Source organism: Mycobacterium sp. C31M (genome assembly GCF_053345865.1).
Map to the genome: position 1 here is coordinate 57,672 of NZ_JBKFAX010000019.1, position 55,321 is coordinate 112,992.

Annotated in this window: 59 protein-coding genes and 1 pseudogene (1 of these 60 running past the window's edge); 41 read left to right on the forward strand and 19 right to left on the reverse strand. The window is 67.2% G+C overall.

Annotated elements, in window-relative coordinates; genetic code table 11:
- Positions 1 to 18 precede the first annotated feature (18 nt).
- The 4 genes from ACLBYA_RS25360 (at position 19) to ACLBYA_RS25375 (ending at position 4,145) form a co-directional block, all read left to right on the forward strand.
- The gene (locus ACLBYA_RS25360) at positions 19 to 1,026 is read left to right on the forward strand and encodes an aldo/keto reductase (RefSeq protein WP_447712225.1); all 1,008 of its coding nucleotides are present in this window, start codon (positions 19 to 21) and stop codon (positions 1,024 to 1,026) included.
- Complete coding sequence (locus ACLBYA_RS25365; RefSeq protein ID WP_447712226.1) at positions 1,026 to 1,823, forward strand: NADPH-dependent oxidoreductase; 798 nt, start codon at positions 1,026 to 1,028, stop codon at positions 1,821 to 1,823. The genes ACLBYA_RS25360 and ACLBYA_RS25365 overlap by 1 nt, the downstream gene beginning before the upstream one ends.
- Positions 1,824 to 1,899: 76 nt before the next feature.
- Entirely contained in the window at positions 1,900 to 2,853 is a 954-nt protein-coding gene (locus ACLBYA_RS25370) for a luciferase (protein WP_447712227.1), read from the forward strand.
- Between the two features lie 23 nt (positions 2,854 to 2,876).
- The gene (locus ACLBYA_RS25375; RefSeq protein WP_447712293.1) at positions 2,877 to 4,145 is read left to right on the forward strand and encodes an NtaA/DmoA family FMN-dependent monooxygenase; all 1,269 of its coding nucleotides are present in this window, start codon (positions 2,877 to 2,879) and stop codon (positions 4,143 to 4,145) included.
- On the opposite strand, the gene ACLBYA_RS25380 is transcribed toward ACLBYA_RS25375, so the two are convergent.
- The 5 genes from ACLBYA_RS25380 to ACLBYA_RS25400 form a co-directional block, all read right to left on the reverse strand.
- A complete protein-coding gene (locus ACLBYA_RS25380) occupies positions 4,123 to 5,358 on the reverse strand; it encodes a DUF445 domain-containing protein (RefSeq protein ID WP_447712228.1) in 1,236 nt (411 codons plus the stop codon). The two genes, ACLBYA_RS25375 and ACLBYA_RS25380, sit on opposite strands and share 23 nt — an antisense overlap.
- Positions 5,355 to 6,017: an Abi-alpha family protein gene (locus tag ACLBYA_RS25385; RefSeq protein ID WP_447712229.1), complete on the reverse strand. Its 663-nt coding sequence runs from the start codon at positions 6,015 to 6,017 to the stop codon at positions 5,355 to 5,357. The genes ACLBYA_RS25380 and ACLBYA_RS25385 overlap by 4 nt, the downstream gene beginning before the upstream one ends.
- Before the next feature lie 198 nt (positions 6,018 to 6,215).
- On the reverse strand, positions 6,216 to 6,341 hold the full coding sequence (locus ACLBYA_RS25390; protein ID WP_447712230.1) for a hypothetical protein: 126 nt from the start codon (positions 6,339 to 6,341) through the stop codon (positions 6,216 to 6,218).
- 36 nt (positions 6,342 to 6,377) lie between these two features.
- On the reverse strand, positions 6,378 to 8,738 hold the full coding sequence (locus ACLBYA_RS25395) for a phosphoketolase family protein (RefSeq protein ID WP_447712231.1): 2,361 nt from the start codon (positions 8,736 to 8,738) through the stop codon (positions 6,378 to 6,380).
- Between the two features lie 42 nt (positions 8,739 to 8,780).
- Positions 8,781 to 11,273, reverse strand: coding sequence for a glycogen/starch/alpha-glucan phosphorylase (locus tag ACLBYA_RS25400; protein ID WP_447712232.1), 2,493 nt, complete (start codon positions 11,271 to 11,273; stop codon positions 8,781 to 8,783).
- Between the two features lie 83 nt (positions 11,274 to 11,356).
- Between ACLBYA_RS25400 and ACLBYA_RS25405 the strand changes: the two genes are divergently transcribed.
- From ACLBYA_RS25405 to ACLBYA_RS25420, 4 genes are all read left to right on the forward strand, one after another.
- Positions 11,357 to 12,409 (forward strand): phosphotransferase family protein, encoded by a 1,053-nt coding sequence (locus ACLBYA_RS25405; protein ID WP_447712233.1) that lies wholly within the window; start codon positions 11,357 to 11,359, stop codon positions 12,407 to 12,409.
- A gap of 71 nt (positions 12,410 to 12,480) precedes the next feature.
- The gene (locus ACLBYA_RS25410; RefSeq protein ID WP_447712234.1) at positions 12,481 to 13,344 is read left to right on the forward strand and encodes an acyl-CoA dehydrogenase family protein; all 864 of its coding nucleotides are present in this window, start codon (positions 12,481 to 12,483) and stop codon (positions 13,342 to 13,344) included.
- Complete coding sequence (locus tag ACLBYA_RS25415) at positions 13,331 to 14,437, forward strand: acyl-CoA dehydrogenase family protein (protein ID WP_447712235.1); 1,107 nt, start codon at positions 13,331 to 13,333, stop codon at positions 14,435 to 14,437. The genes ACLBYA_RS25410 and ACLBYA_RS25415 overlap by 14 nt, the downstream gene beginning before the upstream one ends.
- A 1-nt stretch (position 14,438) precedes the next feature.
- Positions 14,439 to 15,203 (forward strand): enoyl-CoA hydratase/isomerase family protein, encoded by a 765-nt coding sequence (locus ACLBYA_RS25420; RefSeq protein ID WP_447712236.1) that lies wholly within the window; start codon positions 14,439 to 14,441, stop codon positions 15,201 to 15,203.
- Between the two features lie 13 nt (positions 15,204 to 15,216).
- On the opposite strand, the gene ACLBYA_RS25425 is transcribed toward ACLBYA_RS25420, so the two are convergent.
- Positions 15,217 to 15,618 (reverse strand): hypothetical protein, encoded by a 402-nt coding sequence (locus tag ACLBYA_RS25425; RefSeq protein WP_447712237.1) that lies wholly within the window; start codon positions 15,616 to 15,618, stop codon positions 15,217 to 15,219.
- A gap of 5 nt (positions 15,619 to 15,623) precedes the next feature.
- Here ACLBYA_RS25425 and ACLBYA_RS25430 point away from each other — a divergent pair, with 5 nt between their 5' ends.
- Positions 15,624 to 15,923, forward strand: coding sequence for a hypothetical protein (locus ACLBYA_RS25430; RefSeq protein ID WP_447712238.1), 300 nt, complete (start codon positions 15,624 to 15,626; stop codon positions 15,921 to 15,923).
- Here ACLBYA_RS25430 and ACLBYA_RS25435 read toward each other — a convergent pair.
- Positions 15,905 to 16,378, reverse strand: coding sequence for a DUF1990 domain-containing protein (locus tag ACLBYA_RS25435; protein ID WP_447712239.1), 474 nt, complete (start codon positions 16,376 to 16,378; stop codon positions 15,905 to 15,907). The two genes, ACLBYA_RS25430 and ACLBYA_RS25435, sit on opposite strands and share 19 nt — an antisense overlap.
- A 40-nt stretch (positions 16,379 to 16,418) precedes the next feature.
- Here ACLBYA_RS25435 and ACLBYA_RS25440 point away from each other — a divergent pair, with 40 nt between their 5' ends.
- The 11 genes from ACLBYA_RS25440 to pdxT all read left to right on the forward strand — a co-directional run bounded on the left by ACLBYA_RS25440 (position 16,419) and on the right by pdxT (position 26,424).
- Complete coding sequence (locus ACLBYA_RS25440) at positions 16,419 to 17,039, forward strand: PaaI family thioesterase (RefSeq protein WP_447712240.1); 621 nt, start codon at positions 16,419 to 16,421, stop codon at positions 17,037 to 17,039.
- Positions 17,036 to 17,467 carry a TIGR02611 family protein gene (locus ACLBYA_RS25445; RefSeq protein ID WP_447712241.1) on the forward strand — a complete coding sequence of 144 codons (432 nt, stop codon included), beginning with the start codon at positions 17,036 to 17,038 and terminating at the stop codon, positions 17,465 to 17,467. Before ACLBYA_RS25440 ends, ACLBYA_RS25445 begins: the two co-directional genes overlap by 4 nt.
- Positions 17,468 to 17,535: 68 nt before the next feature.
- Complete coding sequence (gene thrS / locus ACLBYA_RS25450) at positions 17,536 to 19,596, forward strand: threonine--tRNA ligase (protein ID WP_447712242.1); 2,061 nt, start codon at positions 17,536 to 17,538, stop codon at positions 19,594 to 19,596.
- The gene (locus ACLBYA_RS25455) at positions 19,593 to 20,183 is read left to right on the forward strand and encodes an HIT family protein (RefSeq protein WP_447712243.1); all 591 of its coding nucleotides are present in this window, start codon (positions 19,593 to 19,595) and stop codon (positions 20,181 to 20,183) included. The genes thrS and ACLBYA_RS25455 overlap by 4 nt, the downstream gene beginning before the upstream one ends.
- On the forward strand, positions 20,180 to 20,887 hold the full coding sequence (gene pgsA, locus ACLBYA_RS25460; RefSeq protein WP_447712244.1) for a phosphatidylinositol phosphate synthase: 708 nt from the start codon (positions 20,180 to 20,182) through the stop codon (positions 20,885 to 20,887). The genes ACLBYA_RS25455 and pgsA overlap by 4 nt, the downstream gene beginning before the upstream one ends.
- A 26-nt stretch (positions 20,888 to 20,913) precedes the next feature.
- Entirely contained in the window at positions 20,914 to 21,834 is a 921-nt protein-coding gene (locus ACLBYA_RS25465; RefSeq protein WP_447712294.1) for a phosphatidylinositol mannoside acyltransferase, read from the forward strand.
- A 10-nt stretch (positions 21,835 to 21,844) separates the two neighbouring features.
- Positions 21,845 to 22,990 carry a glycosyltransferase family 4 protein gene (locus ACLBYA_RS25470; RefSeq protein ID WP_447712245.1) on the forward strand — a complete coding sequence of 382 codons (1,146 nt, stop codon included), beginning with the start codon at positions 21,845 to 21,847 and terminating at the stop codon, positions 22,988 to 22,990.
- Entirely contained in the window at positions 22,987 to 24,021 is a 1,035-nt protein-coding gene (locus ACLBYA_RS25475; RefSeq protein ID WP_447712246.1) for an NUDIX hydrolase, read from the forward strand. Before ACLBYA_RS25470 ends, ACLBYA_RS25475 begins: the two co-directional genes overlap by 4 nt.
- Before the next feature lie 67 nt (positions 24,022 to 24,088).
- Positions 24,089 to 24,994 carry a pyridoxal 5'-phosphate synthase lyase subunit PdxS gene (gene pdxS / locus ACLBYA_RS25480; protein ID WP_447712295.1) on the forward strand — a complete coding sequence of 302 codons (906 nt, stop codon included), beginning with the start codon at positions 24,089 to 24,091 and terminating at the stop codon, positions 24,992 to 24,994.
- 3 nt (positions 24,995 to 24,997) lie between these two features.
- The gene (gene tesB, locus ACLBYA_RS25485; protein ID WP_447712247.1) at positions 24,998 to 25,846 is read left to right on the forward strand and encodes an acyl-CoA thioesterase II; all 849 of its coding nucleotides are present in this window, start codon (positions 24,998 to 25,000) and stop codon (positions 25,844 to 25,846) included.
- Complete coding sequence (pdxT, locus tag ACLBYA_RS25490) at positions 25,843 to 26,424, forward strand: pyridoxal 5'-phosphate synthase glutaminase subunit PdxT (RefSeq protein ID WP_447712248.1); 582 nt, start codon at positions 25,843 to 25,845, stop codon at positions 26,422 to 26,424. The genes tesB and pdxT overlap by 4 nt, the downstream gene beginning before the upstream one ends.
- A gap of 4 nt (positions 26,425 to 26,428) precedes the next feature.
- On the opposite strand, the gene ACLBYA_RS25495 is transcribed toward pdxT, so the two are convergent.
- On the reverse strand, positions 26,429 to 26,998 hold the full coding sequence (locus ACLBYA_RS25495; RefSeq protein ID WP_447712249.1) for a TetR/AcrR family transcriptional regulator: 570 nt from the start codon (positions 26,996 to 26,998) through the stop codon (positions 26,429 to 26,431).
- 130 nt (positions 26,999 to 27,128) lie between these two features.
- Here ACLBYA_RS25495 and ACLBYA_RS25500 point away from each other — a divergent pair, with 130 nt between their 5' ends.
- A complete protein-coding gene (locus ACLBYA_RS25500) occupies positions 27,129 to 28,451 on the forward strand; it encodes a cytochrome P450 (protein ID WP_447712250.1) in 1,323 nt (440 codons plus the stop codon).
- Positions 28,442 to 29,296, forward strand: a complete 855-nt coding sequence (locus tag ACLBYA_RS25505) for an SDR family NAD(P)-dependent oxidoreductase (RefSeq protein WP_447712251.1) — start codon at positions 28,442 to 28,444, stop codon at positions 29,294 to 29,296. The genes ACLBYA_RS25500 and ACLBYA_RS25505 overlap by 10 nt, the downstream gene beginning before the upstream one ends.
- A gap of 7 nt (positions 29,297 to 29,303) precedes the next feature.
- Here the strand turns inward: ACLBYA_RS25505 and ACLBYA_RS25510 are convergent, their stop codons facing one another.
- Positions 29,304 to 30,515, reverse strand: a complete 1,212-nt coding sequence (locus ACLBYA_RS25510; RefSeq protein ID WP_447712252.1) for an acyl-CoA dehydrogenase family protein — start codon at positions 30,513 to 30,515, stop codon at positions 29,304 to 29,306.
- Between the two features lie 97 nt (positions 30,516 to 30,612).
- On the opposite strand from ACLBYA_RS25510, the gene ACLBYA_RS25515 reads away from it, so the two are divergent.
- A complete protein-coding gene (locus ACLBYA_RS25515; protein ID WP_447712253.1) occupies positions 30,613 to 31,977 on the forward strand; it encodes a diguanylate cyclase in 1,365 nt (454 codons plus the stop codon).
- 7 nt (positions 31,978 to 31,984) lie between these two features.
- Here the strand turns inward: ACLBYA_RS25515 and ACLBYA_RS25520 are convergent, their stop codons facing one another.
- Entirely contained in the window at positions 31,985 to 33,655 is a 1,671-nt protein-coding gene (locus tag ACLBYA_RS25520) for a CocE/NonD family hydrolase (RefSeq protein ID WP_447712254.1), read from the reverse strand.
- Between the two features lie 62 nt (positions 33,656 to 33,717).
- Here ACLBYA_RS25520 and ACLBYA_RS25525 point away from each other — a divergent pair, with 62 nt between their 5' ends.
- Positions 33,718 to 34,326 carry a TetR/AcrR family transcriptional regulator gene (locus ACLBYA_RS25525; RefSeq protein WP_447712255.1) on the forward strand — a complete coding sequence of 203 codons (609 nt, stop codon included), beginning with the start codon at positions 33,718 to 33,720 and terminating at the stop codon, positions 34,324 to 34,326.
- 66 nt (positions 34,327 to 34,392) lie between these two features.
- Here ACLBYA_RS25525 and ACLBYA_RS25530 read toward each other — a convergent pair.
- Positions 34,393 to 34,515: pseudogene (locus ACLBYA_RS25530) on the reverse strand (NAD(P)/FAD-dependent oxidoreductase); the annotation flags it as partial.
- A 130-nt stretch (positions 34,516 to 34,645) separates the two neighbouring features.
- On the opposite strand from ACLBYA_RS25530, the gene ACLBYA_RS25535 reads away from it, so the two are divergent.
- Positions 34,646 to 35,401, forward strand: a complete 756-nt coding sequence (locus ACLBYA_RS25535; protein WP_447712256.1) for a YebC/PmpR family DNA-binding transcriptional regulator — start codon at positions 34,646 to 34,648, stop codon at positions 35,399 to 35,401.
- Here ACLBYA_RS25535 and ACLBYA_RS25540 read toward each other — a convergent pair.
- Positions 35,398 to 36,045, reverse strand: a complete 648-nt coding sequence (locus tag ACLBYA_RS25540; protein ID WP_447712257.1) for an SDR family oxidoreductase — start codon at positions 36,043 to 36,045, stop codon at positions 35,398 to 35,400. The genes ACLBYA_RS25535 and ACLBYA_RS25540 overlap by 4 nt on opposite strands.
- A 30-nt stretch (positions 36,046 to 36,075) precedes the next feature.
- Between ACLBYA_RS25540 and ACLBYA_RS25545 the strand changes: the two genes are divergently transcribed.
- The 6 genes from ACLBYA_RS25545 to ACLBYA_RS25570 all read left to right on the forward strand — a co-directional run bounded on the left by ACLBYA_RS25545 (position 36,076) and on the right by ACLBYA_RS25570 (position 39,733).
- Complete coding sequence (locus ACLBYA_RS25545; RefSeq protein WP_447712258.1) at positions 36,076 to 36,384, forward strand: hypothetical protein; 309 nt, start codon at positions 36,076 to 36,078, stop codon at positions 36,382 to 36,384.
- Positions 36,385 to 36,459: 75 nt separating this feature from the next.
- On the forward strand, positions 36,460 to 37,017 hold the full coding sequence (ruvC, locus tag ACLBYA_RS25550; protein WP_447712259.1) for a crossover junction endodeoxyribonuclease RuvC: 558 nt from the start codon (positions 36,460 to 36,462) through the stop codon (positions 37,015 to 37,017).
- The gene (gene ruvA / locus ACLBYA_RS25555) at positions 37,014 to 37,604 is read left to right on the forward strand and encodes a Holliday junction branch migration protein RuvA (protein WP_447712260.1); all 591 of its coding nucleotides are present in this window, start codon (positions 37,014 to 37,016) and stop codon (positions 37,602 to 37,604) included. Before ruvC ends, ruvA begins: the two co-directional genes overlap by 4 nt.
- Positions 37,605 to 37,620: 16 nt before the next feature.
- Positions 37,621 to 38,685: a Holliday junction branch migration DNA helicase RuvB gene (gene ruvB, locus ACLBYA_RS25560; protein WP_447712261.1), complete on the forward strand. Its 1,065-nt coding sequence runs from the start codon at positions 37,621 to 37,623 to the stop codon at positions 38,683 to 38,685.
- A gap of 5 nt (positions 38,686 to 38,690) precedes the next feature.
- A complete protein-coding gene (locus ACLBYA_RS25565; RefSeq protein ID WP_447712262.1) occupies positions 38,691 to 39,077 on the forward strand; it encodes a DUF1304 domain-containing protein in 387 nt (128 codons plus the stop codon).
- A gap of 50 nt (positions 39,078 to 39,127) precedes the next feature.
- A complete protein-coding gene (locus ACLBYA_RS25570) occupies positions 39,128 to 39,733 on the forward strand; it encodes a hypothetical protein (RefSeq protein WP_447712263.1) in 606 nt (201 codons plus the stop codon).
- Here ACLBYA_RS25570 and ACLBYA_RS25575 read toward each other — a convergent pair.
- From ACLBYA_RS25575 to ACLBYA_RS25585, 3 genes are all read right to left on the reverse strand, one after another.
- Positions 39,636 to 39,902, reverse strand: coding sequence for a hypothetical protein (locus tag ACLBYA_RS25575; protein WP_447712264.1), 267 nt, complete (start codon positions 39,900 to 39,902; stop codon positions 39,636 to 39,638). The two genes, ACLBYA_RS25570 and ACLBYA_RS25575, sit on opposite strands and share 98 nt — an antisense overlap.
- Positions 39,903 to 39,975: 73 nt before the next feature.
- Positions 39,976 to 40,098 carry a hypothetical protein gene (locus ACLBYA_RS25580; RefSeq protein ID WP_447712265.1) on the reverse strand — a complete coding sequence of 41 codons (123 nt, stop codon included), beginning with the start codon at positions 40,096 to 40,098 and terminating at the stop codon, positions 39,976 to 39,978.
- Between the two features lie 87 nt (positions 40,099 to 40,185).
- Complete coding sequence (locus ACLBYA_RS25585; protein ID WP_447712266.1) at positions 40,186 to 40,638, reverse strand: MarR family winged helix-turn-helix transcriptional regulator; 453 nt, start codon at positions 40,636 to 40,638, stop codon at positions 40,186 to 40,188.
- A gap of 67 nt (positions 40,639 to 40,705) precedes the next feature.
- On the opposite strand from ACLBYA_RS25585, the gene ACLBYA_RS25590 reads away from it, so the two are divergent.
- Positions 40,706 to 41,515, forward strand: a complete 810-nt coding sequence (locus tag ACLBYA_RS25590; protein WP_447712267.1) for an alpha/beta fold hydrolase — start codon at positions 40,706 to 40,708, stop codon at positions 41,513 to 41,515.
- A gap of 21 nt (positions 41,516 to 41,536) precedes the next feature.
- Here ACLBYA_RS25590 and gabT read toward each other — a convergent pair whose 3' ends face one another.
- On the reverse strand, positions 41,537 to 42,877 hold the full coding sequence (gene gabT / locus ACLBYA_RS25595) for a 4-aminobutyrate--2-oxoglutarate transaminase (RefSeq protein WP_447712268.1): 1,341 nt from the start codon (positions 42,875 to 42,877) through the stop codon (positions 41,537 to 41,539).
- Between the two features lie 211 nt (positions 42,878 to 43,088).
- Between gabT and yajC the strand changes: the two genes are divergently transcribed.
- The 7 genes from yajC to ACLBYA_RS25630 all read left to right on the forward strand — a co-directional run bounded on the left by yajC (position 43,089) and on the right by ACLBYA_RS25630 (position 51,403).
- Positions 43,089 to 43,445: a preprotein translocase subunit YajC gene (yajC, locus tag ACLBYA_RS25600; RefSeq protein ID WP_447712269.1), complete on the forward strand. Its 357-nt coding sequence runs from the start codon at positions 43,089 to 43,091 to the stop codon at positions 43,443 to 43,445.
- A gap of 80 nt (positions 43,446 to 43,525) precedes the next feature.
- Positions 43,526 to 45,310, forward strand: coding sequence for a protein translocase subunit SecD (secD, locus tag ACLBYA_RS25605; RefSeq protein WP_447712270.1), 1,785 nt, complete (start codon positions 43,526 to 43,528; stop codon positions 45,308 to 45,310).
- 4 nt (positions 45,311 to 45,314) lie between these two features.
- On the forward strand, positions 45,315 to 46,547 hold the full coding sequence (gene secF, locus ACLBYA_RS25610; RefSeq protein WP_447712271.1) for a protein translocase subunit SecF: 1,233 nt from the start codon (positions 45,315 to 45,317) through the stop codon (positions 46,545 to 46,547).
- Positions 46,547 to 48,187: an ABC transporter substrate-binding protein gene (locus ACLBYA_RS25615; protein ID WP_447712272.1), complete on the forward strand. Its 1,641-nt coding sequence runs from the start codon at positions 46,547 to 46,549 to the stop codon at positions 48,185 to 48,187. Before secF ends, ACLBYA_RS25615 begins: the two co-directional genes overlap by 1 nt.
- Positions 48,145 to 48,708 (forward strand): adenine phosphoribosyltransferase, encoded by a 564-nt coding sequence (locus tag ACLBYA_RS25620; RefSeq protein ID WP_447712273.1) that lies wholly within the window; start codon positions 48,145 to 48,147, stop codon positions 48,706 to 48,708. The genes ACLBYA_RS25615 and ACLBYA_RS25620 overlap by 43 nt, the downstream gene beginning before the upstream one ends.
- A gap of 40 nt (positions 48,709 to 48,748) precedes the next feature.
- Positions 48,749 to 51,100, forward strand: a complete 2,352-nt coding sequence (locus ACLBYA_RS25625; protein WP_447712274.1) for a RelA/SpoT family protein — start codon at positions 48,749 to 48,751, stop codon at positions 51,098 to 51,100.
- 15 nt (positions 51,101 to 51,115) lie between these two features.
- A complete protein-coding gene (locus tag ACLBYA_RS25630) occupies positions 51,116 to 51,403 on the forward strand; it encodes a DUF4333 domain-containing protein (RefSeq protein ID WP_447712275.1) in 288 nt (95 codons plus the stop codon).
- Position 51,404: 1 nt separating this feature from the next.
- Here the strand turns inward: ACLBYA_RS25630 and ACLBYA_RS25635 are convergent, their stop codons facing one another.
- From ACLBYA_RS25635 to ACLBYA_RS25645, 3 genes are read right to left on the reverse strand one after another with little or no spacing between them, the layout of a single operon-like run.
- Entirely contained in the window at positions 51,405 to 51,734 is a 330-nt protein-coding gene (locus tag ACLBYA_RS25635) for a DUF3592 domain-containing protein (RefSeq protein ID WP_447712276.1), read from the reverse strand.
- Positions 51,734 to 52,687, reverse strand: a complete 954-nt coding sequence (locus tag ACLBYA_RS25640) for a peptidylprolyl isomerase (protein WP_447712277.1) — start codon at positions 52,685 to 52,687, stop codon at positions 51,734 to 51,736. Before ACLBYA_RS25640 ends, ACLBYA_RS25635 begins: the two co-directional genes overlap by 1 nt.
- Before the next feature lie 3 nt (positions 52,688 to 52,690).
- Positions 52,691 to 53,566, reverse strand: coding sequence for a peptidylprolyl isomerase (locus ACLBYA_RS25645; protein WP_447712278.1), 876 nt, complete (start codon positions 53,564 to 53,566; stop codon positions 52,691 to 52,693).
- A 120-nt stretch (positions 53,567 to 53,686) separates the two neighbouring features.
- On the opposite strand from ACLBYA_RS25645, the gene ACLBYA_RS25650 reads away from it, so the two are divergent.
- Together ACLBYA_RS25650 and hisS are read left to right on the forward strand one after the other, a co-directional pair.
- The gene (locus ACLBYA_RS25650; RefSeq protein ID WP_447712279.1) at positions 53,687 to 54,355 is read left to right on the forward strand and encodes an MBL fold metallo-hydrolase; all 669 of its coding nucleotides are present in this window, start codon (positions 53,687 to 53,689) and stop codon (positions 54,353 to 54,355) included.
- Positions 54,352 to 55,321: the 5' portion of a histidine--tRNA ligase gene (gene hisS, locus ACLBYA_RS25655; RefSeq protein ID WP_447712280.1), read on the forward strand. 290 nt of this gene lie beyond the right edge of the window; only the first 970 of its 1,260 coding nucleotides appear in the window; it begins with the start codon at positions 54,352 to 54,354; its stop codon lies beyond the right edge, outside the window. The genes ACLBYA_RS25650 and hisS overlap by 4 nt, the downstream gene beginning before the upstream one ends.

A 55,321-nucleotide genomic window follows, 5' to 3' on the forward strand; every position in this document is an offset into this window, starting at 1 on the left:
CACCTTCGAAAGGACACCATGACAACGCTTCCCACCCGCACCCTCGGCGGGCTCGAGGTCTCGGCCGTCGGGCTGGGCTTCATGAGCTTTCGCACCGGGGCCGGACCCGAAGACGAGAAGCAGGCCACCGAGATCGTCGACGCGGCCATCGACCTGGGCGTGACCCTGTTCGACACCGCCGATGTCTATGGGCCGGAGTTCAGCGAGATCCTGCTGGGACGCGCCATCGCGGGTCGGCGGGACACCGTGAAGATCGCGACTAAGTTCGGCAACGCACTGGACCGGGATACCAACCCCGACGCCCGTCGGCTCGACGGCCGGCCCGAATACATCCGGACCGCGATCGAGGGATCGCTGCGCCGGCTGGGCATCGACCACGTCGATCTGTACTACCAACACCGGGTCGACCCGCAGGTGCCCATCGAGGAGACCGTCGGTGCGCTGGCCGAGTTGGTCGCCGCGGGCAAGATCGGGCATATCGGACTGTCCGAGCCGGGGCCGCAGACCCTGCGCCGCGCCCACGCGGTGCACCCCATCGCCGCGGTGCAGAACGAGTGGTCGATCTTCACCAGGGATGTCGAATCCGAAACCCTGCCGGTCGCCCGGGAACTCGGTATCGGGATCGTGCCGTACTCCCCGCTGGGCCGCGGCTGGCTGACCGGTCGGGTGCGCAGCCGTGCGGACATCGGTGGTAACCGGCTCAAGCATCCGCGCTTCGGCGCCGACGTGTTCGACCAGAACCGGGTGCTGGCCGAGGCCGTCGGCGACGTCGCGGCCGAGATCGGGGTGGCGCCGGGTCAGGTGGCACTGGCCTGGGTGCTGTCCCGCGGACAGGATGTGGTGCCGATCCCGGGCACCCGGCACGTCGAGTTCCTGCGGGAGAACGTCGGGGCGCTGGCGGTGCAGCTCGAGCAGGACCAGCTGACCCGGCTGGATTCGATTGCCGCGCAGGTGGCCGGTCACCGGTCGATCCGACCGGAGAACCTCGGCACCGAGGCACCCGCCCCCGTGACGACGCCTGCCTAGTGACGGTCATCTCCAGGTACGGCGATCCCGACGCGGCGCTGTCCGTGCACAATCAGACACTGGCGGTGCAGCTTTCGCACCGCTCGGTGCGCCGGTTCGGCCCCGATCCGGTCGGTGATGAGCACCTCAGCGCGCTGGTCGCCGCCGCCCAGTCGGCGGCGACCAGTTCGAACCTGCAACCGTGGAGCGTCGTCGCGGTGCGTGATCCGGACCGCAAGGCGCGGCTGGCACAACTGGCCGCCGGCCAGCAGTTCATCAACGAGGCGCCGCTGCTGCTGGTCTGGGTCGCCGATCTGGGCCGGGTGCGCCGGGTCGCCGAGCGGGCCGGTGCACCGCTGGACGGTGCCGACTATCTGGAGAGCACCATCATCGGTTTCGTCGATACCGCGCTGGCCGCCCAGAACGCGGTGACCGCCGCGGAATCACTGGGCCTGGGCACCGTTTTCGTGGGGGCCCTGCGCAACCACCCGGAGCAGGTGGCGGCCGAACTGGCGCTGCCCCCACATGCGGTCGCCGCATTCGGATTGGCCGTCGGTACACCGGACCCGACCGAGAACGCCGGAATCAAACCCCGCCTACCGCAGCGCGCCGTGCTGCACCACGAACAGTACGACGCCGCCGCAGCCGACGAACAGGTGCCGGTCTATGATCAACGGCTGGCCGCCTACAACCGTCGCTACGGGCTCTCCGGCGATTGGAGCGCACGGGTCATCGCCCGGTTGGCCGGTCCGGAATCACTCACCGGGCGGCATCGGCTGCGCGAGTATCTGCACCGGCTGGGCCTGCCCTCTCGGTGAAACCGCCGATGGTCACTTCGAGTTGGTGTGATCGCAACCGTTGGTAAGTCAGCGCAGCCCGATTAGCGTCGCCGGTATGGCTGCACCACTGTCTTTGGGAATCGAGGTGGTCGGTGACGGCATCGCCGATCGTCGGGTGGGTGTCCAGAATTCGGCCGGGGGAGTCGCCGAGTTGGCGCGCAAGCTGGAGTCCGCCGGTGTCGACTACTGGGTGATCGGTGCCGAGCGCGGTGAGGCCGCACCGGTCGGTAGGCAGTCGCTGGATCCCTCGCTGATCGCCACGGTCGCCGCCCGATCCAGCACCGATCTGGGCCTGGTGGTCGCGGCGGCCGGCCATCGGGACCACCCGTACAACCTGGCCCGCCGGCTGGTCTCGGTCGATCATGCCGCCCAGGGGCGGGTCGGTTGGCTGGCACTGGATTTCGACCACGGGATCGCCCTCAACGCGGCCCGGGACAGCTGGACCGGTGCCGATCTGGAGGTGACCCATACCGACGATGCCGTGGACGCGGTCCGCACGCTGTGGCGTACCTGGCCGCTGGACGCCGTGGTCGGTGACACCACCGCCGGGGTGTTCAGCGACGTCACCCGGATCCGGCGGGCGGACGTGCGGCGGGGTTATGCCATCGCCGGGCCGCTGAACGTTCCCGGATCTGTGCAGGGCGACCTGCCGATCTGGCGCCACGGGGCCACCCACGCGGCGGACCTGGTGGTGGTCGAGGACGGTGCTCCGGTGCCCGACGGTGTGCCCGCGGTGGTCAGGGTGCGCGCCGCAGAAGCCATCGACGCAGCACTGGAACGGATCTCGCGGATCCCGACCGCGACGGGCGCACTGCTGCGATTGACTCCCGGCGTCCTGGACCGGGTGCTCGGCCGGCTGATCCCGGCGGTGCGGCGCCGCGGTGTGCTTGCCGAACCGGGCACCGGCACACTGCGGGCCCGGCTGGGTCTGCCGGTTCCCGACGTCCCGGACATCACGGCGCATCCGCACGTCTTCGGTACCGCTCCGAATCCGGGAGGCCGACTGTGACCGGACTGATCCTCAACGTCAACGTGCTCAACGTCGGAATCCACACCGGCTCCTGGCAGTTGACCAGCGAGCCCGCCACCGCGTTCGCCGATCCGGGCTACTACGTCCGGATGGCCAGGATCGCCGAGCGGGGCAGGCTGGATGCGTTGTTCCTGGCCGACGGCCCTGCGCTGCGCGAGCACCCGGCGCTGCGACCGTCACAGGCGCTGGAGCCCAGCGTGATCCTGGCCGCGGTGGCCGCCGAGACCGACCGGCTCGGATTGATCGGGACACTGTCCTCGACGTTCAACGATCCGGTCGAGTTGGCACATCGCCTGCTGGCCCTGGACCAGCTGTCCGGCGGTCGGCTGGCCTGGAATGTGGTGACCACGTACTCACTTCCCGCGGGCGCCAACTTCGGTGTGGCCGATTACCCGGACCGACCCACCCGGTACCGGCGGGCCGCCGAGTTCGTCGACGTCGTGCAGGCGCTGTGGCGCGACGCGGCCGACACCGGCGGGCGCGGTATCGACCACCAGGGTGAGTTCTTCACGGTGGTGGGTGCGCTGCCGCAGGGGCAGTCGCCGCAGGGGTACCCGCTGCTGGTGCAGGCGGGCGGTTCCCCGCAGGGCCGTGAACTGGCCGGGCGCGCCGCTGACGCGGTGTTCAGTGCCGAGTTGGACATCGACGCCGGTATCGAGCACTACCGGCATGTCAAGGATGTCGCGGTGGTGCACGGCCGGGGTCGTGACGAGGTGAAAATCCTGCCGGGGCTCATCACCACGATCGGCAATACCGCGGCCGAGGCGCAGGACCGCTATGAGCGGCAGAGTGCGCTGCTGCCCGCCGGCCATGATCTGGAGCGGCTGTCCCAGGTGCTGGGGGAGGATCTGACGGACTACCCGTTGGATGAGCCGCTGCCCGCGCATCTGCTCGGTGAGGTCACCGATCCGGCGAGATTCGCGGCGTCCCTGGGCTTCCGGGAGTCGGTGGTACGGCTGGCCCGCAAGGGCGGGCTGACCCTGCGTGAGACGATCCGGGAGTTCAGCGGCGCCGGGCACCGGCTGATCGTCGGGACACCGGTGGACGTGGCCGACACCATCGAACACTGGTTCCGGGCAGGGGCGGCCGACGGATTCAACCTGATGCCCGACGTGTTCCCGGATGGCTTGGAGATCTTTGTCGACGAGGTGGTGCCGCTGCTGCAGGCGCGCGGTCTGTTCCGCACCGAATACGCCGAATCGACGCTGCGCGAACGGTTCACCGGGTCGGCGCTGCCGAACAGTCGGGTCAGTGCGCGAGCAGCAGGATGAGCTGCAACTGCAACTCGCCGCAGAGGAAGCCGAGCGCGGAGCCCAGCACCACGATGATCCACTCGTCATCCTTGAAGGCCGGCCGCAGCAGATTCTCATAGGACTGTGCGTCCAACTCGTCCATCTTCTCGATCATGACGTTCTCCAGATCGAGTCGGCTGGCGGCGTATTCCTCGATGTACGCCGATGTCTCGGGCAGCTTCTCGATGATGGTGTTGGCGATCTGGACCTTCATGTCCTGGTAGGTGCGGCCACCCAACACGTTGACCACGCGGCCGGCGAAACCCATCTGGCTGTCGATGGTGCGGCCGATCTCGGCCTGGACGATGTCGAAGAACTTGTCCGACATCGGTCCGGTGAGCAGGCTTTCCATGATGGCCTTGGGCGTGAAGATCTCCCGTGCCATCAGCGCGGCATACCCGCGGATGACCTCCTTGCGATGGGCCTGGAAGACGCCGTGCCACTTGATACCGAGGAAGACGTTCTTGCGTTGCAGCGGCCGGAAGATCATCTGCAGCGCGATCCAGTCGGTGAGCCCACCGGTGATCAGACCGAACAGTGGCAACGCCAGATGCCAGCCGGTGACCCCGAACACCAGCATCTGGACGACCCCGATGATGAACCCGAAGTACAGCCCGGATCGGATCAGGAACTTGAAGGCGGGCCGGCCGATGTCCTGGAAGACGGCATTGAGGGTGGCCTTGTCGCGGACCAGGTTGGTGACCACCATGTGCTTGATGTCGAAGATCTGGTCGACCTGGCCGCGGAACTCTTCGAACATGCCGCGGGCGGCCGACGGGATGCGGCCCTCCACATTGGCGACGATCAGATCCTTCACCTGATCCGGTGTCGCCCGCCAGACCTGCGGCTGGAACGACATCATCATGGTGTCGACCATTTCCTCGGCGGCTTCGCGCAGCGGCTCGCCGAGTTCCTTGACCAACTCGTCCGGATCGATCTTGTCGAACAGTTCCTCGGGTTTGAGGATGCCCGACGTCAGCGAATCCACTGCTACGGCAGCCATTTTCGGTGCCCGCTTGGGTATCTGGCCCTGCCAGCCGAGATAGGGCTTGATGCCCTTGAACTCGACCGGATAGAACATCATCTTCAGACAGAGGATCTTGGTGATCCACCCGACGAACGCCGCCCCGAACGGAATGGTGAAGTACACCCACAGCGGGTAGGAGAAGGCGTTCGCCCAGAAGTCGCTCATTTCGCTGCCTCCCACAACTCTTGACCGAGATCACTGATGCGCACGGTGCGCCTTACGACGCGGGCTGCCCGCACCCCCCGGCGTGCGGTGGCCAGTGCGATGTTGACGCCGGAGTCGGTCAGCAACATCTCGTATTCGTCGTACATCGAGGACGCCTCGGGACCCAGTCGGACGAGTCCGAGGCGCAGCATCCGGGTCAGGTACAGCGGGGTGTACCGCGGTAGTGACACGCCGGCCGAGCGTCCGATGGTGGACGCATTCTTGAGCGCGAACACCGGCGCACCGCCGGTACCGGGTTCGGCGATGTGGACGACGGGATAGGCCGACCCATCCGAGAGCGCGGCGAGGATGCGCGCTTCATCGGGTACCAGTGACTCCAACAGATCCAGGTACAGCGCATTGCGGCTGCGGTCCGGGCTGGTGTACATCGACCGGTCCAGCAGTCGGCGCAGCACGGTGGCCGGGGTGTCGGCATGGTCGTCCTCGGCGGCGGTGACCGCGGCGGGCGGGTCGAGATCGGTGAGGTGCCTGCGGGCGACCCGTACCATGGCGCGCTCGGCATCGGCGAGCAGGGGCAGCACGTCACCGGCGAACGGCGCCCGCTTCGCAACGCCGCCCAGCAGGCTCAAGCCACCGCCGACAAGCCCCTCGAGGTCCACGCGTAGCACACTAATTGCACCCGGGTCCCACGATGCAAAAACCACCGCACGGGTAGGTCGGCGTGCGAAATGCGCACATCAGATGTGCTATCCGGAACCAACACCTACGCCACGCTGATTACGGCGGCAAACTCAGAGCGGGGTGGGCAAACCCGTGGTGCGCAGGTCGGTTCGTGGTCGAATCCGCAGCGCGCAGCGTCAACGATTGGCGAGCAACAGCGCGACGGTGGCGATGGTGAGCAGCACGGATGTGACAATCGGCACAATCACCCAGGTGCGCATCGCGTCCCCGCGAGCGGAATCGTTCTTCGCCGGTGTCTGCATGCGCTAACGATTACCCGAATGTGCTATCCGGAAACGTCACTCCAGTCGCTCCCACGTCCACCCGGTGATCGCCGGGTCGTCCTCACCGTGCTCGCGTGTATACAGTCGCGCGGCCAACCGCGCGTCGACCATCTCCTGCCGGAGCCCGGCGGCATTGCTGCCCAACCCCGGCACCCGGTCGATGACGTCGATCACCAGATGAAAGCGGTCCAGGTCGTTGAGCATGACCATGTCGAACGGCGTGGTGGTGGTGCCGCGCTCCTTGAAACCCCGCACATGGAGCTGGTCGTGGTTGGCGTGCCGGTAGGCCAGCCGATGGATCAGCCAGGGGTAGCCGTGATAGGCAAAGATGATCGGCTTGTCGGTGGTGAACAGCGCGTCGAATTCGTGGTCGGGCATCCCGTGCGGGTGCTCGGATTCGGGCTGCAGCCGCATGATGTCCACCACGTTGACAACCCGGACCGCCAGGTCGGGCAGGCGGCGCCGCAGAATATCTGCCGCGGCAAGGGTTTCCAGCGTCGGGATGTCACCCGCGCAGCCGAGCACCACATCGGGCTCACCGGTGGTTGTGCTCGCCCACTCCCAGATGCCCACGCCGCGTGTGCAGTGCGCCACGGCCTCGTCCATGGTCAGGTAGTTCAGGGCGGGCTGCTTGCCCGCGACGATGACGTTGATGTACTGGCGGCTGCGCAGGCAGTGATCGGCCACCGACAGCAGACTGTTGGCATCCGGTGGCAGATACACCCGGACCACCTCGGGTCGCTTGTTCACGATGTGATCGATGAATCCGGGATCCTGATGTGAGGCACCGTTGTGATCCTGGCGCCAGACATGAGACGTCAGAAGGTAATTCAATGATGCGATCGGCCGGCGCCAATCCAGGTGCTTGGTGGTGTACAGCCATTTGGCGTGCTGATTGGCCATCGAGTCGACGATGTGGACGAACGCCTCATAACAGCTGAAGAAGCCGTGCCGCCCGGTCAGCAGATAGCCCTCCAGCCAACCTTGGCACAGATGCTCGGAGAGCACCTCCATGACCCGGCCGTCCGGTGCCAGGTGCTCGTCATCGGGGGATTGTTCGGCTTGCCAGGCCTTGTCGGTCGCATCGAACACCGCCGACAGCCGGTTCGATGCCGTCTCGTCGGGGCCCATCAGGCGGAAGTTGTCGGCATTACGTGCGATCACATCACGCAGGTAGGTGCCCAGCACCCGGGTGGCTTCGCCGGTGGTCGCGGCGGGCTCGGGGACGTCGACGGCGTAGTCGGCGATCGGTGGCAGGTTCAGATCACGCAGCAGGACACCACCATTGGCGTGCGGATTGGCGCTCATCCGGCGCGCCCCGGTGGGAGCCAGGGCGCGCAGGTCGGCCCGCAGCGCACCGGAGGAGTCGAACAGTTCCTCTGGCCGGTAGCTGTGCAGCCACTCCCGCAGCGCCTCCAGATGTTCGGCATTGGTGTGGGTTTCCGACAGCGGCACCTGATGTGAGCGCCAGGTGCCCTCGACCTTCTTACCGTCCACCGTGCGGGGGCCGGTCCAGCCCTTGGGGGTGCGCAGGATGATCATCGGCCACAGCGGCCGGCCGGTCTGGCCGTCCTCGCGGGCGGCGCGTTGGATGGCCCCGATCTGGTCGAAGCAGTCGTCGAGCGCCGCCGCGAGGTCGCGGTGCACCTGTGCCGGGTCGTCACCGGCCACCGTGATCGGCAGGTACCCGTATCCACGCATAAGTGAGTCGAGTTCCTCTGCCGGAATACGGGCCAGCACTGTCGGATTGGCGATCTTGTAGCCGTTGAGGTGCAGGATCGGCAACACCGCGCCGTCGCGGACCGGATCGAGGAACTTGTTGGAATGCCAGCTCGCGGCCAGCGGTCCGGTCTCGGCCTCGCCGTCACCGACGACGGCGGCCACCACCAGGTCGGGGTTGTCGAACGCGGCGCCGTAGGCGTGCACCAGCGCGTAGCCCAGTTCGCCGCCCTCGTGGATCGACCCCGGCGTCTCGGGGGCGACGTGGCTGGGGATACCACCGGGGAAGGAGAACTGGCGGAACAACTTCCGCAGACCCTCGGCATCCTCACCGATACCGGTGTAGACCTCCGAGTAGGTGCCCTCCAGGTAGGCGTTGGACACCAGACCGGGTCCACCATGGCCGGGTCCGGTGATGTAGATGACATCGGCGTCACGCTGCCGGATGACCCGGTTGAGGTGGGCGTAGAGCAGATTCAGGCCCGGCGTGGTGCCCCAGTGCCCGAGCAGTCGGGGTTTGACGTGCTCGGCCGTCAGGTGCTCGCGCAGCAGCGGGTTGTCCAACAGATAGATCTGTCCGACGGACAGATAGTTGGCGGCCCGCCAGTAGGCGTCGAGCTGGGTGACCTCGTCATCGGACAGCGCTGTGGAAGTCATACCTACTGGCCTACCACGACCCGTGATTTATCGACACCCCCGTCATTTTCCGGTGTCGACATGAACGGGGTGTACACCCCAGATGTCATCACAGTATTGGGCGATGGCACGGTCGGACGAGAACTTGCCGCTGCGCGCCGCGTTGAGGATCGACATCCGCGACCAGGCGTCGCGGTCCTGCCAGGCGGCACTGACCCGGTCCTGGCATTCGACATAGGACGCGTAGTCGGCGAGCACCAGGAACGGATCGTCATAGCGCAGGTTGTCGACCAGCGGGCGGAACACCTCGGTGTCACCGTGCGAGAAATGGCCACCGGCAATGAGATCCAGCACACCGGCCAGTTCCGGGTTGCCGTCGATGTAGGACGACGGTCGGTAACCGTCACGTTTGAGTGCCTCGACCTCCTCGACGGTGAGCCCAAACAAGAAGAAGTTCTCCGCCCCGGCCTCCTCGCGGATCTCGACATTGGCGCCGTCGAGGGTGCCGATGGTCAGGGCGCCGTTCATCATGAACTTCATGTTGCCGGTGCCCGAGGCCTCCTTGCCCGCGGTCGAGATCTGCTCGGACAGGTTGGCGGCCGGGTAGATCAGGTGCGCGTTCTGCACGTTGAAGTTGGGCAGGAACACCACCTTCATGAAGCGGTTGACCTCGGGATCGAAGTTGACCATGTCACCCACGGCGGTGATGAGCTTGATGATGCGCTTGGCCAGGTAGTAACCCGGGGCGGCCTTACCGCCGAAGATGTACGCGCGCGGTGCCATGTCGATGCCCGGGTTGTTCTTGATCCGCAGGTACTGCGTCACGATGTTGAGCACGTTGAGGTGCTGGCGCTTGTACTCGTGGATCCGCTTGACCTGGATGTCGAACAACCAGGTCGGGTCGAGCTCCACACCGGTCTCGGCGTAGACGAACTCCGCCAGCCGTGCCTTGTTGGCACGCTTCACATCCCGCCATTCGGCGCGGAAGCCGTCATCGTCGATGAAGGCCTCCAGCCCGCGCAGCCGGTCCAGGTGGGTCAACCAACCGTCGCCGACGGTGCGGTCGAGCAGTTGGCGCAGGCCCGGGTTGGACAGCGCGACGAAGCGACGCGGGGTGACACCGTTGGTCTTGTTGGAGAACCGTTCGGGCCACAGCTCGTAGAAGTCCTTGAGTACGCTCTCCTTGAGCAACTCCGAGTGCAGCGCGGCGACACCGTTGATGGCGTGGCTGCCGACGGTGGCCAGGTGCGCCATCCGCACGGTCTTGCCGCCGTCCTCGCCGATGAGCGACATCCGGCTGATCCGGTCGTCGTCGCCGGGGAACTTGGAGCGCACCTCGTCGAGGAAACGGCTGTTGATCTCGTAGATGATCTCCAGGTGTCGCGGCAGGCTTTCACCGAACATGCCCAGGGGCCATTTCTCCAGAGCCTCCGGCAGCAGCGTGTGATTGGTGTAGCCGAACGTCGCCACCGTGATTTCCCAGGCTTCGTTCCAGCTCATCCGGCGGTCGTCGACCAGCAGTCGCATCAGCTCCGCGACACCGATCGAGGGGTGGGTGTCGTTGAGCTGCAGCGCGAATTTCTTCGGCAGCTCGTGCAGCGAGGCGTCGGCCAGGTCGTCCATGATGTGCAGGACGTGCTGCAGCGAACAGGACACGAAGAAGAACTGCTGCAGCAGCCGCAGCCGCTTGCCGGCGTCGGGTTCGTCGTTGGGGTAGAGCACCTTGGTGACGGTTTCGGAGGTGACCTCCTCTTCGACGGCCTTGTAGTAGTCGCCGGTGTTGAAGGCCTCCAGGTGGAAGGACTGCACGGCGCGCGCGCTCCACAGCGTCAGGACATTGCAGGTCTTGACGCCGTAGCCCTGGATCGGGGTGTCATAGGCGACGCCCTGGATGATGCGCTGCGGGATCCAGCGGGCGCGTAGCACACCGGCGTCGTCGTGGTAGCGCTCGGTGTGCCCGCCCCACAGCACCGGATAGTGCACATCGGGTTTGGCGATCTCCCACGGGTTTCCGTTGATCAGCCAGTTGTCGGTCTTCTCGACCTGCCAGCCCTCCTGGATCTCCTGGTCGAAGATGCCGAACTCGTACCGGATCCCATAACCGATGGCCGGGATGTCCAGGGTGGCCAGCGAGTCCAGATAGCAGGCCGCCAGGCGGCCGAGGCCGCCGTTGCCCAGGCCTGGCTCCTCCTCGCAGGCCAGCACCTCCTCCAGATCCTGGCCGAGTTCGTTGAGCGCGGTGCGCGCGGCGCTCTCGATGCCGAGGTTGAGCAGGTTGGCGCCCAGCTGCGGGCCCATCAGGAACTCGGCGGACAGGTAGCAGGTGACCTTGCTGCCCAGATCCAGTGAGATCTGGGTGGAGGCGACCCGGTTGTCCTGCATGCGGTCGCGGACTGCCAGTGCCAGCGCCCGGTAGTAGTGCTCGGGGCGCAGGGCCGCCGCCGGCCGGCCGATCGAATACCGGATGTGATCGATGATGGCCCGTCGAAGGGCATCCGCCGAGAGGCCGGTGCGGCTGGGTTCGTAAGCGGGGGAGGGCGCGACGAGATCGGTCATTCTTCAGATCTTGGCAGTCAGGCGTGCGCGGCGCAGCGCTCAATGAGCATCGGGCGGATGAACGGATATGAGACGCTGCCGGGATGTCCGGTGTACCCGAGCTCATCGACGTCCTGTCCCAGCACCGATTCGACGAGCAGGCGCTGGTCCGGTACCTGGCCGGGCACGGGATCGAGGGGCCGCTTCAGGTCCGCCAGTTCCAGGGTGGGCAGAGCAATCCGACATTCCATCTGCACAGTGCCGCAGGCGAATTCGTCCTGCGCAAGAAGCCGCCGGGTGTGCTGTTACCCCGCGCCCACGATGTCGGGCGTGAGTACCGGGTGATGTCGGCGCTGGCCGACAGCGAGGTGCCGGTGCCGCGGATGCGGCTGATGTGCACCGACGAGTCGGTGCTGGGCACCCCGTTCTTCGTGATGGATCACGTCCCGGGTCGTATCTTTCCCGACCGGGTGCTGCGCGACGGCTCGCCCGCCGAGCGGGCCGCGGTCTACCACGATCTGGCCCGGGCGCTGGCCCGGCTGCACAACGTCGACTGGCGGGCCGCCGGGTTGTCGGACTTCGGTCGCCCGGACGGCTACCTGGCCCGGCAGGTGGCGCTGTGGACCCGCACCTGGGAGACGGTCAAGGTGGAGGAGTGCGCCGAGATGGACCGGCTGGCGGCCTGGCTGCCCGCCCATCTCCCGGCCACCGACGAGGCCTGCATAGCCCATGGCGACTACCGGTTGGGCAATGTACTGCTGCACCCCACCGAACCGCGGATCGTGGCGGTGCTGGATTGGGAGCTGGCGACCATCGGCCATCCGTTGGCCGATCTGGGGTACGCCGCCATGACGTACCACCTGCCCGGGGATGACGACCCGTTGATGGGTGTGGCCGGTGAGGATCTGACCGGTACCGGCATCCCCGACGAGGCGACCTTCGTCGCCGACTATTGCCGCGAGGCCGGCCGCGCCGAACCCGACAATCTGGTCATCTTCGTGGTGTTCTCGATGTTCCGGCTGGCCTCGATCGTGGCCGGCGTGTGGCGGCGCGGGCTGGACGGCAACGCCGCCGATGCGCGCGCGGGTACCGATCTGTTCCGCGACCGGTACCGCGGCCTGGCTCAGCGCGCCTGGGGGCTGACCGGCGAGCTGTGACAAATACCCATCTGGTAGTAAAGTTCTGTCGATACGAGAATTGGATTCTCCAGAAAGGATAAGCTCCTCTCATGGATGTTCGGCTGACCAGTGAGCAGCAGCAACTACGGGATGCGGCCGCCAAACTCGCCGACGACCTCGGCCCCGGCGCGGTCGGGGAGCTCGACGACGAGCTACGGGTCGCGCGCCTGGAGAAGACGGTGGCCGCCACCGGTTGGCGGTCGCTGCGCTCCGACGACGCCTCCGGGGTCGAGGTGGCGATCGTGGCAGAAGAATTCGGCCGCGGTTTGGTCGACGTGCCATTCCTCGGTCCGGTGCTGGCCGACGATCTCGGCCGGACCGGCGCGACCATCGTCTTCGGTGACCGCGCGCCCGATGCCCGCGGGATCACGAGTGGCGTTCGGCTGGACGGCAGCACGGTGGCCCTCGGCGATGCGGCGCCGGGCATCGACCTGACCCGCTGGAGCGCACAGGTCACCGCGGAGACCGGCGGGGCCGACGGTGCCCAGGGCGCCGAAACCCTGGCGATGGTCGTGACCGCCGCCGACATCCTCGGTGCTGCACGCGGAGCATTCGACCTGGCCTGTGATTACGCCAAGGTGCGTGAGCAGTACGGCAAGACCATCGGCAGCTATCAGGCTGTCGCACACCTGCTCGCCGAATCGCTGGTGCTCATCGAGGGATCGGTGAGCATCCTGCGGTACGCCGCCTGGGCCGTCGACGAGGAAGAACCCGAGGTTGCCCTGGAGGCCGCCCGGGTGGCCAAGGTGTACTGCGCGAAATCCGCCCACACCGTCTGCGAGACGTCGATCCAGGTGCACGGCGGAATCGGCAACACCTGGGAATGTGCGGCACACGTCTACCTGCGTCGGGTACTGGTGTCCACCGGTCTGTGGCCGGTGTCGTTGAAGGAGATCTCCGTTGGACTTTCGTGACTCCGCATCCGAACTGGCCTTCCGGGAACGGCTGCGGGCCTGGCTGGCCGAGCAGGCCCCGAACTTCCCGAAATCGACCGAGGAGTATTGGGCTCGCCAGGGCGAATGGCACCAATCCCTGCATGCAGCAGGGTTTTTCGGCGCCACCTGGCCCAAGGAGTTCGGCGGGCTGGAATTGCCCCCGGTCTACGACGTCATCGTCGACGAGGAACTCGCCCGGGTGGGCGCCCCGCCGCGGCCCAGCCTCGGCTACCTGGTCACCGGGCTGGGACGGCACGCCAGCAAGGAAATCCAGCAGCGCTTCCTGCCCGGCATGATCGACGGTACCGAGCGCTGGTGTCAGGGCTTCTCCGAACCCGGTGCCGGATCGGATCTGGCGTCGCTGACCACCACGGCGACGTTGGACGGTGACGAGTACGTGATCAACGGCCACAAGATCTGGACCAGTTACTCCGACGTCGCGGATTGGTGCCTGCTGCTGGCCCGCACCGACAAGGACGTGAAGCGGCACTCCGGCACACCTGTGCCCAAGCACAAAGGCATCTCGGCGTTCCTGGTGAACATGCATCAGCCGGGTATCGAACAGTTCCCGCTGAAGATGATCAACGGTGTCAGCAACGAATTCGGCCAGGTGGCCTTCGACGGGGCGCGCGTCCCGGCGGCCAATATGGTCGGCAACCCGGGTGACGGGTGGGCCCTGGCGATGACCGTCGTCGGCCACGAACGCGAACCGTCCACCCTCGGGTATGCGGCGCGCTATGAGAAGACGGTCAACCAGTTGGCCCGTCGCAGCGAACGCAGCGACGAACTGGCCTGGGCCACCGTGCAGGTCCAGGTGCTGCGCCAGCATGTGCGGCGCCGGCTGTCCGAACAGCTCGACGGAATCTCGCACGGTCCGGAGGGTTCCATCGACAAACTGCTGATGACCTGGGTCGAACAATCGGTGGGGCATGCGGTGCTGGCGCAAACCGGTACGTCCGATATCGACCTGTTCAACACCTACCTCTACAGCCGTTCCCAGAGCGTCATGGGCGGCACCTCGCAGATCCAGAAGAACATCATCGCTGGCCGAATCCTGAGAATGGCGGTTTGACATGTACGACATGCCCGAAGAGATCCAGGTAGAGGCCGACGGCCCGCTGCGCATCATCACCCTGAACCGGCCCGAGGAACTCAACGCCGTCAACGATGATCTGCACGTCGGGCTGGCCCGCATCTGGAACCGGCTCAGCCTGGATCCGACCGCCCGGGTCGCGGTGATCACCGGTGCCGGCAAGGCGTTCTCGGCCGGCGGCGATTTCAACTACATCAAAGAACTCAGCGAAGACATCGACCTACGCACCAAGACGATCATCGACGGCCGCGAGATCGTGATGGGCATGGTGCGCTGCCGCATCCCGGTGATCGCCGCCGTCAACGGTCCGGCCGTCGGATTGGGCTGCAGCGTCGTGGCGCTGTCCGACATCGTGTACATGGCCGAGAAGTCGTTCCTGGCCGATCCGCATGTCCAGGTCGGCCTCGTCGCCGCCGACGGGGGCCCGCTGGTGTGGCCCATGCAGATGAGCATCTTGCAGGCCAAGGAATATGCGCTCACCGGCGCCCGCATCCCGGCGGCCAAGGCCGTCGAACTCGGGCTGGCCAACCATGTCGTCGCCGACCCACTTGCCGAGGCGTTGACCGCGGCCAAGAAGATGCTGGAGCTGCCGCAGAAGGCCGTCGAATCCACCAAGCGCATCCTCAACATGCAGCTCGAGCGTCAGGTGCAGATCACCCTCGACTACGCCACCACCGCAGAGGAACTCACCTTCGGCACAACGGAACTCAAGGCCAACATCGCCAAGCTGCTGCAGAGCAAGTAGGCAGGCGCGCCGATCACGTCAGCCGGGTGGCGGGAACATCGTCGGTGCCGGTGAGAAAATCGCGGAGATGGGTGAACCCGTCGAGGCGCCACGCGCTGAAGGCCCACACCGCGGCGATCAGCGGAACCGGGCCGAATGCCAGTGCCCACGGCCAGGCCAGCATCAGCGACTGATCGTCGACGAAATCGGCTGCGCAGCGCACCGACTCGGCGAGGAAGGCCGGCCCGAGCACCGCCAGCAGCACACCTACCCGCGCGGCGAGCAGGTCGTCGAGCACGGAGTTGGCCAGTTCGTCCGCGCTGCGGGTGGGCAGCCCGATGGCCAGTGACAACAGCCCGGCCACCAGTGCCAGCAGTGTGATGTGTGACCTTGAGTCGCTGACCCGTTCGAAGGACCCGGTGAGGGTGCGGATCACCGGAGATGACCACCGAGGTCAACCAACTGACCACAGCGGTGCAGTTGATCACCAGGGCAAGCGATCCGAGCATCGGCACCAGCAGCGAGTCGGTGTCCGGGCTGCTGCGCACCACGATCAGGGGAACCACTCCGACGGCCAGCACACCGGTCAGTCCGATCAACAGCGGTGCGGTGAACACGGTGATATCGGCGGCATCCAGATCCGGATCGCGCCGCCGGATCGCGGCCACCTCTGCCGAGAGCACGGAACGAACCCCGCGCAGCGAGTACTTGCCGCCCACCGGTCACACGGCCGTCAGATAACGCCGGGTGATCACCCGCTGCGCCAGCCGGGTCACCGGCCCACCGAGCCGGCTCCACCACGTCGCGTGCCGCGCAAAGGCCGTCACCTCGGCATGCACCGACCCGTCGGCCGGGTCGTAACGCACCGCGAACAGCTCCTCACCGGACTCCGGGTGACCGGGCAGCGTGCCGTAGGCGAAACCACACCGGTCGGGCTCGTCGAGCAGGTACACCACCCGGCACGGTGCCCGCAGCGGCCAGAACCCGACGGTCACCTCACCGTCGACGGCCGCGGCGGCCGCGTCCGCGGTGACGAGTACCCCCGCCCCGCGCTGCATCCCCCAGTGCAGGACGGCGTCGGCGGCCTCCTCGAATCGGGCGCGCCCGTGCCCGATCACCGCGCTGGCGTGCACGTGTTGATAGCCGGCGGGCAACGGCCCCTTGGTGGCGCCCACTTCCGGATAGGTCAGGTCCACCCCAGTCACGGTATATCCGGTCGTGCAATACCGTGGCCATGTGACGACCGGACCTGCGCATCCAGGCGGCGGATTCAACCCGCCGGAGCCCACCGACAAAGGCGGACCGGACTACGGCCGGTTCATCGAGGCGGTCCGGACCCTGCAAGATCATGCCCGCGCCGCCGACGCGCCCGACGAGGTCATCGGCGAGGCCGCGGATCTGGTGGAGAAGGTGACCGCGCTGCTGGCGCCGTACGAGGCCGACGAATGGCATTCGCCGTCGGGCCGGCGCCTGGACCTGCCCAACCGCGGCAACATCATGTCGGTGCCGATGGATCTGCACGTCACCGCCGAGGAGACGGTCGTCGGCACGGTCACCTTCCGGCGGTACCACCTGGGCCGCAACGGGGCAGTGCACGGCGGTGTGCTGGGGTTGCTCTTCGATTCGTTGCTGGGCTTCACCACCGCCAAGCTGACCAAGAGCATGTATCAGCGCACCGCACATCTGGGCATCGACTACCGCCGGATCGTGCCGATCGGGCGCGAACTGCAGGTGCAGGCCGGGATCGACCACATCGAGGGCCGAAAGATCTTCGTCAGCGGCCGGCTGCTGGACGGACCCGATGTGCTCACCGAATCCGACGCGCTGTTCGTGCGGCTCAAGCCGGGGCAGCCATGAGCTCGGAACGACCCACCGGGCAGCAGAAACGTGCCTGGGCACGCTGGCGCGACAAACTGCGCGACCGTCCGATGGCGAATTTCGTGTACCGGATCGTCGTCGGTGTGGTCGGTTCGGTGGTGCTGATCGTCGGCATCATCACCATCCCGTACCCGGGACCCGGCTGGGCCATCGTGTTCGTCGGACTGGCGATCCTGGCCACCGAGTTCCGGGTGGCCCAGGTGGCGCTGCACTGGGTGCGGGCCCGCTACGACCGCGTGATGGCCTGGTTCGCCCGCCAGCACATCGCGGTGAAAGCCCTGAGTGCGGCCTTCACCGCGGCGGTCGTGTTGGTGACATTGTGGCTGTTCGGGGCGGTCGGGCTGGTGGCCGGCTGGGTCGGCATCGACTGGGCCTGGCTGAAGAGCCCGATCGGCATCGGGTCGTAGGTATCCCGCGCGGACAGCACCGATAGCATGGTCGCGATCACACGTGCCCTTGACTAGGAGAACCCCTGATGACCGCCGCCGCCAGTTCAGCCCCCGCAGCCCTGATCCGGGTCGCTGCCGGGACGACCGCCGGGGCGGCGGTGCGCGAGGCGGGTCTGCCGGAACGCGGCGCCCGGGATGCCATCGTGGTGGTGCGCGACGCCGACGGGCGACTGCGTGATCTGAACTGGGTGCCCGAGGCCGATGTCGATGTCGAACCGGTGCCCGCGAACTCCGAGGACGGCCGCAGTGTCATCCGGCACTCGTGTGCCCATGTGTTGGCCCAGGCCGTGCAGGAACTCTTCCCGCAGGCCAAGCTCGGCATCGGTCCGCCCATCACCGACGGTTTCTACTACGACTTCGACGTGGCCGAGCCGTTCACCCCTGAGGACCTGGCCAAGCTGGAGAAGAGGATGGCCAAGATCGTCAAGGACGGTCAGCTGTTCTCGCGCCGCGTGTACGAGTCCAAAGAGCAAGCCCGCGTTGAACTTGCGAACGAGCCCTACAAGCTCGAACTCGTCGACGACAAATCCGGCGACCCGGAGATCATGGAAGTGGGCGGCCCCGAATCGGATGGGGAGCTGACCGCCTACGACAACCTCAATCCGCGTACCAAGGAACGCATCTGGGGTGATCTGTGCCGCGGCCCGCACATCCCGACCACCCGCTACATCCCGGCGTTCAAACTGACCCGCAGCAGTGCGGCGTACTGGCGGGGCAACCAGAACAATGCCAGCCTACAGCGGGTCTACGGCACCGCCTGGGAGTCACAGGAGGCGCTGGATCGCCACCTGGAACTGATCGAGGAGGCGCTGCGGCGCGATCATCGCAAGCTCGGTGTCGAACTCGACCTGTTCAGCTTCCCCGATGAGCTCGGCTCCGGACTGCCGGTGTTCCACCCCAAGGGCGGCATCGTGCGCAAGGAGCTGGAGGACTACTCGCGGCGCAAGCACGAACAGGCCGGCTACCAGTTCGTCAACACCCCGCACATCACCAAGGAGAACCTGTACATCACCTCCGGGCACCTGGAGTGGTACGCCGACGGGATGTTCCCGCCGATGCACATCGACGCGGAGTTCGACGAGAACGGCGCGGTGCGCAAACCCGGGCAGGACTACTACCTGAAGCCGATGAACTGCCCGATGCACCACCTGATCTACCGGTCCCGCGGGCGGTCATACCGGGAGCTGCCCCTGCGGCTCTTCGAGTTCGGTTCGGTGTACCGCTACGAGAAGTCCGGTGTCGTGCACGGCCTGACCCGGGTGCGCGGGATGACCCAGGACGACGCGCACATCTACACCACGCGCGAGCAGATGCGCGACGAGCTGACCTCACTGCTGGGCTTCGTGCTGGACCTGCTCTCGGATTACGGCCTCGACGACTTCTACCTGGAGTTGTCCACCAGGAACGAGGAGAAGTCCGTCGGCTCCGACGAGCTGTGGGAGGAGGCCACCGCCACCCTGCGTGAGGTTGCCGAGGCCTCCGGTTTGCACCTGGTCCCGGATCCGGGCGGCGCCGCCTTCTACGGTCCCAAGATCTCGGTGCAGGTCAAGGATGCGCTGGGCCGCAACTGGCAGATGTCGACCATTCAACTCGACTTCAACATGCCCGACCGGTTCGAACTCGAGTACACCGCCGCCGACGGCACCCGCCAGCAGCCGGTGCTGATCCACCGGGCGTTGTTCGGGTCCATCGAGCGGTTCTTCGGCGTCCTCACCGAGCATTACGCGGGTGCGTTCCCGGCTTGGCTGGCGCCGGTGCAGGTGGTCGGGGTGCCGGTGGCCGATGCGCATCTGCCGTATCTGGAAGATGTTGCCGCCCAGTTGCGCACCCGCGGTGTCCGGGTCGAGGTGGACAGCAGTGACGACCGGATGGCGAAGAAGATCGTCAACCACACCAACCAGAAGATCCCCTTCATGCTGCTCGCCGGTGACAAGGACATCGAGGCGAATGCGGTGTCCTTCCGGTTCGGGGACCGCACCCAGGTCAACGGCATCCCGCGTGATGCGGCGGTCGAGGCGATCGTGGACTGGATCGCGCGGCGGGAGAACGCCACTCCCACCGCGGATCTGATTACGGTGGATCCGTGAGCGAACCGGAGGCCATCATCGACCACGGCGTCGGCGAGCCCGACCATCTGCAGCGGTTGTGGACACCGCACCGGATGAGCTACATCGCCGAATCGCCGATGAAGAAGGGCTCCGGTTCGGCACTGTCGTCCGAACCGTTCACCGATATCCCGGCGATGTCCGACGAGGACGGGCTGATGGTCGCGCGTGGCGAACTGGTGTACGCCGTGCTCAACCTCTACCCGTACAACCCGGGCCACCTGATGGTGGTGCCGTACCGCCGGGTGTCCGAGCTGGAGGACCTGTCCGCCGACGAGACCGCTGAGCTGATGTCGTTCACCCAGAAGGCAATTCGTGTCATCAAGGCGGTCTCGCGGCCGCACGGGTTCAACGTCGGTCTCAATCTCGGCACGTCCGCCGGTGGCTCGCTGGCCGAGCATCTGCACATGCATGTCGTGCCGCGCTGGGGTGGGGACGCCAACTTCATCACCATCATCGGAGGGTCGAAGGTGATCCCACAGCTGCTCTCCGAGACGCGCCGGCTGCTGGCCGCGGAGTGGGCAGCTCAGCCGGGGGCGAGCGCAGCGACGGGGCAGTCAAAACAATGAGCAACTTCTACCTGATGACCAGGGCGGCATACACCAAGCTGTCGCGCCCGGTCGCCAGGGCGGCGCTGAGCGCCGGGCTCACCCCGGACAGCATCACGATCCTGGGCACGGCGGGGTCGATCGTCGCCGCATTGACACTGTTCCCGATCGGGCAGCTGTGGTGGGGTGGGTTCGCCGTCTTCATCTTCGTGCTGGCCGACATGCTCGACGGTGCGATGGCCCGGGAACGCGGTGGCGGAACACGATTCGGGGCGGTGCTGGACGCCACCTGTGACCGACTCAGCGATGGCGCGATCTTCTGTGGGCTGGCGTGGTGGGCCGCCTTCGGTGCACACAACACCGCCCTGGTGGTGGCCACCCTGATCTGTCTGGTCACCTCGCAGGTCATCTCGTATATCAAGGCCCGCGCCGAGGCCAGCGGTCTGCGCGGCGACGGCGGCCTGATCGAACGTCCCGAACGCCTGGTGATCGCCCTGGCCGGCGCCGGGCTGTCCGGGTTGTTCGGCTGGCCGTTGCTGCTGGACATCGCGATGTGGGTGCTGGCGGTGGCCAGCCTGGTGACCCTGGCGCAGCGGCTGCATTCGGTGCGCACCTCGCCCGGTGCCATGGATCCGCTGCCGGCCGCGCCGGCCGATGAGGCACCGCCGGCCGCGCCGGCCGATGAGGCACCGCCGGCCGCGCCGGCCGAAGGCGACCCACAGTGAGCACCCCGTCGGCTGGGGTGCCGAATGTGCGGGGGCTTGCGCTGCCACTGGGCGGGCAGCTCTCCGATCTGGGTTATGCCGCGGGCTGGCGGGTGGTGCGCGCCATGCCGGAGTTCGCCGCCCGCAACATGTTCGAGGCCGGGGCGCTGTACGCCGCGCGTGGTGGCGGCCCCGAACAACTGCGCAAGAATCTCGGCCGGGTGATCGGGGTACCGCCGGCACAGGTGCCCGGCAGCCTGATCCGTGCATCGCTGGCCTCCTACGCCCGGTACTGGCGTGAGGCGTTCCGCCTGCCGTCGATGGATCACGCGGCGGTCGCCGCCCGGGTTCAGGACCGGGTTGAGGGCCATCACCACATCGAGGCGGCACTGGCGGCCGGTCGCGGTGTGGTGCTCGCACTTCCGCACAGCGGCAACTGGGATATCGCCGGGGTCTGGCTGACCAACACCTATGGCCGGTTCGCGACGGTGGCCGAACGCCTCAAGCCCGAGTCGTTGTACAACCGGTTCGTCGACTACCGGGAGAGCCTCGGGTTCGAGGTGCTCCCGTTGACCGGTGGGCCGCGGCCGCCCTCGGAAGTGCTGGCCGACCGACTCGGCGACAACGGTCTGGTGTGCCTGATGTCCGATCGTGATCTCACCCGCTCCGGTGTGCAGGTCGATTTCTTCGGTGCGGCGACCCGGCTGCCGGGCGGCCCGGCGCGGTTGGCGTGTGAGACCGGCGCTGCGCTGCTGCCGGTGCATACCTGGTTCACCGAGGACGGGTGGGGGCTGCGCATCCACGAGCCGCTGGACACCTCCGGCGGTGATATCGGCGTCATCACCCAGGGGCTGGCCGACCGGTTCGAGGTCGGGATCGCCGAGTACCCGGCCGATTGGCACATGCTGCAACCGCAGTGGATCGCCGATCTGTCCGCCGAGCGCCGCGCCCGGCTCGAGGGCCGGTAGGGGAGCACCGATGCGCATCGGCATGGTGTGCCCGTACTCGTTCGACGTACACGGCGGTGTGCAGGCCCACGTGCTGCAACTGGCCGAGGTCTTCCGGGCCGGCGGCCACGAGGTCAGCGTGCTCGCCCCGTCCTCACCCCATGTGGACCTGCCCGACTATGTCGTCTCCGGGGGCAAGGCCATCCCGATCCCGTACAACGGCTCGGTGGCGCGCCTGCGGTTCGGCCCGGCCACCCACCGCAAGGTCAAACGGTGGCTGCAGCAGGGCGATTTCGATGTTCTGCACCTGCACGAGCCGAATGCGCCGAGCGTCTCGATGCTGGCGCTGATGATCGCCGAGGGGCCGATCGTCGCGACATTTCACACCTCGACCACAAAATCGTTGACGCTCAGCGTGTTCCAGGGAATGTTGCGCCCGCTCAACGAGAAGATCGTCGGCCGCATCGCGGTGTCGGATCTGGCCCGGCGCTGGCAGATGGAGGCGCTGGGATCCGACGCGGTCGAAATCCCCAACGGGGTGAACGTATCCGAGTTCGCCGAGGCCCCGCGGCTGGACGGATATCCGCGGGCGGGCCGCTCGGTGTTGTTTCTGGGCCGGTTCGACGAACCGCGCAAGGGCATGTCGGTGTTGTTGGGTGCGCTACCCCGACTGGTCGAGCAGTTCCCCGATGTCGAGGTGCTGATCGTGGGCCGCGGCGACGAGGCCGACCTGGCCGAGCAGGCCGGTCCGCACGCCACCAACCTGCGCTTCCTGGGTGCCGTCGACGATGCCGCCAAGGCCTCGGCGTTGCGCAGCGCGGATCTGTACTGCGCACCCAACACCGGCGGGGAGAGCTTCGGAATCGTGCTGGTCGAGGCGATGGCCGCGGGTACCGCGGTGGTGGCCAGTGACCTGGATGCCTTCAGCCGTGTGCTCGATCAGGGCGCGGCCGGTCGGCTGGTGCCCGTCGATGACCCGGATGCGTTGGCGGACAGTCTGATCGAGCTGTTGCGTGATGACAACGCACGTCAGCACTATGTGCGGATGGCCGCGGCGGCGGTGCGGCGCTACGACTGGTCGGTGGTGGCCGGTGAGATCATGCGGGTGTACGAGACGGTCAGCGGTTCGGGGGCCAAGGTCACGGTCACCGGCACCTCAGGCAGGAGCACCGCATGATGGTATGGCTGGTGGTGCTGCTGATCGTGCTCGGTGCGGCACTGCTGTTGACCGGCAGCTGGGCCTACCTGACGGCGAATCGGCTGGACCGGCTGCATGTGCGCTACGACCTGTCCTGGCAGGCACTCGACGGTGCGCTGGCGCGACGGGCGGTGGTGGCCCGCGCGGTGGCCGTCGACGCCTACGGCCGCGCCCCCGAGGCCAAGCGCCTGGCCGGGCTGGCCGATGCCGCCGAACGTGCCGACCGGCCGGCCCGCGAGGCCGCCGAGAACGCGCTGTCAGCGGCGCTGTCGTTGGTCGATCCGGTGGCGCTGCCCACCGCATTGGTCGCCGAGTTGGCCGATGCCGAGGCCCGCGTGCTGCTGGCCCGCCGCTTTCACAACGACGCCGTCCGCGACACCCTCGCCCTGCGGGAGCGTCCGCTGGTGCGGCTGCTGCACCTCGGCGGTACGGCGGCACTGCCGACCTATTTCGAGATCGCGGAGCGGGTGGGGCCCGCGGCTCGCGCCACCGGTTCGACCGGCAGTCGGGTGTCGGCACGTGTTGTGCTGCTCGACGAGGACGGCCGGGTGCTGTTGTTCCGCGGGTCCGACCCGGCCCGCACCGACGAGCCCGTCCCGCACTGGTGGTTCACCGTCGGCGGGGCGGTGGAACCCGGCGAAGAGCTTGTCGATGCCGCGGTGCGTGAGGTCACCGAGGAGACCGGCCTGCAGGTGAGGCCCACGGATCTGTTCGGGCCGGTGTGGCGACGCGAGGCGATCATCGATTTCAACGGGGCGGTGATGCGCAGCGAGGAGCACTTCTTCGTGCACCGCACCCGGCGGTTCGAGCCGTCCACGACCGGTCACAACGAGCTGGAACGCCGCTACATTGCAGGCCACCGATGGTGCGATGAGACAATGATCGGCGAGCTGGTCGCCAAGGGTGAATCCGTGTACCCGCTGCAGCTCGGCGAACTACTGGCACAGGCCGGAGAACTTGCTGATGTACGCGGTGCCGGACCGGGTGCGCAGCCTCAGCTGATTCGCTGAGTCTGCGGATTCAATCGATTTGGCACCACGTTTAGACTGGATCAGTAGCTGAGCAGAGGAGATGACGATGGATACCGCGGCGCAGAATGGCAGCCAGACCGGTACCGCGCGGGTGAAGCGTGGGATGGCCGAGATGCTCAAGGGCGGCGTGATCATGGACGTCGTCACCCCGGAGCAAGCGCGTATCGCCGAGGGCGCCGGTGCGGTGGCCGTGATGGCGCTGGAGCGGGTGCCCGCCGATATCCGTGCCCAGGGCGGGGTGTCGCGTATGTCGGATCCCGACATGATCGAGGGAATCATCGCCGCGGTGACCATCCCGGTGATGGCCAAGGTGCGGATCGGCCATTTTGTCGAGGCGCAGATCCTGCAGTCGTTGGGTGTGGACTACATCGACGAATCCGAGGTGCTCACCCCGGCCGATTACACCAACCACATCGACAAGTGGCGTTTCACGGTGCCGTTCGTGTGCGGGGCGACCAATCTTGGTGAGGCGCTGCGCCGGATCACCGAGGGCGCGGCGATGATCCGCTCGAAGGGTGAGGCCGGTACCGGCGATGTCTCCAATGCCACCACCCATATGCGCAAGATCGGCGGCGAGATCCGTCGGTTGACCTCGTTGAGCGAGGACGAGTTGTTCGTCGCGGCCAAGGAACTGCAGGCGCCGTACGAGTTGGTGGCCGAGGTGGCCCGGGCCGGCAAGTTACCGGTCACGCTGTTCACCGCCGGCGGTATCGCGACCCCTGCCGATGCGGCGATGATGATGCAGCTCGGTGCCGAGGGCGTGTTCGTCGGGTCGGGCATCTTCAAGTCCGGTGACCCGGCCTCGCGTGCCGCCGCGATCGTGAAGGCCACCACCTTCTACGACGATCCCGACGTACTGGCCAAGGTCTCGCGCGGGCTCGGGGAGGCGATGGTCGGCATCAACGTCGAAGATATCGCCCAACCGCACCGGCTCGCCGAGCGCGGCTGGTAACACGTGTCGATCGAGGAGATCCTCGACCTCGAGCAGTTGGAGGTCGACATCTACCGGGGTGGTGTGTTCAGCCCCGAATCCGGGTTCCTGCAACGGACATTCGGTGGCCACGTCGCCGGGCAGTCACTGGTCTCGGCGGTGCGCACCGTCGACTCGAAGTTCCAGGTGCACTCGCTGCACGGGTACTTCCTGCGGCCCGGTGATGCCCGGTCGCCGTCGGTGTATCTGGTCGAGCGCATCCGTGACGGTGGCTCGTTCGCGACCCGGCGGGTCAGTGCCGTCCAGCACGGGCAGACCATCTTCACCATGTCGGCCTCGTTCCAGACCGACCAGAGCGGGATCGAACATCAGGACGCCATGCCCACGGCGCCCGGCCCGGACGAGATTCCCAGCTTCAAGACCAACGCCAAGGTGTTCGACGACGCCAGCTTCCGGCAGTTCGACGAATGGGATGTCCGGATCGTGCCGCGCGACCAGGTGAACCGGTTGCCCGGCAAGGCTTCCCAGCAGCAGGTGTGGTTTCGGCACCGTGATCCGCTGCCGGATGACCCGGTGCTGCACATCTGCGCGTTGGCCTATCTTTCGGATCTGACGCTGCTCGGTTCGGCGCAGGTGAACCACCCCGACGAACGCAAGCACCTGATGATCGCCTCGCTGGATCACGCCATGTGGTTCATGCGGCCGTTCCGGGCCGACGAGTGGCTGCTGTATGACCAGTCCTCGCCGTCGGCCTGCGGCGGCCGGGCGTTGACCCAGGGCAAGCTGTTCAACCAGTACGGCGAGATGGTCGCGGCCGTCATGCAGGAGGGGCTGACGCGCTACCAGCGGGATTTCGTCCCGCCCGCGAAGTGACGGTCCGGGTCGGGGTACTCGCGCTCCAGGGCGATACCCGCGAACACCTGGCTGCATTGACCGAGGCCGGTGCGCAGGCCGTCACGGTGCGCCGCCTGACCGAGCTGGAATCCATTGACGCACTGGTGATCCCGGGTGGCGAATCCACCGCGATGAGCCATCTGCTGCGCGAGTTCGAGCTGCTGGAACCGTTGCGCACGCGGCTGGCCGACGGGATGCCGGCCTACGGGTCGTGTGCCGGCATGATCCTGCTGGCCACCGAGATCCTGGACGCCGGCGTGCCGGGCCGCGAGGCGCTACCGCTGGCCGGTATCGATATGACGGTGCGGCGCAACGCCTTCGGTCGCCAGGTGGACTCGTTCGAGGAGTCGATCCCGTTCATCGGGCTCGATTCCGAGGTGCACGCCGTGTTCATCCGGGCGCCCTGGGTGGAACGGGTCGGGCCGGCGGTCGAGGTCCTGGCCACCGCGGGCGGCCACCCGGTGGCGGTGCGCCAGGGCAAGGTGCTGGCGACGTCGTTTCACCCCGAGGTCACCGGGGACCGACGGGTGCACCGGATGTTCGTCGAGTCGCTGTAGGCCACTATCTGGTAGCCCGCAGGCCCAGTGTGCGCCGGCCGGCGCACACCAGTTCCTCCCGTAGACGTTTGGGAAAATCGTCATCGCCGGCGCCGTCGTACGGCAGGCCGACGGCAGCCGAGATGCCGGTCATGACCATCGCGGCCTTGATCTGACCGCCCATCCCCGGTTCGACGCCGGAGAGTAACGACATCTGGCGTTGTACCACCGCGCCCCAGGCCGGCCGGCTACGGAGGAACTCGGTGACACCGGGATCGCCGGTGAGCACCGGGATCAACTCGCGGTTCGCGACGGCCAATCCGGCGAAGCCGGTCAGGGCGGCGTCGGCCTGTGCACGCGCACCTCGAGTGGCCTCGGCGGCGGTCACGATGGGTTCGAGGGCGGCGATCAGCGGTTCCAAGATGGCCTCGAGAAGCTCGTCACGGGTCCGGAAATGGTGGTAGATGGCCGATTTCGTCAGGTCGAGCTCATCGGAGATCATCTGCAGCGACGTGCCGGCGACGCTGTGCCGCCGGAACGAATCGATGGCGACTGCGATGAGTCGCTGACGGGTGGGGCCTGTCGGGCCGCTCACATCGCCGCCAAAAAAGTAGTGCTGCTGACAATCTCTAGGTGCTCGACCATTCGTACAGTTTACGTCTGTACGATCGGTCAGGAATCAGCTTTACGATTGGTCAGTTTTCAGCCACCCTGAGGAGAGCCTCTTGACTGCTTCGGACGTGCTTGCCGACGTTGATTTTTTCCGCGACCCAGCGTTGGTCGTCGATCCCTACGAGCTGTATCGGCGCATGCGGTCCGTCAGTCCCGTGCTGCGTGAACCCACCCAGGGTGTATACATCGTCACCGGATATCAAGAGGCCCAGACGATCCTCGGTGATCCCGGCACCTTCTCGTCCTGTACCAGCGTGTCCGGACCATTTCCTGGATTTCCGGTGCCGCTGGAAGGGCTCGCCGACGAGGATGTGCAGGAGTTGATCGAGCAGCACCGTCACGAACTGCCGTTCAGCGATCAGCTACCCACCTTCGATCCTCCGACGCACACCGCGCACCGGGCACTGCTGTCGCGAATGATCACACCCAAGCGACTGAAGGAGAACGAGGAATATCTCTGGCGTCTGGCCGATCGGGTGCTCGCTCCGTACGTGGCGCAAGGCGGCGGTGAGTTCATCGGCGCGGTCGCCAACCCGGTTGCTCTACTGGTCATCGCCGATCTGCTGGGTGTTCCGGAAGCCGACCGCACCGACCTCGCCGAGCACTTGGTCGGGGACAGCTCGCTCGGCAGCACCGAGGGCGAGCAGATGTCACATACCCCGCTGGAATACCTCTATCACCGCTTCGGTGAGTACATCTCCGAACGCCGCGCGAACCCGCGTGCCGACGTGCTGACCGATATGGCGAAGGCGACCTTCCCCGACGGCTCCACCCCGGAAGTCATCGATGTGGTGCGGGTGGCCGCCAACTTGTTCTCGGCTGGCCAGGAGACCACGGTTCGGCTGCTGTCCTCGGCGTTGCAGGTGCTGGCCGAGTACCCCGAGATACAGGACCGGCTACGCGCCGATCCCGACCGGATACCCAGCTTCATCGAGGAGTCCCTGCGCTTCGAGAGCCCGATCCGCGGTGACTTCCGGCTCGCCCGGGCCACCGCCGAGCTCGGCGGGGTCGTCATCCCGGCCGGCGCCACCGTGATGGTGAATCTCGGTGCCGCGAACCGGGATCCGCGCCAGTTCGAGGATCCGGACACCTTCGACCTCGACCGGCCGAACGCCCGCCGGCATATCGCCTTCGGCCGCGGCATCCATAGCTGCATCGGCGCGCCACTGGCCCGTGCCGAGGGGCGGATCGTCATAGAGCGCCTGCTCCGCAGCACCGATCGGATCCGCATCGACGAGAGCAGGCACGGCGCGGCCGGCGCACGTCGTTATGACTACGTACCGACCTTCATCCTGCGCGGTCTGACCGAACTGCACCTGTACGTCGATCCTGCCAGGGCCATCGACCATGGATTGAAAGAGGAGACATGTCAGTAGATTTCGATCGTCGTGACCGCACCCCATTCGACCTGACCGGCAAGGTCATCGTCATAGTCGGCGGCGGCCAGATGGCCGGTGACACCGTCGGAAACGGGCGCGCCACCGCGCTGCTCGCAGCCCGACACGGCGCCGAGGTGGTCGCCGTCGACCTGAATCTGGCTTCCGCGCAGGAGACTGCGGATCTGATCACCGAGGAGGGTGGCAAGGCCTACGCCGTCCATGCCGATGTCTCGAAAGAGGAGGACTGCCAGCGCATTTTCGACGAGGTCATGGAACAGAGCGGCAAGGTCGACGGCATGGTCTACAGCGTGGCGACCAACCCGCCCTTCGACTTCGAGAACAATACGATGGAGACCGAGGCCTTCAACTACGGCATCAACGTCAACATGCTCGGTGCCTACTACTGCAACCTCTTCGCCGCGGCCTGTATGGAGAAGAATCCGGGACACAGCACAGGCAGCATTGTCAACTTTTCGTCGATCGCCAGCATGAAGAACGAGATCGGGCTGAATATCGGCATCATGCCGTACGCACTCGGCAAGTGTGGACTGAACTACATCACCGAACTGACCGCCGTGCAGTTCGCCGGTGCGGGTGTGCGGGCCAACACGCTGATGCTCGGCCCGATCGATTCCCCGCTGGGCAACCACGACTCACAGGAACTGTTCGGGCACACTCCCGATGAGGTCGACGAGGCCTACGGCGAGGTTGTCAAACTCAAGATGGGCCGGGCCGGCACCTGGGAGACCGCGTACGCGGCGCTGTATCTGCTGGCTGACGAATCCCGCTTCATGACGGGTCAGCAACTGCGCCTCGACGGCGGCGCCACGCTGGTGCGCTAAAGACCGGTCAGCGGATCGCGAGCCCGGTCAGCGTGCGCGCCATCACCAGTCGCTGGATCTCACTGGTGCCCTCGAAGATGGTGAAGATCTTCGCGTCGCGGTGCATGCGCTCGACCGGGTACTCGCGGGTGTAACCGTTGCCGCCGAGGATCTGGATGGCCTCGTCGGTGACATAGGTGGCGGTCTCGCTGGCGACCAGCTTGGCCATCGACCCTTCGGCCGACTCGAACGCCTTGCCGTTGCGGGCCATCCAGGCCGCCCGGTAGACCAGTAGTCGCGAGGCGTCGATGCGGGCCTTCATATCGGCCAGCTTGAACGCCACACCCTGGAACTCGCCGATCTTGCGGCCGAATTGCTCACGCTCGCAGGCATAGTCGAGGGCGTACTCGTAGGCGGCGCGGGCGACGCCGACGGCCATCGCGCCGACCGTGGGGCGGGTCCGCTCGAAGGTGGCCATCGCGGCCTGGCCGGCGGCCCGCTTGCCGTCGCGCACCTTGGCGATCCGGGCGTCGAACTTGTCCTTGCCGCCGACGATCAGGCGGCCGGGGATGCGCACCTCGTCGAGTACCACCTCGGCGGTGTGCGACGCGCGGATACCGTGCTTGAGGAACTTCTGGCCCTGGCTCAGCCCGGCGGTGCCCGGCGGGATGATGAACGATGCCTGTCCACGGCTGCCCAGTTCCGGGTACACCGAGGCGACGACGATGTGCACCTCGGCGATCCCGCCGTTGGTGGCCCAGGTCTTGGTGCCGTTGAGCACCCATTCGTCGGTGGCCTCGTCATAGCGGGCCCGGGTCAGGATGGACCCGACATCGGAACCGGCGTTGGGCTCGGACGCGCAGAATGCGGCTACCTTGGGATCGTCGACGGTGCCGAACATCTGCGGCAGGAACTCGCCGATCTGTTCAGGTGTGCCGCCGCCAGCCAGCGACGCGGCCGCCAGGCCGGTGCCCAGAATGGACAGCGCGATCCCGGCGTCGCCCCAGAACATCTCCTCGAACACCACCACCATGCCCAGGCCGGACGGTTCGGCGGCCTGCTCGGCGAACATCTCCATGGAGTAGAGGCCGATCTTGGCGGCCTCGGCGATGATCGGCCAGGGGGTTTCCTCGCGCTCATCCCACTCGGCAGCGGCGGGGCGCACGACATCGGCGGCAAACTCATGGACCCACTTCTGCACATCGAGCAGGTCTGAGGACAACTCCAGGGAGAAGGTCATGCCCGCTACCTTACTCCAGAGTAAGATAGCGGTACATCAAGTGTGGTTGAGCTAACAGCTGACGGTGGCGCAAATATGTTGCTTATAGGATTGCCCGGTGAGCGACGTGCACCCGCCGTATGAGAACGAGCGGGTACTCGAGGCGCCCTCGCCCGCCACGCTGGAGTTGATCTCGCCGTACCTTCCTCAGATTCGCGACAGTGCTGCGGAGTTGGCGGCAGATTTCTACGCGACACTGTTGCAGCGCACCGAATCGCACCGTTACCTGGACAACTCGATCGTCGAAGCGCGGCTCATGGCGGAGTGGACGCGATGGTTGCAGGCGGCGTTCTCGACCGAATCGATGCTTGACGTGGCGACCTTCGAGGCCCGTCAGCAGCAGATCGGCGAGATCCATGCCCGGATCCGGGTCCCCGTGCACCTGGTCAACATCGGTGCCTTGCGACTGCGTTCGCAGATCTCGAATCTGGTGCGCGCGCGGACCGACCAGCCCTGGGAGAGCCGTTATGACGCCATGCGCTTCTTCGAGAGCTGGATCGACGGTGCCATCACCGCGATGACCCGCGCCGGCATCCGCCGGATCGTCGATCGCACCCGGGTCGAGGAGTCCTACCGGCTGTTCTCGTTGGATCAAGACATGAACCTGGAGCGCGAACGTCAACGGTCCAGCCTGCTGGAGTGGTCGCAGTCGACACTGTTCGCGACCGTGCACGCCCAGAACGTCGCGGCGGTGGACGAACTGGCCTTCGCGCCATTCGGGCGCTGGGTCCGGCACCGCGCCGAGATCATCTTCGGCAGCACGCCCCAGTTGGCCGAGATCAACTCGGCCGTCGCCCATGTGGACCGGGCGCTGCTGCCGACGCTGCGTTCGGACGATCTCGGCGTGCGGATGGAGACACTGCAGATGTTGGGTGCCGAGGTCGAACGGATCCTGGCACTGCTCGGCGAGATGTTCGAAGGGCTCTCCGAACTCGAGCTCGGACGCGACGCGTTGACGCGCACCCTGAACCGGCGCTTCCTATCGTCGATCCTGTTGCGCGAGATAGGTTTTGCCAACACGGCATCGATGAGTCTGTCGGGGTTCATGGTCGATGTGGACAGTTTCAAGGACATCAACGACCTGCACGGTCACCATGCCGGTGACGCGGTGTTGCGCACGCTGGCCGGGATCCTGGCCGATACGGTCCGCTCCAGCGATTTTGTGTTCCGTTACGGCGGCGAGGAGTTCTTCGTGCTGTTGGTGGAGACGGAGCTGTCCGGCGGTGTCGACATGGCCGAGCGCATCCGGCGTTCAGTCGCGGACTCCGCGTTCAATGTCGGCGACACCCGGATCGGGGTGACGGTGTCGATCGGTGTCGCGTCCTATGACGGACACCCCGACCCGGATGATCTGGTGCGGCGTGCCGATACCGCGCTGGCCACGGCCAAACGGTCGGGTCGCAACCGGGTCGCGGTCGCCTGACCGAGGTTTAACCGATTACGGGCAGCCGCAGCCGGGATGCCGAGTCCACCCGGTTGCGGCTGCTGGTGCCGACGCTCGCGTGCCGGAAGTTCATGATCGCCGGTGTCTGCGGGTCCTGATCGTCGCCGTTGAGCACCAGTCGGATGCGGTGCCCGGCCGCGAAGCGGCGGGCGTTGGGCACCAGCACGATCCGGTACTCGACATCCTCACCGATCGGGACGGCGACCGGAGCCTGTTCGGATTCGCGCAGCGAGGCCCGCAGCCAGCCGGCGGTGACGTCGGTGACCTCGCCGTCCGGTGCGACGTCCTGCAACGTGGCGATCCACGCGACATCGGCGGCGGTGGCCGACGCGAGCAGGCGCAGTTCGATCTCGCCGACCATATCGAGATCGGACGGCAGCACCTCGGTGGTCCAGCGCAGATCGGCAGGCGGGTCGATGGCGCTGGGCTTCACCCGGCCGGTGCCCGCGCCCAGTGTCATGAATTCGCGCGTGCCGCCGTCACCTTCGTCGCTGCCGAGGACACCGTCGGTGCGCAGCGCGAGCTCGAGATGGGTGGCAGCGGGCGGCCAGGTCGCGCTGGCATGCCAGTCGCCGTCGGTCCCACCGGGCAGCGCGTACCGCACCGGATCGCCGTCGTCGATCCCGGTGTCGCGGCCCTTGAGCCAACGGTCGTACCAGGCCAGCGCCTCGATGTGCAGGCTTTCCCAGGGCCAGGTCAGGCCGAACTTGTCCAACATGCCCAGGCGCACGTTCGGGTTGTGCGCCAGGCCCTTCCAGGCGATGAACGTCGAGGGTAGGTGCAGCGGCACGTTCTCCCAGTCGCAGCCGAGGTACACCGGGATGTCGATATTGCCCAGCAGTCCGGTGAGATCACGTTCGTCCCACCATTCGTCGCGTACCGGATGGTTGACACACACGTCGAGCCACAGCTGGTCCCAGGGGTGCGGATCGTGGGGGAGCTTGAGCAGCTGGTGCATCATGGTCACCGCCGCTTCACCGTTCATCGTTCCGAACTTGCGGTGCAGGGGCGCCAGATTGAGCACCTTGCGGGCCAGGTGCACCGGCAGGCCGCGCCAGAAATCGTCACCGCGTGCCGCCGTCAGACCCATCATCGACAGGAACGGCGTGATGAATCCGGAGCTGACCAGTCCGTGATGCGAGGACGCCTCGAAGAGGTCCGCGGTGACCGCCACCGGGAAGATCGCTTTCAGGTGTGGAGGCCGTTCGACGGCGGCCTCCAGCTGCGTCATCGCGAAATAGCTGATGCCGATCATGCCGACATTGCCGTCACACCAGGTTTGCTGCGCGGCCCACTCGACCAGGTCGTGCATATCGCGGCGCTCGGCGCCATCGAAGAAGCCGAAATCGCCTCCGGAGCCGCCGGTTCCGCGCACGTTCGCGATGATGTGCACGTACCCGCGCGACACCCAGAACTCGGTGTTGCCCGCCTCGATGAACCCCATCGGCGCGCCGAGATCCTGGATCTGGCGAGGGTAGGGGGAGGCCGCGATGAGGGCGGGGAAACGACCGTCGCCGTCGGGTCGGTGCACATCGGCCATCAGTGAGATGCCGTCGCGCACCGGTACCGCCACGTTGATGTCGTGCCGGATCCGGTGTGTCGGCTCGCTGAGATGGCGGTACTCGCGCCCGGTGGTCTGCGGCCCGTTCAGGTTCATGAGTTTCACGCTACGTTGAAACTAGTCTCAACGCAACGTGAAACTTCTGTTATCGTCGACGCATGCCGAAGAAGCCGCCCGGCCCGCGCGACGAACGGGGTGTCCTGCAGGCGCGCATCCTGGCCGCCGCCCGCGAGGAGTTCGCCCAACACGGCTGGGCCGGAACCACATTGCGTGCCGTCGCCCGCGGCGCCGATGTCGACCCAGCGTTGATCTACCACTACTTCGGCTCCAAGGAAGCCCTGTTGGACGCCGCGACCACCCCGCCGCCGCGGTGGCTGGAATCGGTGGCCCGTACCTGGGCGACACCGGCGGACCGGCTCGGCGAGGCGCTGCTGCGACTGATGCTCGGGGCCTGGGCCGACGACGAGATCGGACCCGTCCTGCGGGCGGTGCTGCTGACGGCCGCGCACGACGAGACGACCCGGGAGAAGCTGCGCCGCATCGTGGAGGGCAGCCTGATGGGCGCCGCTCAGATAGGCGCCGACGAAACGGACCGGCGCACCCGAAGCGGGCTGATCTCCTCACAGATCATGGGTCTGGCGATGATGCGTTATGTCTGGCGGGTCGAACCCATTGCCTCCATGGCCGACGGCGACCTGGTCGCCGCCATCGCGCCGAACCTGCAGCGCTATATCGAGGGGGACCTCTCGGTGGCCGGTGCCGTCTGAACCGCGGCCGCGGCCGCGGCCGGCAGGTCGGTCCGGTCACCGGTACGCGGCGGATAGATCCGCTCGCGGTTGATGATCATCGTGGTCGCCTTGGCGGCAGCACCCGTCGCCGCGACTGCACGGCAGCCGGCCCGGCAGTTCGCAGGCGGTCTCGATACCGGTCAGGCCGGCGCTGACGACCACGACGGTGCGCGGGCCGGCGAGGTTGTCGAGGTCCCGCGAACCCCGACCCGATGATCAGCACCTTGCGCACCCGTGCAGGTTTTCACACCACGTAGACTGGTCAACTGACGTTTCACCAGAAAGAGGGCGTACCTGCATGAGCGGCCATTCCAAGTGGGCCACCACGAAGCACAAGAAGGCGATCATCGACGCCCGTCGCGGCAAGAACTTCGCCAAGCTGATCAAGAACATCGAGGTCGCGGCGCGCACCGGTGGTGGTGACCCGGGTGGCAACCCGACCCTGTACGACGCGATCCAGAAGGCCAAGAAGTCCTCGGTGCCCAACGACAACATCGAGCGCGCGCGCAAGCGCGGCGCCGGTGAAGAGGCCGGCGGCGCCGACTGGCAGACCATCACCTATGAGGGCTACGGCCCCAATGGTGTTGCCGTCCTGGTCGAATGCCTGACCGACAACAAGAATCGCGCCGCCGGCGAGGTCCGGGTCGCGATGACCCGCAACGGCGGCAACATGGCCGATCCGGGTTCGGTGTCCTACCTGTTCTCCCGTAAGGGCATCATCACCCTGGAGAAGAACGGGCTGTCCGAGGACGACGTGCTGGCTGCGGTGCTGGAGGCCGGTGCCGAGGAGATCAACGACCACGGCGAGAGCTTCGAGATCATCTCCGAGCCCACCGACCTGGTCGCGGTCCGCACCGCACTGCAGGACGCGGGCATCGACTACGACTCCGCCGAGTCCGGTTTCCAGCCGTCGGTCAGCGTGCAGGTCGACGTGGATGCCGCCCGCAAGGTGCTCAAGCTCGTCGATGCGCTGGAGGACAGCGACGACGTGCAGGAGGTCTACACCAATGTCGACATCCCCGACGATGTCGCCGCGCAGCTCGACGAGGACTAGAAGGCAGTACTGATCGGGGTATCCCCGCCGATCAGTTCGAAGGTGCGGCCCGCCGTCGCCGGCGAGTCCAGCACGGCCAGCAGCACCGCGGCCACATCGGCGCGCGGGATGTCGCCGCGGCCGGTCGTCCCGGCGATGAGCACCAGACCCGTGCCGGGACCGTTGGTCAGCCGGCCCGGCCGGACGATGGTGCTCTGCAGACCCGCGCGGGCGCGGACGTTCGAGTCGGCCTCGGATTTCGCGATGATGTAGGCGCGGAAGACCTCGTCGTACCCGGCGTCGAGGCTGCGATCGTCGGCCGAGATCGCCGACACCAGCACGTAGCGGCCGACCCCGGCCGCCTCGGCGGCGTCGGCCAGCAGGATCGCTGCGTCACGGTCCACCGTCTGCTTACGTTCGACCCCACTTCCCGGTCCGGCGCCCGCGGCGAACACCACCGCGTCGGCCCCGGCGAGCGCCTCGGCGACCTCGGCACTCGTGCTGTTCTCCAGATCCAGCACCACGGCCTCGGCCCCGACGGCCGCCAGATCGGGCGCGTGTTCGGGATTGCGCACCAGGCCGACCGCCTGGTCGCCGCGGGCGGTCAGCAGCTGTTCGAGAATCAGGGCGATCTGGCCGTGTCCACCGGCGATGACGACTCGCATGTTTCCAGCCTGCCACGGCAAGATGTGTCGATGGCTGTCGTGACGGACCCGAACGGCGTGCAGTGGTCGGTGCACCGCAGGTGGTGGCCGTTCTGGAATCTCGGCGGGTTCGCACTCGAGGGCCTCTTCGGTCTGGTCATGGCCGCGCCGTGCCTCGTGCTGTGGCCGATGTGGTTGGTTTCCAAATGGCTGGGCGCGCGCTGGCGGATCGTCGTCGTGCGTCACGACACCGAGGTGGAGACCCGGCTGGTCCGCGGCTGGAGGGCGTCCGGTGCCAGTATCGACCAACTGGCCCTGCAGATCGCCCGCGGCTGGCGGTCAGGCCACTTCAGCATCTGAGGTGTGTCCCTGCCCGAATGTGTCCGACCCGACGGCTACTGTATCGAACAGGTGTTCTGATACGAAGGGGTTGGCGTGCGGGTAATGGGAGTTGATCCCGGTTTGACGCGCTGCGGGTTGTCCATGATCGAAACCGGGCAGGGGCGTCACGTCACAGCGCTCGATGTCGACGTGGTGCGCACCCCGTCCGATGCGCCGTTGCAGAAGCGGCTGCTCACCATCAGCGACACCGTCGAACACTGGATGGACACCCACGTCCCGGATGTCATCGCCATCGAGCGGGTGTTCGCCAACAACAACGCCAACACCGCGATGGGCACCGCCCAGGCCGGTGGGGTGATCGCCTTGGCCGCCGCCCGCCGCGGTATCGACGTGTTCTTCCACACCCCGTCCGAGGTGAAGGCCGCGGTCACCGGCAACGGCCGCGCCGACAAAGCGCAGATCACCACGATGGTCACCAAAATCCTTGGTCTGCAACAGAAGCCGACGCCGGCCGACGCCGCCGACGCGCTGGCGCTGGCCATCTGCCACTGCTGGCGGGCGCCGATGATCGCACGGATGGCCGAGGCGGAAGCCAAGGCCGCCGATCAGAAGAAGCGGTATCAGGCCCGGCTGAAGGCGGCGCGCGCATGATCGCCTCGGTCCGCGGTGAGGTCATCGAGATCGCGCTCGATCACGTCGTCATCGAAGCCGCCGGCGTCGGCTACAAGGTGATGGCCACACCGTCGACGTTGTCCACGCTGCGCCGCGGTGAGGACGCCCGCCTGATCACCGCGATGATCGTGCGTGAGGACTCGATGACCTTGTACGGCTTCGCCGACGGCGAGGCCCGGGACCTGTTCAACACCCTGCTCGGGGTCTCCGGCGTCGGACCCAAGATCGCCCTGGCCACCCTCGCGGTGTACGACGCCCAGGCGCTGCGGCAGGCGTTGGCCGACGGTGACGTCACCGCGCTGACCCGGGTGCCCGGTATCGGTAAACGCGGTGCCGAACGCATGGTGCTGGAACTGCGCGACAAGATCGGTGCGGTCGCCGGTGCCGGCGGGTCGGTCTCGGTCACCGGCCACACGGTCCGCATGCCGGTGGTGGAAGCCCTTGTCGGCCTTGGCTTTGCGGCCAAGCAGGCCGAGGAAGCCACCGACAAGGTGCTCGCCGACGATCCGAATGCCACCACGTCGGCCGCGCTGCGGGCGGCGCTGTCCATGCTGGGCAAAAAATGACGCTCGGTGAGAAGTGATGGGCCGCTTCGACGAGGGCTCCGAAGACGACATCCCCGACGAGCGGGACGTCTCCCCGGCGCTGACCGTGGGCGAAGGTGATATCGACGCCAGCCTGCGGCCACGGTCGCTCAGTGAGTTCATCGGCCAACACCGGGTGCGCGAGCAGCTGCAACTGGTCATCGAGGGGGCCAAGAACCGCGGCGGCACACCGGATCACATTCTGCTGTCCGGCCCGCCCGGGCTGGGCAAGACCTCGCTGGCCATGATCATCGCCGCCGAACTGAACTCGGCGCTGCGGGTCACCTCGGGGCCTGCGTTGGAACGCGCCGGGGACCTGGCTGCCATGCTGTCCAATCTGGTCGAGGGCGATGTGCTGTTCATCGACGAGATCCACCGCATCGCGCGGCCCGCCGAGGAGATGCTGTATCTGGCGATGGAGGACTTCCGGGTCGACGTCGTGGTCGGCAAAGGCCCTGGGGCGACGTCGATCCCGCTCGATGTCGCCCCGTTCACGCTGGTGGGCGCGACCACCCGCTCGGGCGCGCTGACCGGCCCGCTGCGCGACCGGTTCGGGTTCACCGCACACATGGATTTCTATGACCCAGCCGATCTGGAACGGGTGCTGGCGCGCAGCGCGGGCATTCTGGGTATCGAGCTGGAGGCCACCGCCGGTGCCGAGGTGGCCCGCCGCTCGCGCGGCACGCCACGCATCGCCAACCGGCTGCTACGCCGGGTCCGCGACTACGCCGAGGTGCGGGCCGACGGTGTCATCACCCGCGATATCGCCAAGGCGGCCCTGGAGGTCTACGACGTCGACGAACTGGGCCTGGACCGGCTGGACCGGGCCGTGCTGTCGGCGCTGACCCGCAGCTTCGGCGGCGGACCGGTCGGCGTGTCGACCCTTGCGGTGGCGGTCGGGGAGGAGGCGACCACCGTCGAGGAGGTGTGTGAACCGTTCCTGGTCCGGGCCGGGATGATTGCCCGCACCCCGCGTGGCCGGGTCGCGACACCGCTGGCGTGGACACATCTGGGGCTGCAGCCGCCGGTTCGCGGACTGGGCCAGGCCGGCCTGTTTGAATGAGCTGCATGCTCACCGGCGCACTGATCTTCGCGGGCCTGGCCGCGCTGCTGCACGTCTACATCTTCGTGATGGAATCGCTCACCTGGACTTCACCGCGCACCCGCGCCACCTTCGGCCTCAGTGCGCAGGAGGCCGAGAACACCGAGGAGATGGCCTTCAATCAGGGTTTCTACAACCTGTTCCTGGCCATCATCGGCGGGGTCGGCATCGTCGCCGTCGGGCTCGGGCGCCACGGGGTGGGTGCCGCGCTGATCCTGGCCGGGGTGGGCTCCATGCTGGCCGCCGCGCTGGTGCTGCTGCTGTCCTCACCGGACAAGGCGCGCGCCGCTATCACCCAGGGGGCGTTCCCGTTGATCGCGGTGATTCTGCTGGTCGTCCACATGATCACCTAGTTTCGGGCGGTCTGGGCTGGGTACTCAGTGCGTCGACAGAGGAGGCCCACATGAAGATCTCGCGTAGCCGCGGTGCCCTGAGCGGTTTTCTGTTGATCGTGCTCGGCGCCTGGGGTGCACTCGTGCCCTTCGTCGGCCCCTATTTCGGTTTCGCCTATACACCCGACTCACCGTGGGCGTGGACCATGGGACGTGGCTGGCTGCAGGTGCTGCCGGGTGCGGTGGCCCTGGTCGGTGGCCTGCTGTTGCTGATGTCCCGCAATCGCGCCACCGCGATGCTGGGTGGCTGGCTCGGCGTGGGCGCCGGTGCCTGGTTCGTTGTCGGCCGCGCGTTCGCGGGACCGCTCGGCCTCGGCACCCCGGGAAGTCCGGTCGCGGTCACCCAAGCCAAGAGTGTGCTGCTCGAACTGGCCTACTTCTCCGGTCTCGGCGCGTTGATCGTGTTCTTGGGCGCCGCCGCCATCGGCCGACTGTCGGTGCGCAGCGTCCGTGATGTCGCGCTGCGGGAGGCCGCGGTCGTGGAGGCGCCGGTCGAGGCACCGATGGCGACCGGTCCGATCATGGCGACCGAACCGGATCAGGTGACGGCCCCGACTCGGCGTCGGTCGCTGAAGAATCGGTTGTTCGGGTCCCGTCGGACGCCGGTTCCGCACTAGTAGCGGGCAGGTCGGCGGCATGACGTACCCGATGGCGCGGCAGCGCCCGGTCGGCCAGATGCCGCAGGTGCCGGTCGCTCATCATCCCGGCGATACAGAATTCCTCGCCGGCGGCGATGCGCGCGACCACCGCATCGCCGCCGGCGACCTTGCGCAATACCGCCGCCACCGAGGTCAGAACGCGATCACCGGCGGCATGGCCCTGGGTGTCGTTGATCGCCTGAACGCATCCAGGTCGACCATCACCACGCCGAGCGCGCCGCGATCGCGCACCAGTCGGGTGGCCTCGCCCCGATGCCGAGGATCAGCGTGAGGAACGGGCTGGTGTGCGTGAACGCCACGAGTCCGGCGATCGACACGCGCACCGCCGAGGAGAGTGCGAACAGGCGTGATGTCCGCCGGGACGGCCAGCGGGGGAGAGGTACGCGCGGTGGTCGCTATCACCATACGGGTCAGTCACGAGCCTGCTCCGGGTTGAGCTCGTCGAGAAGGCGTTGCATCGTCGAGCACATACGGGCGAACTCGTGCTCACCCACGATCGCTCCCCACCGTTGCTCGAGGTCGTCGACCCGGGCACCCGCCGCGCTCATCAACGCCCGGCCGCGTTCGGTGAGATCGATGAGCTTGGCCCGCCCATCGTTCGGATCCGGCCGGCGCTCCAGATAGCCGAGTTCGGTCAGGTTGTTCACCAGCTCGGAGGTGGCCGCCAGACTCAGCTGCGCGCGCTCGGCCAGCTCGGTCAGTCGTATTCCGCCGAGCCGGACGTTGCCGAAGATCTGGAAATGCGGTTCGCGGATATCGCCGAACCCGGCCTCCACGCGAGGAGCGGCCAGGTCGTCACGGAACTCGTGCAACAGTCGAACCAGCAATTGCCCGATCGCCAGGCGGTCCCTTGACGGCCCCATGAAAGCGGAGAATACTACGGATTCCGAAGTTTCGGGTTCCGAAGTATTCAAGGTAATGGGGATCGCCATGAGCGGTACGACCACCCGGCTGGGGCGCCTGCATGTCGAGACCATCGGATCTGGCGATCCTGTGGTGTTGTGGCACAGCCTCTTTCTCGATTCCCGGTCCTGGTGCGGACTGGCCGAGCAACTGGCATCCGATCACGCGGTGACGGTCATCGACGGCCCGAGCCATGGCCGTAGCGAGCCGATCGCCCGGGATTTCACCTTCGCCGAATGCGTGTCCGCCGCCGAGGCGGTGCTCGACGATCTCGGCGTGCGTGGTCCGGTGCATTGGGTGGGCAATGCCTGGGGAGGTCATGTCGGCATCCAGTTGGCGTCGGATCGCCCGTCGCGCATCCGCACCCTGACCACCATCGGAACGCCGGCGCACGCGCTGCGCCCGATGGAGCGCTGGACCAAGGCTTGGCCGCTGGTTCAGTTGTACCGACTCGTCGGGCCGAATCCGCTGCTGCTCAAACCGCTGTCGGATGCGTTGGTCGGAGCCGAATCGCAAACCATGGCACCGGATCTCGCGACCCTCGTCATGGGTGCCTTCACGGGTGCGCAGCGGTCGGCCATGTTCCATGCGATCCGGTCGATGATGCTGCACCGTCCAGGCATGTCCGCCCAGATGAGGCGCATCGGCGCGCCTACGCTCATCATCGCCGGTCGCGACGACATCACCGGCTGGCGCCCTGCCGATGCCGCCGCGGTGGCCGAGGCCATGGCCGACGCGCACGTCGTGGCGACGGCAGGTTCGGGCCACTCCTCGCCGCTGCTGATCGATCGCGATGCGGTGCTCGGTGCGATCAGGGAGTTCTGGCGCGGTCGGTGAACGGCCGTCTGATCTGTTGGGCTACAGCGTCTTCAGCGCCGCGGCCAGGATGTCGAGCGCCTCGGTGAGCAGTTCGTCGCCGATCGCCAACGGCGGCAGGAAGCGCAGCACGTTTCCGTAAGTTCCGCAGGACAACACGATCACACCCTGGGCATGCGCGGCCGCGCACAGCGCCTTGGTCAGGTCGGCATCGGGTTCGGTGGTACCGGCCTTGACCAGTTCCACCGCGATCATGGCGCCGCGCCCGCGGACATCACCGATGCGTTCGTCATCGGCCTGCATCCGGTGCAGCCGGTCCTTCATCAGCCGCTCGATCTGTCCGGCGCGGGCGACCAGGCCGTCGGTCTCGATGGTCTCGATGGTCGCCAGCGCCGCGGCACAGGCGACGGGGTTGCCGCCATAGGTGCCCCCCAGTCCGGACACATGCGGGGCGTCCATGATCTCGGCGCGCCCGGTCACCGCGGCCAGCGGCAGGCCGTCGGCGATGCCCTTGGCGGTGACGATGAGATCGGGCTCGATGCCCTCGTGCTCACAGGCGAACATCGCGCCGGTACGCGCAAACCCGGTCTGCACCTCGTCGGCGATGAACACCACATTGTTGTCCCGGCACCACGCCAGCAACGCGGACAGGAAACCCGGGGCGGGCACGATGAACCCACCCTCACCCTGGATCGGCTCGATGATGACCGCTGCCAGATTGTCGGCGCCGACCTGCTTGTCGATGACATTGATGGCGCGTTTGGCGGCCAGTTCGCCGTCATTGGCCAGTTCCTTGCCGAACTCGGCATCGCGGAACGGATACGACAGGGGAGCCCGGTAGATCTCCGGAGCGAACGGGCCGAACCCGTTCTTGTAGGGCATCGACTTGGCGGTCAGCGCCATCGTGAGGTTGGTGCGGCCGTGATAGGCGTGGTCGAACGCGACGACGGCCTGCTTGCGGGTGTAGGAGCGGGCGATCTTGACAGCATTCTCGACCGCCTCGGAACCGGTGTTGAACAGTGCCGAGCGCTTCTCGCCGCCCCCGGGGGTGAGGCGGTTGAGGTGTTCGGCCACGGCCACATAACCCTCGTACGGCGTCACCATGAAACAGGTGTGGGTAAACAGCCCGACCTGATCGCTGACGGCGTCGACCACGCGCGGCGAGGAGTTGCCGATCGTCGTGACGGCGATACCCGAGCCCATATCGATCAGCCGGTTACCGTCGATGTCCTCGAGGATGCCACCGGCGGCGCGCGCGGCGTACACCGGCATTGTCGTTCCCACACCGCGCGACACCGCAGCGTTCTTGCGTTCGATCAGGGCCGACGACTTCGGTCCCGGGATGGCGGTGGCGAGATGGCGGGTCTGTTCGACGGCAGTCACGGCTGACTCCTGGTGATGAGCGGGTGAAAACAGCAATTGACGCGTGATCCACCTACGGATCACGTTCATTCCGGCCTATTGTGCCACGATTTCCGTCGATGGAAACCATGTTGATCGTTGTATCGCGGGGTGAGCGGCAGGGCGGAGGTAGGGCTAATGGCACACTGGTGACCCGTACCCGCTGAACAAACCCGCGAAGGACAGCAGTTTCATGGATCTCGTCGTATTCCTGCCCCTCTTCATCATCCTGGGCGCCTTCATGTTCTTCGCCTCGCGCCGTCAGAAGAAGGCCATGCAGGCCACGATCGACCTGCACAACTCGCTGACCGTCGGCGACCGGGTGCACACCACCTCGGGCCTGCAGGGCACCATCGCCGGGATCACCGATGACTATGTCGACCTGGAGATCGCCCCCGGTGTCGTCACCACCTGGATGAAGCTCGCCATCCGCGACCGCATCGAAGAATCCGACTACGACGAGGACGACGACGCCGACGAGACCTTCGACGAGGTGACCGGCGCCGAGGAACTCACCGATCGCCCGACACCCAAGACTGACAGCAACTGAGCCAGGTTCACCGCGTACCCTCCCGGTAGCGCAGTCCTGAGTACCAGCCGTCCTGATCGTTTCGAGGAGACCCAAGAACCGTGGCATCGTCTTCGGCGCCGGTCCACCCTGCCCGCTATCTGTCGCTCTTCCTGGCACTCCTCATCGGTGTCTATCTCCTGGTCTTCCTGACCGGCGACAAGAAGCCCGAGCCGAAGCTGGGTATCGACCTGCAGGGCGGCACCCGCGTCACCCTGACCGCACGCACCCCCGACGGCTCACAGCCCTCGCGTGAATCGCTGCTGCAGGCGCAGGAGATCATCAGCTCCCGCGTCGACGGTCTGGGTGTGTCCGGCTCGGAAGTGGTGATCGACGGCGACAACCTGGTGATCACCGTGCCCGGCAACGACGGCTCCGAAGCACGCAGCCTCGGCCAGACCGCGCGGCTCTACATCCGTCCGGTCATCCACGCGATGCCGGCCCAGCCGGCCGGCGAGCAGCCTGAGGGCGCCCCCGAGGGGGCGCCACCGGGCCTGCCACCGGGCGGCGAGATCCCCGGGATGCCACCCGGGATGGATCCCGGCTTGCTGCCGGGGATCGCACCCGCCGAACCCGAGGCTCCCGTCCGCACCCCCGGGCAGCCGGGTGACCCGGCCGCGCCGCCACCGGCCCAACCGCGGCCTTATCCGCTGGAACCGCCGCCGCCGGGACCCGCGCCGACCCCGGCGCCGGCACCCGCACCGGCCACCGAGGCTCCGGGCACCCCGGATGATGACGCCAGCTTGGCCCAGCGCATCGCCGACGAGAAGCAGCTGCGGCAGAGCACCGATCAGAGCATCCAGCTGCTCGCCCTGCAGTTCCAGGCGACCCGCTGCAACGAGGACGATGTGCTGGCGGGCAACGACGACCCGAACCTGCCGCTGGTCACCTGCTCGGTCGACCACAACACCGTCTACCTCCTGGACAAGTCGATCATGAGCGGCGAGGAGATCCAGACCGCCGGCTCCGGGTTGGATCAGCAGCGCGGCGATTACGTCGTCGATGTCGAGTTCAAGAGCGGTGGCTCGCAGATCTGGGCCGATTTCACCGCGGCCAACGTCGGCACCCAGACCGCCTTCACACTCGACTCGCAGGTGGTCAGCGCCCCGGAGATCCAGGAGGCGATCCCGGGCGGTCGCACCCAGATCACCGGGCAGTTCACCGACGCCTCGGCGCGTGAGCTGGCCAACGTCCTCAAGTACGGTTCGCTACCGCTGTCCTTTGAATCCTCCGAGGCCGAAACCGTCTCGGCCACCCTGGGTTTGAGCTCGCTGAACGCCGGCCTGATCGCCGGAGCCGTCGGTCTGGCGCTGGTGCTGCTGTACTCGCTGCTCTACTACCGGGTGCTCGGGTTGCTGACCGCGCTGTCGCTGATCCTGGCCGGGGCCATGGTCTACGCACTACTGGTGCTGCTCGGCAGATGGATCGGCTACACCCTGGACCTCGCGGGTATCGCCGGTCTGATCATCGGTATCGGCACCACGGCGGACTCGTTCGTGGTGTTCTTCGAACGCATCAAGGACGAGATCCGCGAGGGACGGTCCTTCCGGTCGGCGGTGCCGCGCGGTTGGGCCCGGGCCCGCAAGACAATCCTGTCCGGTAACGCCGTCACCTTCCTGGCCGCCGCGGTTCTCTACGTCCTGGCTGTCGGCCAGGTGAAGGGCTTCGCGTTCACGCTGGGGCTGACCACCATCCTCGACGTTCTTGTGGTGTTCCTGGTGACCTGGCCGCTTGTCTACCTGTCCTCTAAGTCCGCGACGCTGGCCAAACCGACGTTCAACGGTCTCGGGGCCGTCCAGCAGATCGCCCGCGAACGGCGTGCCGCGCCGACGACAGGACGGGGTTAGTCAGATGTCGGCCAAGCATTCCTCCGAAGAGACCGTGGCGTCCGGAACCGGGGCCTCCGCCCCCGCTGCGCAGCACGGCTTCTTCGTGCGCCTCTACACCGGAACCGGTGCCTTTGAGGTCATCGGTAAGCGCAAGCTCTGGTACGCGGTCAGCGGTGCCATCGTCGCGATCTCGCTGCTGGCGATGCTGCTGCGCGGTTTCACCTTCGGTATCGACTTCGAGGGCGGCACCAAGGTCTCGATGCCGGTGGACGGCGCCAAGGCGCAGGCCACCACCGAACAGGTCGAGACGGTCTACAGCGAGGCGATGGGGCAGGCGCCCGAGACGGTGGTCATCGTCGGCAACGGGCCGTCGGCAACCGTGCAGATCCGCACCGAGACGCTGAGCAACGAGGAGACCGAGAAGCTGCGGACGGCGCTGTTCGACGCGTTCGCACCCAAGGGCACCGACGGCCAGCCCAGTATCCAGGCCATCAGCGATTCCGCGGTGTCCTCGACCTGGGGTGGCCAGATCACCCAGAAGGCACTCATCGCGCTGGTGGTGTTCCTGGTGCTGGTCTCGATCTACATCACCGTGCGCTACGAGCGGTACATGGCGTTGGCCGCACTGGCGGCGATGTTCTTCGACCTGATCGTCACCGCCGGGGTGTACGCCCTGGTGGGCTTCGAGGTCACCCCGGCCACCGTGATCGGTCTGCTGACCATCCTGGGCTTCTCGATCTACGACACCGTCATCGTGTTCGACAAGGTTGAGGAGAACACCGAGGGTTTCGAGCACACCACCCGAAGAACCTTCGCCGAACAGGCCAACCTGGCGGTCAACCAGACCTTCATGCGCTCGATCAACACCAGTCTGATCTCGGCGCTGCCGATCATCGCGCTGATGGTGATCGCGGTGTGGCTGCTGGGTGTGGGCACCCTGCAGGACCTGGCGCTGGTGCAGCTGGTCGGTGTCCTGGTCGGAACCTACTCGTCGATCTACTTCGCCACCCCGCTGTTGGTGAGTCTGCGTGAGCGCACCGACATCGTGAAGTCGCACACCCGCAAGGTCATGCGCCGGCGGGCCGCGGTCGCGGCCAAGTCCGACGGCGCCGTCGAGCTCGATGAGTCCGAGGACGCCGTGGAGGAGAGCGCCGCCGCCGAGGTCACCGCCCCGGCCGGCCCGGCCCCGGACAAGCCTGCACCGGGGGCAAAGCCGTTGCGCCCCAACCGACCGTCGGGCAAACGGCGGACGTAATGCCTCGGGCGAGGATCCGGGCCGGTGCGGTGGCAGCTGTCGCCGCGGTGGCGCTGGCCGGCTGTTCGTCGGGCTCCGACGGCGTCATCGACTACGCCGTCGACGGCACGCTCAACAGCTACAACACCAACACCGTCAGCGGTGCCGCGTCCGGCGGACCACAGGCCTTCGCCCGCGTGCTGACCGGTTTCACCTACCGCGGTCCCGACGGTCAGACGGTCAGCGACCGCGATTACGGCACCGTCGCAGTGGTCGGCCGCGCGCCGCTGATCCTCGACTACGAGATCAATGCCGACGCGGTGTACTCCGACGGCAAACCCATCACCTGCGATGACATGGTGCTGACCTGGGCGGCGCAGTCCGGCCGGTTCCCCGCCTTCGATGCCGCCAGCTCGGCCGGCTACCGCGATATCGCCACGGTGGACTGTGTGCCCGGCCAGAAGAAGGCCCGGGTCACCTTTGCCCAGGACCGGGGGATCGTCGACTACGGCCAGCTGTTCGGTGCCACCTCGCTGATGCCCTCCCACGTGCTGGCCGACGAACTCGGCCTCGGTGAGGGCGGGGTCACCCGGGCCGTCCAGACCCCCGATCTCCCGGCGATGGACCGGATCGCCACCGCCTGGAACACCAGCTGGAATCTCGGGCCGGGCACCGATGTGAAGAAGCTGCCGTCCTCGGGTCCCTACAAGGTCGAATCGGTCACCGACGAGGGCGCGGTGGTGCTGGTCGCCAACGACAAGTGGTGGGGTGCGGCACCGGCCGCGCCGCGGGTGACGGTATGGGCGCGAGGCGCCGATATCCAGGACCGGATCAACAACGGGTCCTTCGACGTCGTCGACATCGCGGCCGGATCCTCGGGCACGCTGAACCTGCCGGCCGGGTACACGCGCACCGACAGCCCGTCGGCCGGGATCGAACAGCTCATCTTCTCGGCGCAGGGACCGATGGCCGCGCCGCCGAACCGCCGTGCCCTGTCGTTGTGCACACCGCGCGACACCATCGCCGGCAACGCCGGGGTGCCGGTGGCCAACGCCCGACTGTCGCCGACCGCCGAGGATGCCCTGTCTGCGGCCGAAGGTGCCGGGGAGGCAGGACAGTTCGCGGTCGCCAACATCGAGGGTGCTCGGCTGGCGCTGAACAACCAGCCGTTGGCCGTGCGGATCGGGTACCAGAGTCCCAACCCGCGACTGGCGGCCACCGTCGGGGCGATCGCCCAGGCGTGTGCCCCCGCGGGCATCACGATCACCGATGCCGCCGGTGCCGACGTCGGCCCACACAGCCTGCGCGACAACACCATCGACGTGCTGATCGCCAGCACCGGAGGTGCGGCGGGCAGCGGCTCGACCGGATCGCCCGCGCTGGACGCCTACGACCTGCACACCGGTAACGGCAACAACCTGTCCGGGTACAGCAACGAGCGCATCGACGGCATCATCGACGCACTGGTGGTCGCCGCGGATCCCAAGGAGCTCGCCAGGCTGCTCGGTGAGAGCGGACCGATCCTCTGGGCAGACGTTCCGACGCTGCCGCTGTACCGTCAGCAGCGCACCTTGCTGACCGCCAAGCAGGTGGGGGCGGTCAGCCCCAATCCGACCCGATGGGGAGCAGGCTGGAACATGGACAGGTGGACTCAGTCGTGAGTGATGCCGCGGCGCTCATCAAGCGGCTGACCCGGGAGGTGGACGACTTCCCGAGTCCCGGGGTCCAATTCAAGGATCTGACCCCGGTATTGGCCGACCCGCAGGGCCTGGCGGTGCTCACCGACGCGCTGGCCGAGGTCGCGCAGGAGGCCGAGTTGATCGCCGGTCTGGATGCCCGCGGGTTCCTGCTGGGTGCCGCGGTGGCACTGCGGCGCGGCACAGGAGTGCTGGCCGTCCGCAAGGGCGGCAAGCTGCCCCCGCCGGTGCACTCGGTGGCCTACGACCTGGAATACGGTTCGGCGACGTTGGAGGTGCCGGCCGACGGTATCGATCTGGCCGGCCGCAGTGTTCTGGTGATCGACGACGTGCTGGCGACCGGCGGGACACTTGGCGCGGCCGCGCAGGTGCTGACCAAGGCCGGCGCCCGGGTCATCGGTGCCGCGGTGGTGCTGGAGTTGGTGGGCCTGGGCGGACGCGCGGCGGTCCAGCCGCTGCCGGTAACGAGTCTCATCACAGGCTGAGGGATATTCTCGAAGTCCACACGATGGCGAGGAGGTGAACGTGGCTGACGACAGCGGCACCGGGCAGCAGGTCACCGGGCAGCAGGTACAGGTCTCGCCGCCGGGTGAGAACGCTGCCCCGGACACCTCGAAGATCAGCGCCTCCCGACGCGTACGGGCCCGTCTGGCGCGGCGGATGACCTCCCAGCGCAGCCTGGTCAACCCGGTGCTTGAGCCGCTGGTCGCGGTGCACCGCCAGTTCCATCCGAAGGCCGACCTGGCCATCCTGCAGCGCGCCTACGATGTCGCCGAACAGCGGCATGCTGATCAGCTGCGCCGCTCCGGTGACCCGTACATCACCCATCCGCTGGCGGTGGCGAACATTCTGGCCGAGCTCGGCATGGACACCACCACGTTGGTGGCCGCGCTGCTGCACGACACCGTCGAGGACACCGGCTACTCGCTGGACGAGCTGACAGGAGACTTCGGCAGCGAGGTCGGGCATCTGGTAGACGGGGTGACCAAACTCGACAAGGTCGCACTCGGTAGCGCGGCCGAGGGCGAGACCATCCGCAAGATGATCATCGCGATGGCGCGCGATCCGCGGGTGCTGGTGATCAAGGTCGCCGACCGCCTGCACAATATGCGCACCATGCGGTTCCTGCCGCCGGAGAAGCAGGCCCGCAAGGCCCGCGAAACCTTGGAAGTCATTGCGCCCCTTGCCCACCGGCTCGGCATGGCGACGGTGAAATGGGAGCTGGAGGATCTGTCCTTCGCGATCCTGCACCCGAAGCGGTACGAGGAGATCGTCCGGTTGGTGGCCGACCGGGCACCGTCGCGCGACACCTACCTGGCCCGGGTCCGCGCCGAGATCGGTTCCTCGCTGGCGGCCATGAAGATCAACGCCACCGTCGAGGGCCGGCCGAAGCACTACTGGTCGATCTACCAGAAGATGATTGTCAAGGGCCGCGACTTCGACGATATCCACGATCTGGTCGGTGTCCGGATCCTGTGCGATGACATGCGCGACTGTTATGCCGCTGTGGGCGTGGTGCATTCGCTGTGGCAGCCGATGGCCGGCAGGTTCAAGGACTACATCGCCCAGCCGCGCTTCGGGGTCTACCAGTCGCTGCACACCACCGTCATCGGACCGGAGGGCAAGCCGCTGGAGGTGCAGATCCGCACCACCGATATGCACGACACCGCGGAATTCGGTATCGCGGCGCACTGGCGGTACAAGGAGACCAAGGGCCGCAACGGGGTACCGGGCGGGCACACCGCGGCAGAGGTCGACGAGATGGCCTGGATGCGCCAGCTGCTCGACTGGCAGCGGGAGGCCGCCGACCCCGGCGAGTTCCTGGAGTCGTTGCGTTACGACCTTGCGGTGCAGGAGATCTTCGTGTTCACCCCGAAGGGTGACGTGGTGACACTGCCCACCGGGTCCACCCCGGTCGACTTCGCCTATGCCGTGCACACCGAGGTCGGGCACCGGTGTATCGGTGCCCGTGTCAACCATCGACTGGTGGCCCTGGAGCGCAAGCTCGAAAACGGGGACCAGGTCGAGGTTTTCACCTCGAAGGCCGCCAACGCCGGGCCATCGCGGGACTGGCAGACGTTCGTGGTCTCTCCGCGGGCGAAGGCCAAGATCCGGCAATGGTTCGCCAAGGAGCGTCGCGAGGAGGCGCTGGAGGCCGGCAAGGAAGCCATCGTCCGCGAGGTGCGCCGCGGCGGACTTCCCTTGCAGCGCTTGATGAGTGTGGACTCGATGTCCAACCTGGCCCGCGAACTGCACTACGCGGATGTGTCGGCGCTCTACACTGCGGTGGGGGAGGGACACACCTCGGCGCGGCACGTCGTGCAGCGGTTGCTGGCGCAATTCGGCGGTGACGAGGAGGCCGAGGACGAGATCGCCGAGCGGTCCACCCCGGCCACCATGCCGGTGCGTCAGCGCACCAGCGATGACGTCGGGGTGTCGGTGCCGGGTGCTGTCGGCGTGCTGACCAAGTTGGCCAAGTGCTGTACCCCGGTTCCCGGCGACACCATCATGGGTTTCGTTACCCGGGGCGGCGGGGTCAGTGTGCACCGCACCGACTGCACCAATGCCGAGTCGCTGCAGGAACAGTCCGAGCGGATCATCGAGGTGCACTGGGCGCCGTCGCCGTCGTCGGTGTTCCTGGTCGCCATCCAGGTCGAGGCGCTCGACCGGCACCGGTTGCTCTCCGATGTCACCCGGGTGCTGGCCGACGAGAAGGTCAACATCCTGTCCGCATCGGTGACCACCTCCAACGATCGGGTGGCCATCAGCCGGTTCACCTTCGAGATGGGCGACCCGAAGCATCTGGGCCATGTGCTGAACGTGGTGCGCAATGTGGAGGGCGTGTACGACGTGTACCGGGTGACCTCGGCGGCGTAGTGCCATACTTCGCGCATGCGTAAAGCCCTGGTGCTCGTCATCGCGTCGTTGGCACTGGTCGTCGGTGCGTGTGGGTCCACCATCAAGCCCGAGGGCGCCGCCAAGTCGGTCACCGACATGGTTTCCCGGGAGACCGGTTTCACGCCCAAGGACACCGCCTGCCCGGACGGGGTCAAGGCCGAGGTCGGCACCGAGTTCGACTGCACGTTCACCGGACCGGACGGCGATTACGTCGCCAATGTGAAGATCACCAAGGTCGACGGCGACGACGTGGAGTTCTACATCGAGTCCAAGCGCGCCTGACTCAGTCGACCACCAACGCCGTCCCGATCAGGACGGCCAGCACACCGGTGGCCGCGGCGGCCACGGTGAGGCCGTAGCCGGCGCGGGTCAGCACCGCGTCGGTGGGGTCGGCCGGATTGACGTACACCGTCACCACATCGGCCGGGTCGTCCGCGGCGCGGTCCCGGGTGTACGCAGTGCCGCGGAAGACGTATTCGTAGCACTGTCCGTCGGTCCGGATCCGACCGGGCACCGCCACATAGGTCCGCATCCGCCACACCCGTCGGGCCAGCGTGCCCGCGGCGATGAACGCGAACAGTCCCAGGATGAGCAGAAAGACGCCGGCGACCATCACTGCACGATCACGGACTCGATGGTGACCGGGGTAGCCGGCGCACCGTCGTCGCCACCGTCGGCCACGCCGTCGGCGGCGATCTCGTCCAGGATGTCCAACCCGCTGGGATCGATGCTGCCGAACACCGTGTAGGTCGGCGGCAGCTGTGAATCCTCGTAGACCAGGAAGAACTGGCTGCCGTTGGTGCCCGAGCCGGCGTTGGCCATCGCGAGGGTGCCGCGCGGGTACAGCACCGGGGCCCGGATGGCCGGGTCGGTCAGCCGGTACTGATTGGTCGGGTACTCGTTGGGGAACTGGTAGCCGGGCCCACCCTGGCCGGTGCCGGTCGGGTCACCGCACTGCAGGACGCCGAGGTCGGCGGCGGTGGTCAGCCGGTGGCAGTCGCTGCCGGTGAAGAACCCCTGGGCGGCCAGGCTGGCGAAATTGTTGACGGTGCAGGGCGCCTGCGCATTGTTGAGCTGGATGCCGATGCGTCCGCGGTCGGTGGTGATCTCGGCCTCGACGATCGCGGGCGTGGTGGGTACCCGGCCCATCCGGGGCGGGTCCACCGGCTTGCTCGCCGGCTCGGCGGTCTTGAGGTACTGGCAGTTGGATCCCAGCGTCGCCGGTGGTTTGAACTCCGGCAGCTCCTCGACCAGGCCCGGCTGCGCGGTGTAGCCGGGTGAGGACGGGTTGTAGTTGCGGATGTCCTCGACGACCGCCCGGGTGGCCACCACCGCGACGATGACCACCAGCACCCCGAGCACGGTCAGCAGGTAACCGAGCACCAGCCCCGCGATGGCCATCCCGCGGCCCTCGTCACCGCTGCGTTTGATCTGGTACAGCGAGATGTGGCCGAACACGATGCCCAGCGGTGCGATCAGGATGCCGCAGATCAGCGCCGCGATGGCCAGCGAGTTCGTCGGGCGTGCCGCCGGTGGTGGGTAGCCGTAGGGCGCCGGTGGATACATGGCTCAGTCCAGCTGGATGGTCTTCACCTGCACCTTGGTGGCGGGCTCGCCATCCTGACCGCCGCCTGCGACCCCGGCGCCGGCGATCTTGTCCAGTGTCGCCAAACCGGTCTCGTCGATGGTGCCGAACACGGTGTAGTTGGGCGGTAGCTGGGAGTCCTTGTAGACCAGGAAGAACTGGCTGCCGTTGGTGCCCGGGCCGGCGTTGGCCATGGCCAACGTGCCACGCGGGTACAGCACCGGGCTCTGCAGCGCCGGGTTGTCCGGCTGGTACTGGTTGGTCGGATACTCGTTGGCGAACTGGTAACCGGGGCCGCCGGTGCCCTGACCGGTCGGGTCACCGCACTGCAGCACCGACAGGCTGTCGCTGGTGGTCAGTCGGTGGCACACGGTGTCGTTGAAGTAGCCCTGGCCGGCGAGGCTGGCGAAGCTGTTGGTGGTGCAGGGGGCCTGCGCGTTGTTGAGCAGCAGGCCGATATTGCCCTGATCGGTCGCCATGCTGACGCTGATCTCGGGCTCGTCCATCGGGATGGCCCCGGTGCGCGGCGGGTTGTTGGGCTTGCTGGCGGCCGCGGCGGCCGGGTACTGGCAGTCCTGGCCCAGCCCCGCAGGCGCGACGAAGGCAGGCAGCTTGCCGTCCGCGGCGGGCTGCGGTGCGTTCGGGTCGGCGCTGGTGGTGGTCGATGCCGACGCGGTGGTGTCGGAATCCTTGTTCGTGATGACGACGGTCGCCACGACCGCGCCGATCACCACGATCACGCCGGTCGCCGAGGCGATGATCGTGAGCAGGCGCTGCCGCTTGGCCCGCGCTGCCCGTCGCTCGAGCTGCCGATCGAGCTTGCGCTTCGCGTTCGCCCGTCGCTGTTCGTTGGTCGGCACCGCCGCTGTCCTCCTCGTTCGCCGTGCACGTCGGCAACGAGTGTGCCAGGCGATTCTGAGTGCGGGCCGTGCGACCCGCGCGAGTAGGGCTGCCGAAACACGACGTGGGAAACTGGCCGGGTGTTCATCACCGGATTTCCGACGGGGGTGCTGGCGTGCAACTGCTACGTGCTGGCACCGCATGCCGGGGCCGACGCCGTCATCGTCGACCCCGGGCAGTCGGCGTCGGGCCGGTTGCAGCGCATCCTCGACGAACAGCGGTTGACCCCGGCGGCGGTGCTGCTGACACACGGCCATATCGATCACATCTGGTCGGCGCAGAAGGTGGCCGACCGCTACGGCTGCCCGGTGTACATCCATCCGGCGGACCGCATGATGCTGACTGATCCGGTCAAGGGGCTCGGCACCTCGGTGTTCTGGGGGACGCTGGCCCGGCTGACGCTGGGGGCGTTCTTCTCCGAGCCGCGCCAACTGGTCGAACTGCGCACCGACGGTGAGGTGCTCGACCTCGGGGCCATCCGGGTCACCGTCGACCACACACCCGGGCACACGCAGGGGTCGGTCTGCTTCCGGACACCCGCCGGGGTGTTCACCGGGGACACCCTGTTCCAGGGCTCGGTGGGGCGCACCGACCTGCCCGGCGGCAGCGGTAATGCGCTGCTGGATTCCATCCTGACAAAACTGTTGGTGCTCGACGACGCCACCGTGGTGCTACCTGGACACGGTCCGAGCAGCACCATCGGCATCGAACGACGTACCAACCCATTCCTCGAAGGTTTGAGACTTTGACTGATTTCAGGGCACCCAAGGGCGTGCCGGATTACCTGCCGCCCGACTCGGCCGCGTTCGTCGCGGTGCGCGACGGCCTGTTGGGCGCCGCGCGTCGTGCGGGTTACGGCGATGTCGAGCTGCCGATATTCGAGGACACCGCGCTGTTCGCCCGGGGTGTCGGCGAGTCCACCGATGTGGTCAGCAAGGAGATGTACACCTTCGCCGACCGCGGTGAGCGGTCGGTGACGCTGCGCCCGGAGGGCACCGCGGGCGTCATGCGTGCGGTCATCGAGCACGGTCTGGACCGCGGACAACTGCCGGTCAAACTGTGTTATTCGGGCCCGTTCTTCCGCTACGAACGCCCGCAGGCCGGTCGCTACCGGCAGCTGCAGCAGGTCGGCGTCGAGGCCATCGGTGTCGATGATCCCGCGCTGGATGCCGAGGTGATCGCCATCGCCGATGCGGGCTTCCGCTCACTGGGCCTGGATGGTTTCCGGCTGGAGATCACTTCGCTGGGCGATGACACGTGCCGTCCGCAGTACCGGGAACTGTTGCAGGACTTCCTGTTCAAGCTCGACCTCGATGAGGAGACCCGGCGCCGCGCGGAGATCAACCCGCTGCGGGTGCTCGACGACAAGCGCCCGGCCGTGCGTGAGATGACCGCCGACGCGCCGCTCATGCTCGATCACCTCTCCGAAGTGGCCAAGGCGCATTTCGACACCGTGCTCGCGCACCTGGACGCGCTGGCAGTGCCGTATGTGGTGAACCCGCGGATGGTCCGCGGACTGGACTACTACACCAAGACCACCTTCGAGTTCGTACACGACGGCCTGGGCGCGCAGTCCGGGATCGGTGGCGGCGGCCGCTACGACGGGCTGATGAGCCAGCTCGGCGGGCAGGATCTGTCCGGTATCGGGTTCGGCCTCGGTGTCGACCGCACGCTGCTGGCGCTGCGTGCCGAGGGCAAGTCTGTCGGAGCCCAGA

Bases quoted from the DNA above. Each gene is read 5' to 3' on its own strand.
- ACLBYA_RS25410 (WP_447712234.1), top strand. From the start codon at position 12,481: ATGGATGTTCGGCTGACCAGTGAGCAGCAGCAACTACGGGATGCGGCC.
- ACLBYA_RS25405 (WP_447712233.1), top strand. From the start codon at position 11,357: ATGTCCGGTGTACCCGAGCTCATCGACGTCCTGTCCCAGCACCGATTC.
- ruvA (WP_447712260.1), top strand. From the start codon at position 37,014: ATGATCGCCTCGGTCCGCGGTGAGGTCATCGAGATCGCGCTCGATCAC.
- ACLBYA_RS25420 (WP_447712236.1), top strand. From the start codon at position 14,439: ATGTACGACATGCCCGAAGAGATCCAGGTAGAGGCCGACGGCCCGCTG.
- thrS (WP_447712242.1), top strand. From the start codon at position 17,536: ATGACCGCCGCCGCCAGTTCAGCCCCCGCAGCCCTGATCCGGGTCGCT.
- ACLBYA_RS25360 (WP_447712225.1), top strand. From the start codon at position 19: ATGACAACGCTTCCCACCCGCACCCTCGGCGGGCTCGAGGTCTCGGCC.
- ACLBYA_RS25545 (WP_447712258.1), top strand. From the start codon at position 36,076: ATGGCTGTCGTGACGGACCCGAACGGCGTGCAGTGGTCGGTGCACCGC.
- ACLBYA_RS25390 (WP_447712230.1), bottom strand. From the start codon at position 6,341: ATGCAGACACCGGCGAAGAACGATTCCGCTCGCGGGGACGCGATGCGC.
- ruvB (WP_447712261.1), top strand. From the start codon at position 37,621: ATGGGCCGCTTCGACGAGGGCTCCGAAGACGACATCCCCGACGAGCGG.
- ACLBYA_RS25395 (WP_447712231.1), bottom strand. From the start codon at position 8,738: ATGACTTCCACAGCGCTGTCCGATGACGAGGTCACCCAGCTCGACGCC.
- ACLBYA_RS25570 (WP_447712263.1), top strand. From the start codon at position 39,128: ATGAAGATCTCGCGTAGCCGCGGTGCCCTGAGCGGTTTTCTGTTGATC.
- ACLBYA_RS25535 (WP_447712256.1), top strand. From the start codon at position 34,646: ATGAGCGGCCATTCCAAGTGGGCCACCACGAAGCACAAGAAGGCGATC.
- ACLBYA_RS25620 (WP_447712273.1), top strand. From the start codon at position 48,145: ATGGGGAGCAGGCTGGAACATGGACAGGTGGACTCAGTCGTGAGTGAT.
- ACLBYA_RS25400 (WP_447712232.1), bottom strand. From the start codon at position 11,273: ATGACCGATCTCGTCGCGCCCTCCCCCGCTTACGAACCCAGCCGCACC.
- ACLBYA_RS25520 (WP_447712254.1), bottom strand. From the start codon at position 33,655: ATGAACCTGAACGGGCCGCAGACCACCGGGCGCGAGTACCGCCATCTC.
- ACLBYA_RS25630 (WP_447712275.1), top strand. From the start codon at position 51,116: ATGCGTAAAGCCCTGGTGCTCGTCATCGCGTCGTTGGCACTGGTCGTC.
- ACLBYA_RS25445 (WP_447712241.1), top strand. From the start codon at position 17,036: ATGAGCTCGGAACGACCCACCGGGCAGCAGAAACGTGCCTGGGCACGC.
- ACLBYA_RS25565 (WP_447712262.1), top strand. From the start codon at position 38,691: ATGCTCACCGGCGCACTGATCTTCGCGGGCCTGGCCGCGCTGCTGCAC.
- ACLBYA_RS25510 (WP_447712252.1), bottom strand. From the start codon at position 30,515: ATGACCTTCTCCCTGGAGTTGTCCTCAGACCTGCTCGATGTGCAGAAG.
- pdxS (WP_447712295.1), top strand. From the start codon at position 24,089: ATGGATACCGCGGCGCAGAATGGCAGCCAGACCGGTACCGCGCGGGTG.
- secF (WP_447712271.1), top strand. From the start codon at position 45,315: ATGTCGGCCAAGCATTCCTCCGAAGAGACCGTGGCGTCCGGAACCGGG.
- ACLBYA_RS25540 (WP_447712257.1), bottom strand. From the start codon at position 36,045: ATGCGAGTCGTCATCGCCGGTGGACACGGCCAGATCGCCCTGATTCTC.
- ACLBYA_RS25525 (WP_447712255.1), top strand. From the start codon at position 33,718: ATGCCGAAGAAGCCGCCCGGCCCGCGCGACGAACGGGGTGTCCTGCAG.
- ACLBYA_RS25615 (WP_447712272.1), top strand. From the start codon at position 46,547: ATGCCTCGGGCGAGGATCCGGGCCGGTGCGGTGGCAGCTGTCGCCGCG.
- pgsA (WP_447712244.1), top strand. From the start codon at position 20,180: ATGAGCAACTTCTACCTGATGACCAGGGCGGCATACACCAAGCTGTCG.
- ACLBYA_RS25590 (WP_447712267.1), top strand. From the start codon at position 40,706: ATGAGCGGTACGACCACCCGGCTGGGGCGCCTGCATGTCGAGACCATC.
- ACLBYA_RS25430 (WP_447712238.1), top strand. From the start codon at position 15,624: ATGACCACCGAGGTCAACCAACTGACCACAGCGGTGCAGTTGATCACC.
- ACLBYA_RS25470 (WP_447712245.1), top strand. From the start codon at position 21,845: ATGCGCATCGGCATGGTGTGCCCGTACTCGTTCGACGTACACGGCGGT.
- yajC (WP_447712269.1), top strand. From the start codon at position 43,089: ATGGATCTCGTCGTATTCCTGCCCCTCTTCATCATCCTGGGCGCCTTC.
- ACLBYA_RS25585 (WP_447712266.1), bottom strand. From the start codon at position 40,638: ATGGGGCCGTCAAGGGACCGCCTGGCGATCGGGCAATTGCTGGTTCGA.
- ACLBYA_RS25475 (WP_447712246.1), top strand. From the start codon at position 22,987: ATGATGGTATGGCTGGTGGTGCTGCTGATCGTGCTCGGTGCGGCACTG.
- ACLBYA_RS25370 (WP_447712227.1), top strand. From the start codon at position 1,900: ATGGCTGCACCACTGTCTTTGGGAATCGAGGTGGTCGGTGACGGCATC.
- ACLBYA_RS25635 (WP_447712276.1), bottom strand. From the start codon at position 51,734: ATGGTCGCCGGCGTCTTTCTGCTCATCCTGGGACTGTTCGCGTTCATC.
- ACLBYA_RS25380 (WP_447712228.1), bottom strand. From the start codon at position 5,358: ATGAGCGACTTCTGGGCGAACGCCTTCTCCTACCCGCTGTGGGTGTAC.
- ACLBYA_RS25640 (WP_447712277.1), bottom strand. From the start codon at position 52,687: ATGTATCCACCGGCGCCCTACGGCTACCCACCACCGGCGGCACGCCCG.
- ACLBYA_RS25505 (WP_447712251.1), top strand. From the start codon at position 28,442: ATGTCAGTAGATTTCGATCGTCGTGACCGCACCCCATTCGACCTGACC.